The organism is Streptomyces sp. NPDC001549 (assembly GCF_042894025.1).
GTDB classification, from domain to species: domain Bacteria; phylum Actinomycetota; class Actinomycetes; order Streptomycetales; family Streptomycetaceae; genus Streptomyces; species Streptomyces kutzneri.
Genome location: NZ_JBIAVJ010000021.1, coordinates 1 through 56,453 on the forward strand (window position 1 = coordinate 1; position 56,453 = coordinate 56,453).

The window sequence follows — 56,453 nt, forward strand, 5'->3', positions numbered from 1 at the left end:
TCGCCCAGCTTGACCGAGATGATCGCCGTCAGACCCTCGCGGATGTCCTCGCCCGCGAGGTTGTCGTCCTTCTCCCGCAGCAGCTTCTTGTCGCGAGCGTAACGGTTCACCAGACCCGTCAGGGCCGCACGGAAGCCCTCCTCGTGCGTACCGCCCTCGTGCGTGTGGATCGTGTTCGCGAAGGAGTAGACCCCCTCCGTGTACTGCGAGTTCCACTGCATCGCGATCTCCACCGAGAGCATGCGCTCCTTGTCCTCGGCCTCGATGTCGATGACGGTCGGGTGGATGAGCTCACCCTTGCGCGAGTTGAGGTACTTCACGAAGTCGACGATGCCGCCCTCGTAGTAGTACTTCACCGTGCGCGCCTGGGGCTCGGCCGCGTCCGCGTCCGGGTCGTCGGCGCCCGCGGTGGCCTTCGCCGACTCGCGCTCGTCGGTCAGCGACAGGGTCAGGCCCTTGTTGAGGAAGGCCATCTCCTGGAAGCGCCGCGAGAGCGTCTCGAAGGAGTACTCGGTCGTCTCGAAGATGTCGCCGTCGGCCCAGAAGGTGACCGAGGTGCCCGTCTCGGCGGTCTCCTCGTTCTTCGCCAGGGCGGCGGTCGGGGCACCGAGCTTGTAGTCCTGCGTCCAGCGGTAGCCGTCACGCCGCACCTCGACCGCAACGCGCGTGGACAGCGCGTTGACGACGGAGACGCCGACGCCGTGCAGACCGCCGGAGACGGCGTAACCGCCGCCTCCGAACTTGCCGCCGGCGTGCAGGACGGTCAGGACGACCTCGACGGCCGGCTTGCCCTCGGACGGCACGATGTCGACCGGGATGCCTCGGCCGTTGTCGACGACCTTGACCCCCCCGTCGGCCAGGATCGTCACGTCGATGGTGTCCGCGTGCCCGGCCAGGGCCTCGTCGACCGAGTTGTCCACGACCTCGTAGACGAGGTGGTGCAGACCGCGCTCGCCGGTCGAGCCGATGTACATGCCGGGCCGCTTGCGGACCGCGTCCAGGCCCTCCAGGACCTGAATGTTGCTGCCGGTATACGAAGACCCACCTGCCTCGGCGGCCTCGCCGTCGGCGGTGGACTCGTTCTTGTCGTTGGGGTTGCCGGAATCGGCCACGAAGCGCCCTTTCTGGCACAGCACAGGCCGAACTCCGGGCCAGCAGGCATGCAAGCAGGAGCGGCTGCGTCGATCTGCGTTGTCAGCGTTTGTCAGCGGGATCCCGCAAGCGGGCGGGATTTGCTTCAGTCTACCGGTACCACCGACATGAATGGGGGTTTGCCGGTACCTGAGTCCGCATGTGCCGCCCTGAACCTCCTCTCTCCGACTCCCCCACATCCGGGAAGGGGCTCAAAGAGGCTCACACGGGCATCCAGCCCTTCGGGCTGTCAACCTCCGACTACCGTGAGGGACGCCACCCGAATCTGCCGATCTCCAGCCCCTCGGGCCCCTCCGACCTCGCCGGCACAACCCAGCCCCGCCGGCTCCTCAGGCCGCGCCGCTTCAGCCCCGCCGGCGTGTGAGGCGCGGGGTCCGGGACAGCGCCCCGGGGTCCCGCGCGGCGGGCTGCGTTTGCCCGCACGCGACCCCACAGGGGACCGGTCAGCCGTAGGTGTCCCCGGGACCCTTGCTGCCCGGCGCCCGCCACGGCCCGTAGCCCTTCGGCCGTCCGCCGGGCCCCTGCACCTTGATCAGGCGTACGGTGCCCTGCCCCAGGTCCGCGTTCAGCCGCGCGACCAGCTGCGGAGCCAGCAGCTTCAGCTGCGCCGCCCATGCCGAGGAATCGCACCGCACGACAAGTTCACGGTCCTCGTAGCGTTCCGGTTCACAGTGGGCCGCGATCTCCGGGCCGACGATCTCCGGCCAGCGCTCCATCACGCCCGCCACCGCCATCGGCATCTCCCAGCCGCGTTCGGTGCGCAGCCGGTCCAGCGCCGCCATGAGCGGCATCGGGTCCCGGCCGTCCGCGCGGGCTCCCGAGCGCAGCCCCGGCTGCTGCTGGCGCTTCTTCCCGCCGGCCGCGTTGCCCCGGGCCCGCGCCTGCTCCCGCGCCGCCGCGAGGGCCTGGCGCGCGAGGTCCACCCCGGAGGCCTCCGGGGTCCTGCGACCCTCCTGCGGGTCCTTGGCGTGCTCGTTCACAGCCGGGTCACCTCACCGCCGGACACCCCGAACCGCGTTCCGACCAGCACCCCCGGGACGTCGTCGTCGACCGCCGCCGTCACCAGTACCTGCTCGCCCGGGGCCACCAGCTCCGCCAGCCGCTCCCGGCGCCGCGTGTCCAGCTCGGCGAACACGTCGTCCAGGATCAGCACCGGCTCGCTGCCCTCCGAGCGCAGCAGCTCGTAGGAGGCCAGCCGCAGTGCCAGTGCGTACGACCACGACTCCCCGTGGCTCGCGTACCCCTTCGCGGGCAGCTCGCCGAGCCGCAGCACCACGTCGTCGCGGTGCGGGCCCACCAGGGTCACACCACGCTCGATCTCCTGCTTGCGCACCTCGGCCAGCGCGGCCAGCAGCACCTCGTAGAGGGCCTCGCGGGTGCGCGCCGCGCCGCTGTCCACCGGCTCGCCGGCCGAGGACTTGTACGCCAGCCCCAGCGGGCCGCCGCCGGGCGCGAGCTGCTCGTAGGCCTTGTCCGCAAGTGGCAGCAGGGTCGCGATCAGATCCAGCCGCTGCGCGAGCAGCTCCGCGCCCACGCGCGCGAGGTGCTGGTCCCACACGTCGAGGGTGGAGAGGTCCAGGGAGCGGCCGCCGTGCCGGCGGGCCATCGCAGCCGACTTCAGCAGGGTGTTGCGCTGCTTGAGCACCCGCTCGTAGTCGGAGCGGACCGCGGCCATCCGCGGCGAGCGCGCCGTGACCAGCTCGTCCAGGAACCGCCGCCGCTCGCCCGGGTCGCCCTTGACCAGGGCCAGGTCCTCCGGCGCGAACAGCACCGTCCGTATGATCCCCAGCACGTCCCGCGGCCTGACCTGCGAGGAACGGTTGATCCGGGCCCGGTTCGCCCGGCCGGGATTGAGCTCCAGCTCCACCAGCTGCCGGCGCTCGCCCTGGGTGACGGCCGCGCGGATGATCGCCCGGTCCGCGCCCATCCGCACGAGCGGGGCGTCCGAGGAGACCCGGTGGCTGCCGAGGGTCGCGAGGTAGCCGATCGCCTCGACGAGGTTGGTCTTCCCCTGGCCGTTGGGGCCCACGAAAGCGGTGACGCCCGGGTCGAGGGGTACCTCGGCCCGGGCGTACGAGCGGAAGTCGGCCAATGAGAGATGCGAAACGTGCATACGGCGCCGACCTCCCCCGGCTTCCAACTGCTCGCTGTGGTGCTGTGCCGCTGTACTGCTGTACCGCTGCGGCCCTGTGCTGCGAAGTGCTACTTCTTCTCGACCGCGTGGCCGCCGAACTGGTTGCGCAGCGCGGCGATCATCTTCATCTGCGGGGAGTCGTCCTGCCGCGAGGCGAAGCGCGCGAAGAGCGACGCGGTGATCGCGGGCAGCGGTACGGCGTTGTCGATCGCCGCCTCCACCGTCCAGCGTCCCTCGCCGGAGTCCTGGGCGAAGCCGCGCAGCTGCTCCAGGTGCTCGTCCTCGTCGAGGGCGTTCACGGCCAGGTCCAGCAGCCAGGAGCGGATGACGGTGCCTTCCTGCCAGGAGCGGAAGACCTCGCGGACGTCGGTGACCGACTCCACCTTCTCCAGGAGCTCCCAGCCCTCGGCGTAGGCCTGCATCATGGCGTACTCGATGCCGTTGTGGACCATCTTCGCGAAGTGGCCCGCGCCGACCTTGCCCGCGTGCACGGCGCCGAACTCGCCCTCGGGCTTGAGGGCGTCGAAGACCGGCTGTACGCGGGCCACGTCCTCGGCGGCGCCTCCGTACATGAGCGCGTAGCCGTTCTCCAGGCCCCACACGCCGCCGGAGACACCGCAGTCGACGAAGCCGATGCCCTTGGCCTTCAGCTCCTCGGCGTGCTTCTCGTCGTCGGTCCAGCGGGAGTTCCCGCCGTCGACGACGACGTCACCGGGCGACAGCAGCTCGGCGAGCTCGTCGACCGTGGACTGGGTGGCCGCACCGGCCGGGACCATGACCCACACGACACGGGGGGCCTGCAGGCTGTCCACAAGCTCCTGCAGGCTGTGGACATCCGCGAGGTCCGGGTTGCGGTCGTATCCGATGACGGTGTGGCCTGCGCGGCGGATGCGCTCGCGCATGTTGCCGCCCATCTTGCCGAGACCGACGAGACCAAGCTCCATCAGGTGGTTCCTTAAGCGTTGTGGCCGTCTTTGCCGGGGCTTCCCCGGCCGTGTCCTCGCCGGACGCGCAGGGGGTCGCCCACCGGATCCGAGCCTACGCCGGGCCGTGGCGGCGGGCCGTGCGGGCGCTCCATGGCGGCCGGTCGGGGTTCACGGGATTCCCGGTCTCCGGCGCCCTCCCCAGCCTGTGGACGACGCCGGGCCCGGTCCCGCTGCGTGCGAGACCGGGCCCGGCGTCCACAGGTGGAACGTCAGCCGGACAGGCGCACCGGCATGATCAGGTACTTGTAGGCCTCGTCGGCCTCCGCGTCGATCGCCGGGCGGCCGCTGAGCAGCGCGGGCTTGGTCGACGTGGTGAAGCTGAGCTGGGCCACCGGGGAGGCGATCGCGCTCAGGCCGTCCAGCAGGAAGGTGGGGTTGAAGGCGATCGAGATGTCGTCGCCGTCCAGCTGGGCGTCGACCCTTTCCACAGCCTGTGCGTCGTCGGAGGAGCCGGCCTCCAGGATCAGCACGCCCTTCTCGAAGCTGAGGCGGACCGGGGTGTTGCGCTCGGCCACCAGGGCCACGCGCTTGACGGCCTCGACGAAGGGCGCGGTCTCGATCACGGCGATCGAGTTGAACTCCGTCGGGAACAGCGTCCGGTACTTGGGCAGGTCGCCTTCGAGCAGCCGGGTGGTGGTGCGGCGGCCGGCGCCCTCGAAACCGATCAGGCCCTCGCCCGCACCGGAGCCGGACAGCGCCAGGGTGACGGTGTCACCGCTGGTCAGCGAGTTGGCGATCTCCTGGAGCGTCTTGGCGGGCACCAGGGCCACGGCCGACGCGTCCGGGTTCTCGGGCTTCCACAGGAACTCGCGGACCGCGAAGCGGTAGCGGTCGGTGGAGGCCAGGGTGACGCGGTCGCCCTCGATCTCGATGCGGACACCGGTCAGCACCGGCAGCGTGTCGTCACGGCCGGCGGCGGTGGCCACCTGCTTGGCGGCGGAGGCGAAGACCTCGCCGGCCACGGTGCCGGTCGCGGTCGGCATCTGCGGCAGTGCCGGGTACTCCTCCACAGGCAGGGTGTGGAGTGTGAATCGCGAGGAGCCGCAGACCACGGTCGCCCGTACACCGTCTGTGGAAATCTCCACCGGGCGGTTGGGGAGGGCGCGGCAGATGTCGGCGAGCAGCCGGCCGGAGACCAGGACGGTGCCGTCCTCCTCGACGTCCGCCTCGACGGAGACCCGGGCCGAGACCTCGTAGTCGAAGCCGGAGAGGCTCAGGGTGCCTTCCTCGGCCTTCAGCAGCAGGCCCGCGAGAACGGGCACCGGCGGCCGGGCCGGGAGGCTACGGGCGGCCCAAGCCACCGCCTCCGCGAGTACGTCGCGCTCCACCCGGATCTTCACCGGAACCGCCTCCTGCTGTTGCTCGCTCGTCTGCCGGCCTTCGTCGTCGGCTCGTCGATGCCTCGACCGATGCCGGGGACCAGTCTGACGTACGGCGCCGACACTCGGTGCGGCTGGCGGTCAAGTCGGGAGCGAGGGGCCGGGGCGGTCGATCGACGAGTTGTGCACAGGACCTGCTTGAAAACCGAAACCGGCCTAACTCTCTATGGGGGTAGTAGTAGGGCCTGTGGAAACGGTGGATAAGCTCGTTCTCGCAGGTCAACCCCGGTTTTTTATCCACCGACCCTGTGGGTGACACCGGTGGACAACCCCGTGTCTCTGTGGAGAACGAAAAGTTCTGCACAGGCTGTCCCCAGGGGACCCCGATTACTCCACAGGTGTGTCCCCAGCTTTCCCCCGGTACTCCACAACCCAAACGTCTACATCCGTGTGACCGCTTTCACTCCGGGCGGTGAGAAGGGGGTGGTGTGTTGCCGAACAGTGGACAAGGGTGTGGAGAAGCCCGCGCATCCTGTGCACAGGACGTGGAAACCTGTGGGCCGACGGTGGACAACGCCGTGGACAGGGCTGTGGACGAAATATTTGTCCACAGCCTGTGGATGACGTTTGTGCACAATTCCACAGGGGCCTGACCAGCCCTGATGGAGCCTCACCCGGTACGCCTGTGGACAGATTGTGGGCGGCGCGGCCCGTCCCCAGGGTGTGGACGGAAGAAAGTCTCCCAATCTGTGGATGAGTTGCTCCCTCGGGGGCGTATTCGAACAGGTCAGGGGCGCGCGAACGAAGAAGGGCGCCCCCGTTGTGGACCGGGAGCGCCCTCTGGATGCGTTTGAAGAGGCCCTGAAACGGCCCCGAACCGGGTGTCGGGGGGCCGCGCTCAGGCGTTCTTGATGCGGTTGGTGAGCTCGGTGACCTGGTTGTAGATGGAGCGTCGCTCGGCCATCAGAGCGCGGATCTTGCGGTCCGCGTGCATGACGGTCGTGTGGTCGCGGCCGCCGAACTGCGCCCCGATCTTGGGCAGTGAGAGGTCGGTGAGCTCCCGGCACAGGTACATGGCGATCTGCCGGGCGGTGACCAGGACCCGGCTGCGCGAGGAGCCGCACAGGTCGTCCACGGTCAGGCCGAAGTAGTCGGCGGTGGCCGCCATGATGTCGGAGGCGGTGATCTCCGGCGCGCTGTCCTCGCCGCCCGGGATCAGGTTCTTCAGGACGTCCTCGGTGAGGCCCAGGTCGACCGGCTGCCGGTTGAGGCTCGCGAAGGCCGTGACCCGGATCAGCGCCCCCTCCAGCTCGCGGATGTTGCGCGAGATGCGGGAGGCGATGAACTCCAGTACCTCCGGCGGGGCGTTGAGCTGCTCCTGGACGGCCTTCTTGCGCAGGATCGCGATACGGGTCTCCAGCTCGGGCGGCTGGACGTCGGTGATCAGGCCCCACTCGAAGCGGTTGCGGAGCCGGTCCTCCAGGGTGACCAGCTGCTTGGGCGGCCGGTCGGAGGAGAGCACGATCTGCTTGTTGGCGTTGTGGAGCGTGTTGAAGGTGTGGAAGAACTCCTCCTGCGTCGACTCCTTGCTCGCGAGGAACTGGATGTCGTCGACGAGCAGGATGTCCATCTCGCGGTAGCGCTTGCGGAACGCGTCGCCCTTGCCGTCGCGGATGGAGTTGATGAACTCGTTGGTGAACTCCTCGGAGCTCACGTACCGCACCCGGGTGCCGGGGTAGAGGCTCCGCGCGTAGTGCCCGATGGCGTGCAGCAGGTGCGTCTTGCCGAGGCCCGACTCCCCGTAGACGAAGAGGGGGTTGTAGGCCTTCGCGGGCGCCTCGGCGACGGCCACCGCGGCGGCGTGCGCGAAGCGGTTGGAGGCGCCGATGACGAAGGTGTCGAAGAGGTACTTGGGGTTCAGCCGCGCGGTCGGCTCCAGCGGGCCCGAGGTGGAGCCGCCGGACGGGGACGGCGGCGCCGCGGGCCGGCCGGGGGCCTGGCGCGGCGCCGGCTGCTCGTACTGCTGGGGCTCGTATTGATGGGACTGGTGCTGCTGCTGGGACTCGTACGGGGACTGCTCGTACTTCTGCTGCTCGTAGGAGCCCTGGTCGTAGCCGGAGGGCTCGGGCTGCTGGAGGTAGCCCGGCTGCGGGGAGGCGTACGGGTCGCGCTCGGGGAAACCGCCGAGGCGCGGCTGCTGCCAGCCGTAGTCGTCCTGCTGGCCGCCGCGGGGCCAGGCGCCGGGCTCGGGGCGCTGCTGCTGGTAGTCCGGGTAGGCCGGGCGGGCGGTGGGCAACTGGTCGTCGCCGGGGCCGCCGGGGCCACCGCCGGGGCGCTGGCCGCCGTACGGCTCGTACCCGCCCTGCTGGACGGGCGGGGCGGGGGGCGCGGGCTCGCCGGCGGAGTCGTCCACGGTGATGGCGATCCGGATGGGGCGGCCGCACTCACGGCTGAGGGCGTCACTGATCAGCGGGGCGAGGCGGCCTTCGAGGACGCGCTTGCCCCATTCGTTGGGGACGGCCAGCAGTGCGGTGTCGGCGACGAGTGCCAGGGGCTGGCATCGCTCGACCCACTGCTTGTCCTTGGGCTCGATCCCCGGCTGTCCCTCCCCGAGGAGCTTTTCGAGCACCCTTGGCCACACTGCGGCAAGATCGGCAGGTACGTCAGCCACAGAGCACGCTCTCTCACAGGGGTCCCACGAATGTGTGGTTCTTTGGGACGGTCGGGACAAAAAATCCGGGGTCAGGCAACGGTAGTCAGGCCAGCGGGTACGGTTCAAGTCGTTGTCCACAGCCTGTGCACAGTGTGGGGCCACGTCGGCTCGGTTTGACCGGATGGCGTAGCCGCGCGTACCGTAACGAGGTCGAGTTGTCGATGGCTGCTGCCGCCTGCCTACCGATGGGCGAAGGTCACTGATAGTGATCATTTAGCGGTGCCACTCGGGCGAACACGCGAGTTTCCTCGTGGGCGCACGGTGACAGCCAGGCGATGTCCCGCCACAACGATTCATTCTCTGGAGCCCCCGAGTGAGCAAGCGCACCTTCCAGCCGAACAACCGCCGTCGTGCCAAGACCCACGGCTTCCGCCTGCGGATGCGTACCCGTGCCGGTCGCGCGATCCTCGCGAACCGTCGTGGCAAGGGCCGCGCCGCCCTTTCCGCGTAACCACAGCAGGTCGTGACGTCGTGCTGTCTCCCGAGAATCGGCTGAGGCGGCGCGAGGACTTCGCGAGCGCGGTACGCCGAGGTCGTCGGGCTGGTCGCCCGCTCCTCGTCGTCCATCTACGTACAAGCGGTGCAACGGACCCGCACGAGTCGGGGGAGATCGATCCCTCGGCGCGTGCGGGTTTCGTCGTCAGCAAGGCTGTCGGCAACGCCGTCATACGTAACCGGGTCAAGCGCCGTCTGCGCCATCTGGTCCGCGAGCGGCTGCCCGAGCTGCCCGCCGGTAGCCTGGTGGTGGTACGCGCGTTGCCCGGAGCGGGTGATGCCGGCCCCGACGAGCTGGCCCGGGACCTGGATGCCGCTCTGGTGCGGCTCCTGGGAGGCGTGGCTCGATGAAGTACCCGCTGCTCGCTTTGATCAAGCTGTACCAGTGGACGATCAGTCCGCTGCTCGGGCCGGTGTGCCGCTACTACCCGTCGTGTTCGCACTACGGGTACACGGCCATCGACCGGCATGGTGCGGTCAAGGGGACGGCCCTGACCGCCTGGCGGATCCTGCGGTGCAATCCGTGGTCCCCGGGTGGCGTGGACCATGTCCCACCCCGTAAACGCCCGCGTTGGCACGAGCAGCTGCGCAGTGCGTTGCGTAGATCTCGCAATGCTCAAGGAGCCTGATTAGTGGACACGATTGCCAGTCTGTTCAGCTTTATCACTTACCCCGTCTCGTGGATCATCGTCCAGTTCCACTCGATGTACGGGGCGATCTTCGGTGAGTCGAGTGGGTGGGCCTGGGGCCTGTCCATCGTGTCCCTAGTGATCTTGATCCGTATCTGCCTGATCCCGCTCTTCGTGAAGCAGATCAAGGCGACGCGGGGTATGCAGGCGCTCCAGCCGAAGATGAAGGCGATCCAGGAGCGCTACAAGAACGACAAGCAGCGTCAGTCCGAAGAGATGATGAAGCTGTACAAGGAGACGGGTACCAACCCGCTCTCCTCGTGCCTGCCCATCCTGGCGCAGTCCCCGTTCTTCTTCGCGCTGTACCACGTGCTGTCGAACATCGCCGATGGCAAGCCCGTCGGCGCGATGGACCAGCAGCTGGTCGACAGCGCGCGTGCGGCCAAGATCTTCGGTGCGCCGATCGCCGCGAAGTTCATGGACAGCCCGGAGAAGGTCGCCGCCCTCGGCGCCACCCTGACGGACGTCCGGATCGTGACCGCCGTCATGATCATCATGATGTCGCTGTCGCAGTTCTACACCCAGCGTCAGCTGATGCAGAAGAACGTCGACCTCTCGGTCAAGACGCCGTTCATGCAGCAGCAGAAGATGCTGATGTACATCTTCCCGGTGATCTTCGCGGTCATGGGTATCAACTTCCCCGTCGGTGTTCTCGTCTACTGGCTGACCACGAACGTGTGGACCATGGGTCAGCAGATGTACGTGATCAACCAGAACCCGACGCCGGGCAGCAAGGCGCAGGACCAGTACCTGACCCGCCTGCTGAAGCAGATCAGCTCGCACGGTGAGCTCAAGGGCCGGGGCAGGAAGCGGGTCGTCGCGGCGATCGTCGCCAAGGGCCCGGACCGCAACGACAACGAGCGCAAGTTCATCGCCGCCCTCACCAAGCAGGGCATGGCCGCGCAGCCCGACGGCTCCGTGATCAAGAGTGTCGAGGCCACGGCAGACTCGGATGCGGCGAGCGGCGGTGCCGCGAAGCGGCAGCAGCCGAAGCGCCAGTCGAAGTCGCAGCGTCAGACCCCCAGCAAGCCCGCTCCCAAGAAGTAAGAAGGAGTCCCTCCCGTGACGGAAGGCACCACCACCGCCGCCGCTGAGAGTGGCGACACCCTGACCCGCCTCGAGCAGGAGGGTGAGATCGCGGCCGACTACCTCGAGGGTCTGCTGGACATCGCCGACCTGGACGGCGACATCGACATGGACGTCGAGGCCGACCGGGCCGCGGTGTCGATCGTCAGTGACTCGGCCAGCCGTGATCTGCAGAAGCTCGTGGGCCGCGACGGTGAGGTTCTGGAGGCTCTGCAGGAGCTGACCCGCCTCGCCGTGCACCGGGAGACCGGGGACCGCAGCCGGCTGATGCTGGACATCGCCGGGTTCCGCGCGAAGAAGCGCGAGGAGCTGGCGGCGCTGGGCGCCCAGGCCGCGGCGGACGTGAAGGCGTCCGGCGAGCCGCTGAAGCTGGCTCCGATGACCCCGTTCGAGCGGAAGGTCGTCCACGACGCCGTGGCGGCCGCCGGTCTGCGGAGCGAGTCCGAGGGCGAGGAGCCGCAGCGCTTCGTCGTTGTGCTCCCGGCCTGATCGTCGGCGCGAGTTGTTCGGCCCCGTCTGTGTCGCAGGCGGGGCCGATGTTTGTCAGCCTGGCCTGACAGGTGAACGACGCCTCATCTTGAAGACGTGGTTTTTTCAGAACCATGCGGTACGGAAGGACGGTCCCCGTGACGGAGGCAGCTGAGCTTCCCCCGGCGCCTGAAGAGGCGCGCGCGGTGTTCGGTGAGTTTTTCCCGGAAGCTGTGCGGTACGCGGAGCTGCTGGCGGACGCAGGAGTCAAGCGGGGCCTGATCGGGCCGCGTGAGGTGCCGCGCCTGTGGGAGCGGCACCTGCTGAACTGCGCTGTGCTGTCGGAGGTGGTGCCCCAGGGCGTCACCGTGTGCGACGTGGGCTCGGGCGCGGGTCTGCCCGGTATCCCGCTCGCTCTGGTGCGACGGGATCTCAAGATCACGCTGCTCGAACCGCTGCTGCGGCGTACGACCTTCCTCCAGGAGGCCGTGGAGCTGCTGGGCCTGGACCACGTCACGGTGGTGCGGGGGCGGGCCGAGGAGGTCCTGGGCAAGCTGCAGCCGGTGCACGTGGTGACGGCGCGGGCGGTGGCTCCGCTGGACCGGCTGGCCGGATGGGGTGTGCCCCTGCTGCGGCCGTACGGCGAGATGCTGGCGCTGAAGGGCGACACCGCGGACGAGGAACTGGTGTCGGCGAAGACGGCGCTGGCGAAGCTGGGTGTGGTGAAGACCTCAGTGCTGCACGTGGGCGAGGGTCTGGTGGACCCTCTGTCGACGGTGGTGCGGGTCGAGGTCGGAGAGAGCCCTGGAGGGGTGAGGTTCGCGGCCAAGCGGGCTAAGGCGGCCCGGGTGGGACGCACCCGCCGACGCCGGTGATTCTCCGCTGATTCGCTGACGGCCGGGGCCCGCACGGGAGATTTCATCCGTGTTGGGCCCTATAGGTATGGATTTCGGAGTGTCGTAGCGGCCGGGGGACTCCCTCCGGGCATCGTGTTTCACGTGAAACGTCGCTCTCTGCTGCACGGAATCATCAGCCGCGGTCGTGCGGCTGCGTCCCCCCGCCAGCGCAAGGACGCAAGGGGGACAGAGTTGTCCACATCGGTGGATTCATCCACAGGAGTACGGGCCCCGCTGGTTCGCGACCCGGGTGACATGGGAGGCTCTGTTCATCGCGAGCCTGATGTCGAGGAGAGTGACACCGTGCGGTCCGACGCCAACCTCGCGGGGCCCATGGCCGACCCGGTCCCCGGTCCCCGCTCTGAACCGGCGGGTGGGGATGTTTCACGTGAAACATTGCCTCCGCCTCTTGTAGACAACGACACCCCTATCGGCCGAGCCGCCCAGCAGGCGGTCGAGGCGCTGGGGCGCGCCGGTGAGAGGCTGCCCCGGCCGAATCAGACCCGGGTCATCGTGGTCGCCAACCAGAAGGGCGGCGTGGGCAAGACCACGACGACCGTGAACCTGGCGGCCTCACTCGCGCTGCACGGCGCACGGGTCCTGGTGGTCGACCTCGACCCGCAGGGCAATGCGTCCACGGCGCTGGGTATCGACCACCACGCCGACGTGCCGTCCATCTACGACGTGCTCGTGGACAGCCGGCCGCTGCTGGAGGTCGTCCAGCCGGTGGTGGACGTGGAGGGGCTGTTCTGTGCCCCGGCCACGATCGACCTGGCGGGTGCGGAGATCGAGCTGGTGTCGCTCGTGGCGCGGGAGAGCCGCCTCCAGCGGGCGATCCAGGCGTACGACCAGCCCCTCGACTACATCCTGATCGACTGCCCTCCCTCGCTCGGCCTGCTGACGGTGAACGCACTGGTGGCCGGCGCGGAGGTGCTGATCCCGATCCAGTGCGAGTACTACGCACTGGAAGGCCTGGGTCAGCTGCTGCGCAATGTCGATCTGGTCCGAGCCCACCTCAACCCGACGCTCCATGTGTCCACCATTCTGCTGACGATGTACGACGGCAGGACACGGCTGGCCTCGCAAGTGGCGGAGGAGGTGCGCAGCCACTTCGGCAAGGAGGTGCTGCGGACGAGCATCCCCCGGTCGGTGCGCATTTCCGAGGCGCCGAGCTATGGGCAGACGGTGCTCACGTACGACCCGGGTTCCAGTGGTTCCCTCTCCTACCTGGAGGCAGCGCGAGAGATCGCGTATCGGGGGGTCGGCATTCAGTACGACGCTCGGCACGCCCATCTGGGCCCGGGCACGAACAGCACGCAGAGTGTGGCGGAGGGGATCCAGTGAGTGAGCGACGTAGGGGTCTGGGGCGGGGGCTCGGTGCGCTGATTCCCGCGGCTCCGCAGGAGAAGACGCCGCCGGTGATCAGCGCCGGGTCGGCGTCCCCGTCGGCGGTGCCGACGCTGGCTTCGGAGCGGGGAGTCGCGGCGGCGAAGCTCGCTGCGCTCGTACAGGCCGATGTTTCACGTGAAACATCGCTCGCGGTCGTCCCGGTGGCCGATCCGGAGCCCCAGGCCGAGACCGAGACCGAGAGCAATGTGGTGGCGGGGGCGACGTTCGCCGAGCTCCCGATGGACGCGATCACGCCGAACCCGCGCCAGCCGCGCGAGGTGTTCGACGAGGACGCGCTCGCCGAGCTGGTGACCTCCATCCAGGAGGTGGGCCTGCTCCAGCCGGTGGTGGTGCGGCAGTCGGCTCCCGGCCGCTATGAGCTGATCATGGGTGAGCGGCGCTGGCGTGCCTGCCGCGAGGCCGGGCTGGAGGCCATTCCGGCGATCATCCGGGCGACGGACGACGAGAAGCTGCTGCTGGACGCGCTGCTGGAGAACCTCCACCGGGCTCAGCTGAACCCGCTGGAAGAGGCTGCGGCCTACGACCAGCTGCTCAAGGACTTCAACTGCACCCACGACCAGCTGGCCGACCGGATCGGACGCTCGCGTCCCCAGGTGTCGAACACGCTGCGGCTGCTCAAGCTCTCCCCTTCGGTGCAGCGCCGGGTGGCCGCGGGTGTGCTGTCGGCCGGGCACGCGCGTGCGCTGCTCTCGGTGGAGGACTCCGAGGAGCAGGACAAGCTGGCGCACCGGATCGTGGCCGAGGGTCTGTCGGTGCGTGCGGTCGAGGAGATCGTGACGCTGATGGCCTCGGAGCCGTCGAGTGCGGTGAAGCCGAAGGGTCCGCGCGCGGGTGCACGGGTGGCTCCGGCGCTCAGCGAGCTGGCGACGCGGCTGTCGGACCGGTTCGAGACGCGGGTGAAGGTGGATCTGGGCCAGAAGAAGGGCAAGATCACCGTCGAGTTCGCCTCGATGGAGGATCTGGAACGGATTCTGGGGACGCTGGCGCCGGGCGAGGGCCGGGTGCTGGATCAGGGTCTTGCCGGGGAGTGATCCCCGGGCCGCCGAGGGGCGGGGGGGGGGGGGGGGGGACCCCCCCCAGCCCCCCCCCCCCGCCCTGGGGGCGTAACCAAGTCCCCCGGGGTGCCGGGGGGGGGGGGGGGGGGGGGGGGGGGGTGGGGGGGGGGGGGGGGGGGGGGGCCGCCGGGCGGGGGGGGGGGGGGGGGGCGGGCGCCCCCCCCCCCCCCCCCCCCCCCCCCCCTTCGCTTTGCTGTCGAAGAACGATCGACCAGTGGATACGATGCGGTCATGGGTCGTCGGCTGGTACCGCTCACGCTGGACAACCTCCAGGACCTGCCCCGTCGTTGCCGGTCCTGCGTGTTCTGGGAGCTGGACCCGGTCAGTGGTGAGGCCGCGGTGAAGGCGGGTACTCCAGCGCAGGAGAAGGAGGCGTGGATCTCCGCCGTCCTGCTGGAGTGGGGATCCTGCGGCCGAGTGGTCTATGTGGACGAGATTCCGGTGGGCTTCGTCCTCTACGCGCCGCCGGCGTACGTGCCGCGGGCCACTGCCTTTCCGACCAGCCCGGTGTCGCCCGATGCCGTGCAACTGATCACCGCGTGGATCATGCCGGGGTACCAGGGGCAGGGGCTGGGGCGGGTCATGGTCCAGACGGTGGCCAAGGACCTGCTGCGGCGGGGGTTCCGGGCGATCGAGGCCTTCGGGGACGCGCACTGGGAGGGTCCGGCGTGCCTGCTGCCCGCGGACCATCTCCTGGCGGTGGGCTTCAAGACGGTACGGCCGCACCCGGTGCATCCGCGGTTGCGGCTGGAGCTGCGGTCCACGCTGTCCTGGAAGGAAGACGTGGAACTGGCACTGGACCGGCTGCTGGGCGCGGCGCGCAAGGAGCCGGCGCTGCGGCCGCTGTGAGTGTGAGACGCGGAACGGGGCCGCCCCAGGAGGGGTGGCCCCGTTTCACGTGAAACATCGATCGCGTCAGGCGGTCTTGACCTCGACGAACTCGGAGAGGTCGCGCAGGATGGCGGCCTTCGGCTTCGCGCCGACGATGGTCTTGGCGACCTCGCCGCCCTGGTAGACGTTCAGCGTCGGGATGGACATGACGCCGTACTTGGCAGCCGTGGCCGGGTTCTCGTCGATGTTCAGCTTGACGATCTCGATCTCGGGGTGCTCGGCGGCGATCGCCTCGAGAGACGGCGCGATCTGGCGGCACGGTCCGCACCAGGCGGCCCAGAAGTCCACCAGCACGGGCTTGTCGCTCCTGAGGACCTGCTCGTCGAAGTCATCGTCGGTCACGTTCTTGAGGGTGCCGGCCACAGCGGCCTCCTTCTTCTTCCTGCGGGGTGTGGGGTGGGGCAGTACGGGGGTCAGGCCGGTCAGACCGCTGCGTGGACCTTCTCGGCGTCCGCGAGCGCGGCAAGGAAGCGCTCGGCGTCGAGGGCGGCGGAACATCCGGTGCCCGCGGCGGTGATGGCCTGACGGTAGGTGTGGTCCACGACGTCGCCGGCGCCGAACACGCCGGTGGCGCTGGTCCGGGTGGAGGGGGCCTCGACCTTGAGGTAGCCCTCCTCGTCGAGGTCGAGCTGGCCCTTGAAGAGCTCGGTGCGCGGGTCGTGGCCGACAGCGATGAAGAGGCCGGTCACGGGCAGCTCGGAGGTCTCACCGGTCTTGGTGTTGCGCAGGGTGAGGCCGGAGAGCTTCTGGTCGCCGTGGATCTCGGCGACCTCGCTGTCCCAGGCGAACTTGATCTTCGGGTCGGCGAAGGCGCGGTCCTGCATGGCCTTCGAGGCGCGCAGGCTGTCACGGCGGTGGACGATCGTGACGGACTTGGCGAAGCGCGAGAGGAAGGTGGCCTCCTCGATCGCGGTGTCGCCGCCGCCGACGACGGCGATGTCGTGGTCCTTGAAGAAGAACCCGTCGCAGGTGGCGCACCAGGAGACACCGCGGCCGGAGAGGGCGTCCTCGTTGGGCAGGCCGAGCTTGCGGTGCTGGGAACCGGTGGTGACGATGACGGCCTTGGCGCGGTGCACGGTGCCGGCGGTGTCGGTGACGGTCTTGATCTCACCGCTGAGGTCCACGGCCACCACGTCGTCCGAGATCAGCTCGGCGCCGAAGCGCTCGGCCTGGGCACGCATGTTGTCCATGAGGTCGGGGCCCATGATGCCGTCCTGGAAGCCCGGGAAGTTCTCCACCTCGGTGGTGTTCATCAGCGCGCCACCCGCGGTGACGGCACCTTCGAAGACCAGCGGCTTGAGCGAAGCGCGTGCGGTGTACAGGGCGGCGGTGTAACCGGCCGGCCCGGAGCCGATGATGATCACGTTTCGGACGTCGCTCACGGGTTTCTTCCTCGTTTCTGCGGACTGCGTACTGCCTACCGGGGGCCGGTGCGGACTCTCACCCCACCCAACGGATCCTACGGCGCATGCATTCCCCACCCGCTCCACGACGGCCCACAACGCCTCGGCTACCGCGGATAGGTGCTCTTCAGAAGGACCTTTCCGGGATCTGCCGAACCGGTCTGCTCGCACGCCGTGTCGACGAGGTAGGCGTCCACGCGGGCGGAGTCGGCCGGGTGCGGCAGGACGAGGAGGTAGACGGGGGTGCCCTGGTAGCTGCCGCGTTCGGTGGCGATCGGGGTGTCGGGCCGGCCGGTGGCCTGTTGGACACAGGCGGGGACGGAAGGCGCCGCCCGCTTGTCCCCGGGGGCGGGGGCGGTGTTCTCCAGTCCGAGGGTGTTGTTCTGCTCCTCGGGCACGTTCTTGGCGCCCTGGCCGCCCGCGATGAGCTGTCGGACGCTGTCCTGGAGTCCCTGAGCGGTGTAGTTGCCTTCGCCCGCGACGCCGGCGGCGGACGGTCGCGCCGCGGAGTCGGATGCGGCGGTCCCGTGGGTGGGTCCGTCCGAGAAGTCGCCGAACAGGAAGATGCCCAGGGCGCAGGCGGCGGCTCCGGCCAGACCGGTGAGGACGGCGATACGCCGGCGCGCGCGGCGTCGCCCGGGGCCGGTTGGGCCGGTCGGGTGACCGGCGGGCGATGTTCCACGTGAAACATCGCGGGCCGGGGTGTGGGGCCGGTCGGCCGGTACGGCCGGGACCCGCGGCCGGGTGGCGTCGAGAAGGGCCTCCGCGGCGAGGGCCGCGTCGATGCGGCCGGCGATGTCGGCGGGCATCCGGGCCGGGCCCGGAAGGGTGCCGAGGAGGGAGCGGATCTCCTCCAGGGAGGCGCGGACATCGGCGCACAGGGCGCAGTCGCCGAGATGGCGTCGGATTTCGGCGGTACGGGACGGGGAGAGGAGACCTTCGGTCAGGTCGGAGATCTCTGAGACGTCCGGGTGCCGGATCGCGCCGGTCGTGCCGGACCTGCCAGTGGGCGGGGTCACGGTCGTCCACCTCCGCCCTTCACAGTGTCTGGGTCTGGATGCCTGGGTTCTGCCGCTGGTGGGACGGGTGGGCCCGGCGTCCGGTTCCTTCCCCGCTCGGTGACGGTGTTATCCCCGGCATTCGTGCGCAGATGAGTGAGGAGCGGCACGAGTTTCGCCCGGCCGCGTGCGCACCGGCTCTTCACGGTGCCGGTGGGGACGTCGAGGATCCGGGCGGCCTCGGCGACGGGGTACCCCTGCATGTCGACGAGGACCAGCGCGGCTCGCTGATCGGCCGGGAGGGTGCTCAGAGCGGCCAGGAGCTGGCGATGGAGGTCCTGGCGCTCCGCAGGGGCCTCCGCGGACTCATGGGGCTCCAGGAGGCGCTCCAGGCGGTCCGTGTCGTCGAGGGGCGCGGTCCGCCGTGAGGCGGCCTTGCGGGCGCGGTCCAGGCAGGCATTGACGGTGATGCGGTGCAGCCAGGTGGTGACGGCGGATTCCCCGCGGAAGGTGTGGGCGGCCCGGTAGGCGGAGACCAGGGCGTCCTGTACGGCGTCCGCGGCCTCCTCCCGATCGCCGAGGGTCCGCAACGCCACGGCCCACAGCCGGTCGCGGTGGCGCCGCACGATCTCACCGAAGGCATCGGGATCCCCGGCGACGTGCAGTGCGAGCAGGTCCCGGTCACTGTCTCCGCCAGTCGTTGCGTCGCGCATCACACCTCCCTTCCCGGAGGGAGCGTACGGGGCAGGCGGGATGAATACGAGGGTCCGCTGTGCCGACGGTGCAGCGGACCCGGGACGTACCGATCAGGGAGTCGGCTGGTCGCCGATGCCGAGAATCTTGATCTCGTTGATGCCGCCGCGGAAGCCGTCCCCACCGCCTTCGGAGGGGAGTGCGGTGATGTGCACCAGCACGAAGCGGGTCTTGACCGGAGTCTCCAGCGTGGCCTCCAGTTTCTTCCCCGCGTTGCCCAGTTTCACGAAGTCCTGGGGGAAGTCGGAGATGCCGCGCGGTGAGGAGGCCTCGGGGGCAGCGGCGCGGACCTCGACCTTGTGCCCCGCGCTGCGCATGTCCACGTCGATGCCCGTCACCTCCTGGACGCTGCCGAGGTCGACGACGATGCCACTGCCGTCGTCATAGCTGTCCAGGTTGCCGAACTTTCCTTCGTAGCCGTAGAAGATCTTGGTGACCCACGCGGTGTCGCGGTTGTTGTCGATGGCCTTGCCGGCGTCTTCGCTCTTGATCGGGTCCTTGCCGAAGACGGATGCGTCGACGATGCGCAGCTGCTTGCTCTCCGCAGGCTTCTTCTCGTCCTCTTTCGTCTTCGTGGACTCCGAGTTGTTGGTGCCGCCGCTGTCGCCCTTGACCCGGTCCAGGAGCGTGTCGGCGAGCTGCCAGCTGCCCAGGCCCAGAGCGGCGATGAGCAGGGCGGCCACACCCCACTTCAGGACGCGACCGGTGCGGCTCTGCAGCGGGTTCGGCGGGACGGCGATGGTGCGAGTGGCCGGCGCGCCGGGGTGAGTCGGCGGACGGCCGTAGCTGCCCTGCTGGTAGGTGGTGTGCTGGTACTCGGGCGGAGCGGTGAAGGCGGGCTCAGGCGGCCGGATACGGGGCATCGCGGCCACGGCCTTGGCCAGCTCGTCAGGGGTGGTGCAGGCGGGTTCCTGGCGGGAGGCGGTGGCCCCGTCGTTGGCGAGCGCGCGCATGGCGAGTTCGCCCAGGCCCCGGTGGACACCGGCGCGCACCTGGTCGGGGGCGATCAGGCCCACGCCCTTGGGCAGGCCGGTGAGGCCGTACGCGTCGCTCTCGTACGGCCAGCGCTGGGTGAGGGCGGCGTACAGGAGCGCGCCGATGGCCTCGGTGTCGGCCCGCTGCGGGGTCTCGCTGGTGATGCCGCGCAGGGCGGCGTTCACGGCGAGGCCGCGGATGCGGTACTGGCCCGTGGAGGTGCGCAGTATCGCGCTGGGCGTCAGCCGCAGATGGGCGAGACCCTCACGGTGCGCGGCTGCCATGGCCTGGGAGACCTGGCTGACGAGCTGGTAGGCCTCGTGGGCCTCCAGCGGGCCCGCGGCGAGGAGCGCGGTGAGTTCGGTGGCGTCGGGCAGCCATTCGTGGACGACGTAGACGACGTCGTTCTCCTCCACGGCGTCCAGGACCTGGACGAACCGTGGGTCGCCGAGCAGGGCGGAGGACCGGGCGGCGGCCAGGACGGAGCGAGCGCGCGCGTGGTCGGCGGGCATCAGGTGCACGCCCACGGCACGGCGCAGCTTCTCGTCCATCGCGCGCCAACTGCTGAATCCGTCCACACGGGTGACGCACTCTTCCAGCCGATAGCGTCTGGCGAGCTTGTGTCCGCTGTGCAGTTCCGGTGCGGCCGCAGGGGCCGCGTTGGTGCGTTCGCCGTCCTTGTCGGGCATGGGTCCGTCCGCGGCTCGTCCGTTCTGGGTGTCCACCCCGTCGGACGTGGCCTGTGCCGCCTGAGCGGTCAGCGGCTCATTGCCGCTGTTGTCGGCCACGTCGACGGCAGCCGTGCTACGTTCCGCCACCGTCGTTCCTGCCTCCCCATCCGTTGCGCGCTGTCAGCCAGTCTGCGAAGCCATGCCAATTGTGCCCACAGTCCGACGCTAAGCACGACACACGAAAGGGGGCGACGGTTGTGCGCATCAGCGCCCCAAACGTCCGCGGACCATTCCGACCATCGCGTTGAGCTCTTCGATCCGCATCCGCTTGGCGGCGATGAGGAACACCGCGGCCAGGGCGATGCCGCCGGCGAGGAGGGCGGTGGCGGAGCCGGTGACTCCGCTGCCCAGCCACTGGGTGACCCCGAAAGCGGCCGCGCCGGCCACGGCGGCGGCCGGGACGCAGGCGCCGGTGAGACGGGCGTACGTGCGCATGACGTGCGCCCCGTCGAGGTCGCCACCGAGCCGGGTGCGCAGGCGGCGCCAGGCGACGCCGACGCCGACGGCGTAGCCGAGCCCGTAGGCGGCGGCCATGCCGACCACCGCCCACCGGGCGGGGAGCACGAAGAACGACAGCGCGGAGCCCGCCGCGTTGACGGCGGCGACGATGACGGTGTTGTAGAAGGGCGTACGGGTGTCCTCGTAGGCGTAGAAGCCGCGCAGAACCACGTACTGGATGGAGTACGGGATCAGACCGAGGCCGAACGCCATCAGGATGTAGCCGATGTTCTGCGCGCCCGAACCCGAGCCGGCGTACAGCAGGGTGGCCATCGGGACACCGAGGGAGAGGAACGCGAAGGCGCAGGGCACGATCGCGACGGCCGAGGTGCGCAGCCCGTAGGAGATGTCGTCGCGGACCGCGGCGGCGTCGCCGTCGTGCGCGGAGCGGGAGATGCGGGGCAGGACGGCCGTCATGACGGAGACGGTGATGATCGCCTGCGGCATCTGCCACAGCAGCAGAGCGTATTGGTAGCCGGTGAAACCGGTGCCCGGGTGGCCCTGCTTCTCGGCGACGGATCCGGCCCAGGTGGCGAGCTGGGTGACGACCACGAGGCCGGCCTGGTTGGCGAGGACGAAGAAGAACGTCCACTTGGCCAGGCGGGCGGCCTTGCCGAGGCCGTGGCCCCGCCAGTCGAAGCGCAGGCGCGGCTTGAAGCCCGCGTCGCGCAGGTACGGCAGCATCGCTAGGGCCTGGACGGCGAGGCCGAGCAGGGTGCCCAGGCCCAGCAGGCGCACGCCCTCGGGGGTGACGGTGGCGGCGTTGACGCCGGAGGTGGTGAAGCCGCCGAAGGCCCAGATGAAGGCGCCGAACGTGGCGATGACCACGATGTTGTTGAGGACCGGGGTCCACATCATCGCGCCGAAGCGGCCGCGGGCGTTGAGGATCTGACCCAGGACCACGTGGACGCCCATGAAGAACATGGTGGGCAGGCAGTAGCGGGCGAAGGCGACCGCGACGTCCATCTGCTGGGGGTCGGAGGCGATCTTCGGCGACATCATCGTGATGAACACCGGTGCGGCCAGGACGCAGATGGTGGTGATGCCCGCCAACAGCACCACGACGAGGGTGAGCAGCCGGTTGGCGTACGCCTGCCCGCCGTCGCTGTCGTTCTTCATGGCCCGGACCAGCTGTGGGATGAAGACGGCGTTCAGGGCGCCGCCGCCGACCAGCACGTAGATCATCGTGGGCAGGGTGTTGGCGATCTGGTACGTGTCGTTGAAGGTGCCGACACCGATGGCACCGGCGATGACCAGGGTCCGCAGGAAGCCGGTGATGCGGGAGACGATGGTGCCCGCGGCCATCAGCGCGCTGGACTTCAGCAGGCTCGAGGCCCGTCCGGCGGGCTTGCTCGGCGCCGGTGCGGCGACGGGCGGCTCCTCGGCGGGGGTGCGGGGCGCCGCCTCCTGGTCCCGGTACAGGTGCGCGAAGGCGTCGGGTTCGGGCTGCGCGTCCGAGGCACCGGTGACGAGGGAGTCCACGCCGACGAACTGGGTGGTGGTGGCGTGGTCGCCGTACGGCAGGTGGCGCGAGGGGCCGTCCGGCTCGGGCGGCGGGGTCTGGGCCCAGACGCGCGGGTCGGGGGAGTACGAGGGCGCGGTGGGCGCGGCGTAGAGCGGGCCGGGCTCCTGGTAGGTGCCGGGCGGCGGCGGCGGGTGCGAGGCCCGGTCGTAGAGCACCTCGGCGACGGGGTCCTGGGCCGACAGGTCCTGGGACCGGTACGGGTCGTGGTCGTAGGCATCCTGGACATACGGGTCACGCTCCGGCGCGGGCGCAGGCGCGGGAACCTGCCCGGGCACCGGGGTGCCCGGGGCAGTGCCCTGGGAGGGCGCAGGCCCACCAGTGCCCTGCGCGCGGTCACCGTCGTACGGCGCGTTCATCGAAACCCCACCTCATCGTCCCCAGGCCGACCGGCCACGGCGTCAATCAACGGTCCACTGTCTCACTCGTGCCGGACCCCTCGGCGCTTTGCGCTCCGGTGTCCGGGGACTCGTCACTCGGCTGCGTGCTCTCCTCGGCGGCCGCGCGTGCTGCGACGCGCTTGCGACTGGCGTACATCTTGATGCCTGCCAGGACCAGGAGGAGCACACCGCCGGCGATGACGAGCATCACGGTGGGCGTGATCTCGGTGGCCTCGACGGTGAACTTGCGTTCCTTGCCGTAGGGGACGCCGTCCTTGGTGAACAGCTGCGCCGTGACCTCGACGGGGCCGCTCGCCGTGGCGTTGGCGGTGAACTTGACCGTCTGGGTGTGGTCGCCCTGGACGGTGACCTGCTGCTCGTCCTGGCTGAACATCAGGCGGGTCGGGTTGGCGGACTTCACCCGCAGGACGAGGTCGTGGACGTCCTGGACCAGGCTGTTCTGGACGCTGACCGGGATGGTGGCGCTGTGTCCGGACAAGGTGGCGTCGGACTTGGGGACGACCTTGACCTTCTCGGTCAGACCGATCAGGTAGTCCTGCACCTGGTCCCGGTAGAGGCGGGCCTCCTCGGGACGCCCGCGCCAGGAGGTGGACATCTCCCGGTTGGTGGTGTTGCCGAAGGGGATCTCCACGCGGTCGGGCGCGGCGAGGATCACCTTGAAGTGGTCGAGGGTGTTCTGCGTGGTGCGGATCTTCTCGAACGCCGACACCGGCAGCTCCTGCTTGCGCAGGTCCTCGGGGTACTGGCCGGCGCCCGGCACCTGGGTGGTGGCTCCGGGATCGGGCTTGGCGGCGGCCGCTGCCTCGAGGTCCGCGGGCTGGGTCCAGCGGCCCGCCTGGAGGCCACGTACGGCTTCGGCCATCGACTGGACCTGGCTGACGCTGGGCGTCCGCTGCGGGGCGACGACGAAGCTGCGCGGCTCATCGGTCTTCTGCAGGTTCAGGGCGAGGCTGTGGGCGAGGAACCGCTGCACGGCGAGCGTGGAGCTCCCGGCGTTCAGCATGTCGCCCTCGAAGGCGGTGGACAGGTCGGCGTCGGCCACGACGGCGGTGGTGCCGGCGCCGATGGGCCGGGCGGCCGAGGGCGTGTAGCCGAGGGCGCCGCTCTCCACGAGGCTGTCGCTGCGGGTGAGGACGTTGTGGGCGCCGGCCGAGGTGGCGACGTTGACGATCGAGGGGTCGAGGGCGCCGTCCACGGGCCAGGAGAAGTCCGTGGACGCGGGGACGTGCAGGACCGTCTCGACGGCCTGCTTCGCCTTGTCGGTGGCGGGGCGCAGCTGGCCCAGGGTGCCCGAGACGTCCTTGCCGTGGTGGGCGAGGGAGGCGAGGTCGGGGTCGGCAAACGGCAGGGCGACGACCTTCTTGCCCTGGACGGCCGCCTCCAGGGAGCTCAGCCACTGCTCGGCGACGGCCTTGCTCTTGCCCTGGACGGGCTTGCCGCCCGGGCTGCGGACCCGGTAGCCCTTGGTCATCGCGTCGACCGTGTAGAGCAGGTCGGGGTCGATGACCCAGGTGATCGGCAGGTCCTTGCCGAGGGTGACCATCTGCTCCAGACGCCCGCCCGGCCTGAGCTCGTCGGCGAGGGAGTCGTCGAGGAAGACGGGGGTCTGGAGCTCGTCGGAGCCCGTCTCCGCCGTCACGCGGGTGGTGGAGATCAGCGGCCAGGCGTAGGTGAGCTGGGAGCGCTTGCCGGCGGCCTCGGGCTGCCAGGGCAGGAAGGTCCGCTTGATGCCCATGACCTGCTCGGACGGCCGGCTATCGGTCACCCCGGACAGGGAGACGCCGAGCTGGTAGACGCCGTCCTTGTCCAGCTCCAGCTTGTTCACCGGGATGGTGAGCGTGAACTCCTGGCTGATCTTGGATGGCAGGGAGGCGATCTTGACCGCGTAGGCCGGGTCGATCTCGCCCGGGTCGGCGCCGGCCCGGAAGCCGGTGCGCTCCGCCGCCTCGTCGATGGACGTGCGGTCCGCGAGCGCGGGCCCGACCCGCAGACCGACATGCGCGTCGGTGATCGTCTCGGCACCGGTGTTGAGCACGGTGCCCCGGATGGTGAGTGTGTCGCCCTTGACCGGTGCCGTGGGGGCGATGGAGGTCAGCTGGACGTCCACGGACGCGGCCTGCGCGGCCTCGGCCCGGGGGGCGGGAGAGTAGATCAGAGCGGCCAGTACGGGCGTCCCGGCGAGCAGGACGATCGCGCGCCGCAGCCACCGGCGCCGGGCAGGAGCGGGGGACGCCCCCTGGTTGTCTGCCGCCTCGGCCACGCGCTAGCCCGTCCCTCGAAGTGTCAGTGGTCGTCTTTTGTGCGTCCACGCATGGTAACGAGGCCCGCTGTGTGCGAGTGCCGCGCCTTGCCCCACATGATCGGCTCAGGGCCCCGGTGACCGTGTACCGGGGTGGCCGCAAAACGGGGCGGCTCCTGGGGGGCCGGGCACGTACCCTTTTCTGTTGTGCCGAACGCCAACGAAGACAACCCCAGTGCCCTGAGTCAGGTGCAGCTCCGCGCGGTCAGTGAACTGCTGCGGGTCGCTCCTGTCGCCGACGAGCTCGGCCGCCGTTTCCAGGAGGCGGGCTTCCGCCTCGCCCTGGTCGGTGGGTCCGTCCGCGACGCGCTGCTGGGGCGTCTCGGCAACGATCTCGACTTCACCACCGATGCCCGCCCCGAGGACGTTCTGAAGATCGTCCGGCCGTGGGCGGACTCGGTGTGGGACGTCGGTATCGCGTTCGGCACCGTCGGGGCGCAGAAGAGCGCCCGCGTCGGGGACGCCGTACGGAATTTCCAGATCGAGGTGACGACGTACCGTTCGGAGGCCTACGACCGTACGTCGCGCAAGCCCGAGGTCTCCTACGGCGACTCGATCGACGACGACCTGGTCCGGCGTGACTTCACGGTCAACGCCATGGCCCTGGCCCTGCCCGAGCAGGAGTTCATCGACCCGCACGGCGGTCTGGAGGACCTGGCCGCCGGTGTGCTGCGCACGCCCGGAACCCCGGAGGAATCCTTCTCCGACGACCCGCTGCGGATGCTGCGGGCGGCGCGTTTCGCCGCGCAGCTGGACTTCGAGGTCGCCCCGGAGGTCGTCGCGGCCATGAAGGCGATGTCCGAGCGGATCGAGATCGTTTCCGCGGAGCGGGTCCAGGGCGAGCTGAACAAGCTCATCCTGTCCGTCCACCCGCGCAAGGGTCTGGGCCTGCTGGTGGACACGGGGCTGGCCGACCGGGTGCTTCCCGAGCTGCCCGCGCTGCGGCTGGAGAGTGATGAGCACCACAGGCACAAGGACGTCTACGACCACTCGCTGATCGTGCTGGAGCAGGCGATCGCACTGGAGGAGGACGGCCCGGACCTGGTCCTGCGGCTCGCGGCGCTGCTGCACGACATCGGCAAGCCCCGGACCCGCCGGTTCGAGAACGATGGCCGGGTCTCCTTCCACCACCACGAGGTGGTCGGAGCGAAGATGACCAAGAAGCGGCTCACCGCTCTGAAGTACTCCAACGACATGATCAAGGACGTGTCCCGGCTGGTGGAGCTGCACCTGCGCTTCCACGGCTACGGCGACGGGGAGTGGACCGACTCCGCGGTCCGGCGCTACGTCCGCGACGCCGGTCCGCTGCTGGAGCGTCTGCACAAGCTGACCCGGTCCGACTGCACCACGCGCAACAAGCGCAAGGCCAATGCCCTCTCCCGGACCTACGACGGGCTGGAGGAGCGCATCGGGCAGCTGCAGGAGCAGGAGGAGCTGGACGCGATCCGGCCCGACCTGGACGGCAACGAGATCATGCAGGTGCTCGACGTGGGTCCTGGTCCGGTGATCGGCAAGGCCTATGCCTTCCTGCTGGAGCTGCGGCTGGAGAACGGTCCGATGGGCCGTGACGCCGCTGTCGTCGCGCTGAGGGAGTGGTGGGCCGCGCAGGCCTGACGCACGAACGCCGGGGCCGATGTTTCACGTGAAACATCGGCCCCGGCGTTCGTCAGAGCTGATGTTTCACGTGAAACGTCGCTCGCCGCGGGCCAGGAAGACGGCGGTCGCGGCGTAGAGCGCGGACACGATGAGGATCAGGATCACGGACCGTCCGTCGGCGGGGAGCATCAGGGAGGCCACCGCCGCCGCGCCGACGAAGGCGACGTTGAACAGCACGTCGTAGACGGAGAAGACGCGGCCGCGGTAGTCGTCGTCCACCCGGGACTGCACTTCGGTGTCGGTGGCGATCTTGGCGCCCTGGGTGGCGAGGCCGAGTACGAACGCGGCGGCCAGCATGGGCTCCGGGGCGAAGAACAGGCCGAGGGCCGGTACGAGGACGGCGGCACCCGCGGAGCACGCGGTGATCCAGCCGAGCGGGCCCAGGCGGCCCACCAGCCAGGGGGTCACCACGGCGGCGGCGAAGAATCCGGCCCCGGAGACGCCGACGGCGATTCCCAGCAGCGCCAGCCCGTCGGACTCGTTGTCCGACCAGGAGTAGCGGCAGAGCATCAGCAGCATCACGAACAGGGCCCCGTAGCAGAACCGCATCAGGGTCATCGCGGTGAGCGCCCGGGCCGCCTCGCGCCGGGAGGCGAGGTGGCGCAGGCCCTCGGCCATCCCCCGCACCGTGAGAGCGATCCCCTCGGTGACCGAGGGATGGGCCCGGCCGGCGGGGTGGTCCGGCCCGAGGAGGCCGATGGCCAGTTGCAGGGAGACGAGGGCCGCGGACAGGTAGAGCCCGGCGCCCAGGAGCACGACGAGGGCGTTGGAGTCGGAGGCCAGCAGCCGGACGAGGAAGGCCAGCCCGCCGCCCGCCACCGCCGCGAGGGTTCCTGCGGTGGGGGAGAGCGCGTTCGCGGTGACCAGCTGATCGGGTCCGACGACGTGGGGCAGCGAGGCGGCGAGCCCGGACAGCACGAAGCGGTTGACGGCGGTCACCGACAGGGCCGAGGCGTAGAACAGCCAGGCGGGCACCTGCGCGACGATCAGCATTCCGGTGACGCAGGCGAGGAAGGCCCGCAGGAGATTGCCGTAGAGGAAGACCTGGCGGCGGCGCCAGCGGTCGAGCAGCACCCCGGCGAAGGGGCCGATTGCCGAATAGGGCAGCAGCAGTACCGCCATGGCGGAGGCGATGGACGCCGGGGAGGTCTGCTTCTCCGGGGAGAAGACGACGTAGGTGGCGAGTGCGACCTGGTAGACGCCGTCCGCGGCCTGGGAGAGCAGCCGGACGGCGAGCAGGTTGCGGAAATCCCTCAGGCGCAGGAGTACGCGCAGATCACGTACGACAGGCATGAGGGCAAGGGTCACATACGCGGAGGGTCCCCGGGCACATTGCCCGGGGACCCTCCGCGGAAGAACTGCCGAAGTCCAGGTGTCGTGAAGACCCTTGGGTACGGTTAGCGCTCGACCTCGCCCTTGATGAACTTCTCGACGTTGACCAGGGCCTCGTCGTCGAAGTACTGCACCGGCGGGGACTTCATGAAGTAGCTGGACGCCGACAGGATCGGGCCGCCGATGCCGCGGTCCTTGGCGATCTTCGCGGCGCGCAGGGCGTCGATGATGACACCGGCCGAGTTCGGGGAGTCCCACACCTCGAGCTTGTACTCGAGGTTCAGCGGGACGTCACCGAAGGCGCGACCCTCCAGGCGGACATAGGCCCACTTGCGGTCGTCGAGCCACGCGACGTAGTCGGACGGGCCGATGTGGACGTTCTTCTCGCCGAGCTCACGGTCGGGGATCTGCGAGGTGACGGCCTGCGTCTTGGAGATCTTCTTCGACTCGAGGCGGTCGCGCTCCAGCATGTTCTTGAAGTCCATGTTGCCGCCGACGTTGAGCTGCATGGTGCGCTCAAGACGGACACCGCGGTCCTCGAACAGCTTCGCCATCACGCGGTGCGTGATGGTGGCGCCGACCTGCGACTTGATGTCGTCGCCGACGATCGGGACACCGGCCTCGGTGAACTTGTCCGCCCACTCCTTGGTGCCGGCGATGAAGACCGGGAGGGCGTTGACGAAGGCGACCTTGGCGTCGATGGCGCACTGGGCGTAGAACTTCGCCGCGTCCTCGGAACCGACCGGCAGGTAGCAGATCAGGACGTCGACCTCGCGGTCCTTGAGGACCTGGACCACGTCGACCGGAGCCTCGGCGGACTCCTCGATCGTCAGGCGGTAGTACTTGCCCAGGCCGTCGTAGGTGTGGCCGCGCTGAACGGTCACACCGGCGCTCGGGACGTCGCAGATCTTGATGGTGTTGTTCTCGCTGGCGCCGATGGCGTCCGAAAGGTCGAGGCCGACCTTCTTCGCGTCGACGTCGAACGCGGCGACGAACTCGATGTCACTCACGTGGTAGTCGCCGAACTGGACGTGCATCAGACCGGGGACCTTGGCCGCCGGGTCGGCGTCCTTGTAGTACTCGACGCCCTGCACCAGCGAGGCGGCGCAGTTGCCTACGCCGACGATGGCTACGCGAACCGAACCCATTCCGGTTGCTCCCTGTTTGTTCTCGGACGAGGTCTGCGAGATGCAGGCCTCATTTTTCAGTTTCGTCGGACGGACCGGATCGTCTCCGATCCCGTCCCGCCCGCTCACTCTCGATGAGCTCGTTCAGCCAGCGCACTTCGCGCTCCACGGACTCCATGCCGTGCCGCTGCAGCTCCAGCGTGTAGTCGTCGAGACGCTCCCGCGTCCGGGCGATCGAGGCACGCATCTTCTCCAGACGCTCCTCCAGCCGGCTGCGGCGGCCCTCCAGCACCCGCATGCGAACGTCTCGTTCGGTCTGGCCGAAGAAGGCGAAGCGGGCGGCGAAGGACTCGTCCTCCCAGGTGTCGGGGCCCGTGTGGGAGAGCAGCTCCTCGAAGTGCTCCTTACCCGCGGCCGTCAACCGGTAGACGATCTTGGCGCGGCGCCCTGCGAGTGAAGCGGCGAGAGCGTCCTCCGGGGCGTTGCCCGGCTCTTCGATCAACCAGCCGTTGGCGACCAGCGTCTTGAGGCAGGGGTAGAGCGTCCCGTAGCTGAAGGCTCTGAACACCCCCAGCGAGGTGTTGAGCCGCTTGCGCAGCTCGTAGCCGTGCATGGGGGATTCGCGAAGCAGGCCGAGGACGGCGAACTCGAGGATGCCTGAGCGTCTGCTCATCCGCCTGCCTCTCCTCCGCCCCTGAGTCTTTATACCGAGCTGATGTATCGACTCGATACATCCAGACGATAGAACGGGCCGCTCTGATCGACAAGGGGGGACGTGGTGACCGGTGTCACATCACCAATTCGCACCAGGCACGTTGCCTGATTTGGGGTGAACTTCGGCACTGGGCGCGTTTTGAGCGTGCGTAGTCTGTGCGCCATGACACCGGGGGGACCGAAACCAATCTGCCGCTTCCAGGCCACTCGCCTGCCCGAGGAGTAGTCGTTCGATGAGCGAGCACCGTCGCAAACCGCCGCAGCCCGAGGGCGGTGGGCGCGCCTCAGCCCGCCGCGCCGCCCAGCCGCGCCCCGGAAGGGGCGCGGCCGGACGTGACGTCCCCACGGCGTCACACAGTGGCCCGTACGCACCGCAGCCCGCCCAGGGCAGCCGTGCCGAGACCCGCAGGGCCGCCCAGAGAGGCAGCGGCCGCGGGAGAGGAACCGGCACCGCCATGCGCGGCACCGGGCGACCGGACAAGCGACTCATCAACTACCCGCGGTCCGACCGGGACGGCTGGAAGCGCTTCGTGCCGTCCTGGAAGTTCGTCGCCGGCACGGCCCTGGGCTTCTTCGCGGTCATCACGGCCGGTACCGGTATCGGTATCGCCATGGTGAGCACGCCGGACCCGAACAAGGCGGCGCAGGCGCAGAACAACGTCTTCTACTGGGCCGACGGCAGCCAGATGGTGGCGACGGGCGGTTCGATGAACCGGCAGATCGTGCCCATCTCCAGCATCCCCCGGTCGATGAGGGACGCCGTGATCGCGGCGGAGAACGAGTCCTTCGAGACGGACAAGGGCGTGGACCCGATGGGTGTCGGCCGTGCCGTGTGGAACATGGCCACGGGCGGCTCCACCCAGGGCGGCTCGACCATCACCCAGCAGTACGTGAAGAACACCTACCTGGACTCCGACCAGACGCTCAAGCGGAAGGCCACCGAGCTCTTCATCGCGATAAGGCTGGGTGTCTCCGAGCCGAAGGACAAGGTCCTCGCGGGCTACCTGAACACCGCCTACTACGGCCGGGACGCCTATGGGATCCAGGCCGCGGCCCGCGCCTACTTCGGCAAGGACAGCCAGGACCTGAACCCCTCCGAGTGCGCCTTCCTGGCCGCCGTGCTGAAGGGCCCCAACCTCTACAACCCGGACGGCGGCATCGGCGCCGCGGCCACCCCCGCCCTCAACGAGAAGCGGGCCCGGGAGCGCTGGAGCTGGGTGCTGGACCGCGAGGTCGAGGTCGGCCGGATGGACAAGGCCACGCGGGCGAAGTTCACGGACGCGGACTTCCCCCCGCGCGTCGAGTCGGAGCAGGCCCGTGGCATGACCGGCCAGATCGGCTACCTGGTCGACACGGCCAAGGCCTACGTGATGAAGGCCAAGGGCATCACCCCTGAGCAGATGGCCATGGGCGGCTACCGGATCAAGACCACCTTCGAGAAGCCGAGGGTGGACGCCCTGGTCAAGGCGGTCGAGGACACCCGTAACGGGTTCATCGACGAGAAGGGCCGCCCCGAGACGGACACCTTCGTGCAGTTCGGCGCGGCCTCCGTGGACGTGAAGACCGGGGCCCTCGTCGCCCTGTACGGCGGCCCGGGCTGGGACCACAAGTACTTCAGCAACAACGCCAACTCCAGCGGTGTCCCGGTCGGCTCGACCTGGAAGCCGTACGTGCTGGCGGCGGCGATGGAGTACGGCACCCAGAACTCCAAGGGCAAGGGCATCTCGGCCGACAGCAAGTACATGGCCAACGACCTCACCGTGATCAACAACCGTGAGGGCAGGCCCCTGCGCGACGCGTCGGGCGCGCCGTTCAAGCAGAAGAACGAGAGCCCCACCGCCTTCGGGTACGTGACCCTCAACGAGGCGATGGAGAAGTCCATCAACGTCCCGTTCGCCCAGCTCGTCTTCGATGTCGGCCACGACAAGGTCAGGGCCGTGGCCAAGTCCACGGGCATCCTGGAGGAGTCGGTCAACCCGAACAACGACGCCTCCTTCGCCCTCGGTACCTCCACCCCGAGCGCCATCCGCATGGCCGACTCGTACGCGACCTTCGCCGCCTCCGGCACGCACCGCGAGCCGTTCTCCGTGACCGAGGTCGAGAAGAACGGCGAGAAGCAGGCGGGCTTCGAGGCCCCCAAGGCCCAGCGGGCCATGGACAGCGCCGTGGCGGACAACATCACCAAGGTGCTGGAGAACGTCGTCGAGAACGGCACCGGCAAGAAGGTCAAGAAGCTGGGCCGGCCCGCTGCGGGCAAGACCGGTACCACGGACGAGAACAAGTCGGCGTGGTTCGTCGGCTACACCCCGGAGCTGTCCACCTCGGTGGTCCTCTTCCGCACCGACCCCAACTCGCCGGACAAGAAGCTGATCTCCATGAAGGGCGTGGGCGACATCCCCTCCCTCCACGGTGGCGACATCCCGGCCGAGATCTGGACCGAGTACATGGGCGAAGCGCTCAAGGGTCTCCCGGTCAAGCAGTTCCCGGAGGCCGAGGACATCGGCGTGACCGCCGACTCGGCTGGCGCCCCCTCCCCCACGCCCTCGGCCGTAGTCCCGGCGTCCCCCTCCCCGTCGACGCTCCCGCCGAGCTCCCCGCCGCCGTCCCCCTCCCCGTCCAAGGGCGGCCGGCCGTCCTGCCCGCCGTGGAAGCTGTACTGCGACCCGGACACCACGCGCGGGACCACCAACGGAGGCACGGACACCGGCACCACCTCCGGCGACACGTCCGGCACCAGCACCGGGGTGACCGGCGGATCCTCCGGATCACCCTCCCCGACGCAGACCGGCAAACCGGGCCGCCCGGGCGGTATCACCGGCGGGTTCGACGGCTCCGGCACCGAGTGACCCGTACCGCCGCCCCGTGAGCCGAGGAAGGCCGTCGCACCCCCTGTGCGACGGCCTTCCCCCGTGTCCGGTCCGGTACGGCAGGATGAGCCCATGACCAAGGTGCACGAGGACAGCCCCGTTCTGCCGACGCAGCAGGACGAGGTCGCCGCAGCCGGCAGTGAGCTCATCGGCGGCCCGCTCGGCCGCTATGCCAGGCTCGGCGGGCACTGGCTGGGGCCGGTCCGGGTCGTGGCGCTCATCGCCATCGGCATGTTCGCGCTCGGCATGGTCCAGAAGCTGCCCTGCTACGACTGGGCGTGGTTCCGGGGGGCGGGCTCGCAGTACACCCACGCCTGCTACTCCGACATCCCGCACCTGTACGCGGTACGCGGTTTCGCCGACAACCTGACGCCCTACTTCGACCGGCTCCCCGGCGACATGGAGTACCTGGAGTACCCGGTGCTCACCGGGCTCTTCATGGAGATCGCCTCCTGGCTGACCCCCGGCAGCGGCTCCATGCAGCACCGCGAACAGATGTACTGGATGGTCAACGCGGGCATGCTGATGGCCTGCGCGGCCGTCATCGCCGTGTGCGTCGCCCGCACCCACCGCCGCCGCCCCTGGGACGCCCTGCTCTTCGCCCTGGCGCCCGCCTTCGCCCTGACGGCGACGATCAACTGGGACCTGCTGGCCATCGCCCTGACCGCCGCCGCGATGCTCATGTGGTCCCGCGGCCGGACGGTCCTCTTCGGCATCCTCATCGGCCTGGCCACCGCGGCCAAGCTCTACCCCGTACTGCTGCTCGGGGCGCTGTTCGTGCTCTGCTGGCGGGCCGGGAAGTGGCGCGCCTTCGGCGCCGCCGTACTGGGCGCGGCCGGAGCCTGGCTCGTGGTCAACCTGCCGGTCATGCTCTTCGCCTGGGACGGCTGGAAGAAGTTCTACACCTTCAGCCAGGAACGGCCCATCGACTTCGGCTCGGTGTGGCTGCTGATCTCCCAGCGCTCGGGCAACTCGCTGGAGGGCGCCAACACGTACGCGACCGGGCTGACGCTCCTGCTGTGCGGGGCCGTCGGACTGCTCACCCTGACCGCCCCGCGCCGGCCCCGCTTCGCACAGCTGGCCTTCCTCGTCGTCGCCGCCTTCATCCTGTGCAACAAGGTCTACTCGCCGCAGTACGTGCTGTGGCTCATCCCGCTCGCCGCACTGGCCCGGCCGCGCTGGCGGGACTTCCTCATCTGGCAGGCCGGCGAGGTCGTCTACTTCCTCGGGATCTGGTTCTACCTCGCCTACACGGCCAGCGCCGACAAGCACCAGGGCCTGCCCGTGGAGGGCTACCAGCTGGCGATCATCGCCCACCTGCTGACCACCCTGTACCTGTGCGCGGTCATCGTCCGGGACATCCTGATGCCCGAGCGGGACGTCGTACGGCGGGACGGCTCGGACGACCCCTCCGGTGGCGTCCTGGACGGCGCGGAGGACGTGTTCGTGCTGTCGGACGCGGCGAGGGCGCCGCGGTACGCGACGCCCTCGGATGGACAGCGGGTCGCCTGGGGCGTGAGCTCCCAGGACTGACCGGTCGGACTCAGGCGTCGAGCACCCGGTCGAACTGCGTGGTGGTGTGGCGCAGGTGCGCCACCAGCTCGTCGCCGACCTTCGGCTCGGTCGCGTCCGAGGGCACGAACAGGATCGACACCTGCATGTGCGGCGGCTCCGCGAACCAGCGCTGCTTGCCCGCCCACACGAAAGGCGAAAGGTTCCGGTTGACCGTGGCCAGACCCGCCCGTGCGACGCCCTTGGCGCGCGGCATCACACCGTGGAGCGCCTTGGGGGCCTCCAGCCCCACCCCGTGGGAGGTACCGCCGGCGACCACGACCAGCCAGCCGTCGGAGGCGGCCTTCTGCTGCCGGTAGCCGAACCGGTCGCCCTTGGCCACGCGCGTGACGTCGAGGACCGCGCCGCGGTACTCGGTGGCCTCGTGGTCGCCCAGCCACAGCCGGGTGCCGATACGGGCCCGGAAGCGGGTCTGCGGGAACTGCTGCTGCAGCCGCGCGAGCTCCGTGGCCCGCAGGTGGCTGACGAACATGGTGTGCAGCGGCAGCCGGGCCGCCCGCAGCCGGTCCATCCAGCCGATGACCTCCTCGACGGCGTCCGAGCCGTCCGGGCGGTCCAGGGGCAGGTGCAGGGCGAAGCCCTCCAGCCGGACGTCCTCGATGGCGGCGTGCAGCTGGCCGAGGTCCTGCTCGGAGATGCCGTGGCGGCGCATCGAGCTCATGCACTCGATGACCACCCGGGCGCCCACCAGACCGCGCACCCCGTCCAGCGACGCGACCGAACGGATGACCCGGTCGGGCAGCGGTACCGGGTCCTCGCCCCGCCGGAACGGGGTGAGGACGAGCAGGTCGCCGCCGAACCGGTCCTTGATGCTGGCGGCCTCGTACGTCGTTCCCACGGCCAGGATGTCGGCGCCCATGCGGGTCGCCTCCTCGCAGAGCCGCTCGTGGCCGAAGCCGTAGCCGTTGCCCTTGCAGACCGGGATCAGACCGGGGAACTGGTCCTGGATCTGCTTCTGGTGCGCACGCCAGCGCGCGGTGTCGACGTAGAGCGTGAGCGCCATGCCCGTCCGGAACCTCTCCTGAGAAGCTGCGTGGTGCAGCGGTGCTGTGTGTGCGTGTGGGGCGGGGTGGGGCCGGTCAGCGGCGCGACATGTAGATGTCGAGAGCCTTGTGCAGCACCTTGTTGAGCGGGAAGTCCCACTCGCCGACGTACTCCACGGCCTCGCCGCCCGTACCGACCTTGAACTGGATCAGACCGAACAAGTGGTCGTTCTCGTCCAGCGTGTCAGAGATGCCGCGCAGGTCGTAGACGCTTGCGCCGAGCGCGTACGAGTCGCGCAGCATGCGCCACTGCATCGCGTTCGAGGGGCGGACCTCGCGCTTGTGGTTGGCGGAGGCGCCGTAGGAGTACCAGACGTGCTGGCCGACGGTGAGCATCGTGGCGGCGGCCAGCGGCTCTCCCTCGTGCGTGGCGATGTAGAGGCGCATCCGGTTGGGGTCCTCGGAGTTGAGGGCCGTCCACTGGCGCTGGAAGTAGCTGAGCGGACGCGGGCGGAACTTGTCGCGCTCGGCCGTGATCTCGTACAGGTGCTGCCAGGTCGGCAGGTCGTCGTAGCCGCCCTGGACGACCTCGACGCCGGCCTTCTCGGCCTTCTTGATGTTGCGGCGCCACAGCTGGTTGAAGCCCTTGAGGACGTCGTCCAGCGAGCGGTTGGCCAGCGGTACCTGGAACACGTAGCGCGGCTGGACGTCGCCGAAGCCGGCGCCGCCGTCCTCGGCCTGCTGCCAGCCCATGCGGCGCAGCTTGTCCGACACCTCGAAGGCGCGGGGCTCGATGACCGAGGCCTCCACGTCGCGCAGGCGCTTCACGTTCGGGTCCTGGATACCGGCCTTGATGGCGGTCGAGTTCCAGCGGCGGATGACGACGGGCGGGCCCATCTTCACGGTGAAGGCGCCCTGCTGCTTGAGGTGGGCCAGCATCGGCTGGAGCCATTCCTCCAGATTCGGGGCATACCAGTTGATGACCGGGCCCTCGGGCAGGTACGCGAGGTACCGCTTCACCTTGGGCAGCTGCCGGTACAACACGAGGGCCGCTCCGACGAGTTCGTCGGACTCGTTGAACCATCCGAGGTTCTCGGAACGCCACTCGTTCTTCACGTCGGCCCACGCCGGGACCTGGCAGTGGCTAGCCGAGGGCAGGCTCTGGAGGTAACCCAGATGCTGCTCTCGGCTGATGGTCCTCAGGGACAGGCTCATGCGGGGCGTCTCCTCCGGCGGCTTCGCTGGCTATGGCGCGAAGCCTACTGCGACAGGTGCGCCACCCTTCTGGGGGACGGGCCGTGGGCCCGGGCCGGTGCGTGGCCGGCGCCCTGCCGCGGAGGTGTCCCGGCCGGCCGGGTCAGCCCCCGAAGAGGCCGCCGTGGAACATGCCGATGTAGAAGCCGATGGCAGACGCGCCAAGGCCGATGATCAGCGCGAAGCGCTCGCGTGTCGTGACGGAGACGAACTGTCCGTACGCGCCGGTCAGGATTCCGATCAGCCCGGCCCACGAGCTGATCAGGTGCAGGTTGTGGAAGAAGGCCGTGACGAACGCCACGGCACCGAGGGTCAGAGTGACCGCCATCAGGGTGTCCTGCAGCGGGTGGGGCTTGCCGTCGGTGGAGAGCAGGGAGATCTGAGGGGGCCGCATTGCCTGTGCCATCGGAAGGGCACCTCCTGGCTGAAGCTGGCGGTGCTGCGGGCTGCCTGCGGCAAGGGGCCGAGGGCATGGCACCGAGCACACCCGATGGATACAGATTGTGGCCCTCTCCCGGCGGATTTCAACCGGAAGGACGCGAGCAGGTAGTCTGTACAGCTGCGCGGTGTCTGCTCTACGGACGCCGTGCTCACGCATCACGACCCTCCTGCCACGGAACGACCGTGGCCGCTGAGTCCAAAGGAGGTGGGTTCCACATGCGTCACTACGAAGTGATGGTCATCCTCGACCCCGATCTCGAGGAGCGCGCTGTCTCCCCGCTGATCGAGAACTTCCTCTCCGTCGTCCGTGAGGGCAACGGAAAGGTCGAGAAGGTCGACACCTGGGGCCGTCGTCGTCTCGCTTACGAGATCAAGAAGAAGCCCGAGGGCATCTACTCGGTCATCGACCTTCAGGCCGAGCCTGCGGTCGTCAAGGAGCTTGACCGACAGATGAACCTGAACGAGTCGGTTCTCCGGACCAAGGTCCTTCGCCCCGAGACCCACTGAACTTCGGTTCAGCGGTAATCGGGATCGAGTAGCACAGCAGCCCAGCAGCAATCCCCGCCGAGAGGTTCATCCATGGCAGGCGAGACCGTCATCACGGTCGTCGGCAATCTCGTCGACGACCCCGAGCTGCGCTTCACCCCCTCGGGTGCGGCGGTCGCGAAGTTCCGTGTCGCGTCCACCCCCCGCACCTTCGACCGTCAGACCAATGAGTGGAAGGACGGCGAGAGCCTGTTCCTGACCTGCTCGGTGTGGCGGCAGGCGGCGGAGAACGTCGCCGAGTCCCTCCAGCGAGGCATGCGCGTCATCGTGCAGGGCCGGCTGAGGCAGCGGTCGTACGAGGACCGTGAGGGTGTCAAGCGCACGGTCTACGAGCTGGACGTCGAGGAAGTCGGCCCCAGCCTGAAGAACGCCACGGCCAAGGTCGCCAAGACCACCGGTCGCGGTGGCCAGGGTGGATACGGCGGCGGCGGTCAGCAGCAGGGCGGCGGCGGTGGCAACTGGGGCGGAGCCCCCGGTGGCCAGCCGCAGCAGGGCGGCGGAGCTCCCTCCGACGACCCGTGGTCGTCCAGCGCGCCGGCCGGTGGCCAGCAGCAGGGCGGCGGCGGGGGCGGTTGGGGCGGAAGCTCCGGCGGTTCCGGCGGTGGCTACTCGGACGAGCCGCCCTTCTAGGGCAGCTCGCATCCCCACTTCTTGATCACACAGGAGAGACACAATGGCGAAGCCGCCTGTGCGCAAGCCTAAGAAGAAGGTCTGCGCATTCTGCAAGGACAAGACCGCGTACGTGGACTACAAGGACACGAACATGCTGCGGAAGTTCATTTCCGACCGTGGCAAGATCCGTGCCCGCCGCGTTACCGGCAACTGCACGCAGCACCAGCGTGACGTCGCCACGGCCGTCAAGAACAGCCGTGAGATGGCGCTGCTGCCCTACACGTCCACCGCGCGATAAGGAAAGGGTGACCGACTAATGAAGATCATCCTGACCCACGAGGTTTCTGGCCTCGGTGCCGCCGGCGATGTCGTCGACGTCAAGGACGGTTACGCTCGCAACTACCTGGTCCCGCGTGGTTTCGCGATCCGCTGGACCAAGGGTGGCGAGAAGGACGTGGCGCAGATCCGCCGCGCCCGCAAGATCCACGAGATCGCGACCATCGAGCAGGCCAACGAGGTCAAGGCCAAGCTCGAGGGTGTGAAGGTCCGTCTGGCCACCCGCGCGGGTGACGCCGGTCGTCTCTTCGGTTCCGTGACCCCGGCCGACATCGCCACGGCGATCGAGTCCTCGGGCGGCCCGAAGGTCGACAAGCGCCGCGTGGAGCTCGGCTCCCCGATCAAGACCCTCGGTTCGTACCAGGTCTCCGTGCGTCTGCACGCCGACGTGGCCGCGAACGTGGGCATCGAGGTCGTCGCCGCCTAAGGGCTGCGCTCGAAGGGCCGCACCCCACCGGGGTGCGGCCCTTCGTCGTTGTCGGCGGTGTTTCACGTGAAACATGCCCGTGCCGGCCCGCCGTGTTTCACGTGAAACACGGCGGGGTCCGGCCACCCGCTACGAGCGGGTGGCTCCCGCGATCAGCCACCGGCCTGAGCCGGCGCGCAGCCGGAGAGTGATCATCCGGACCACCATCATCAGCGTCATTGCCCACCAGAGCGCCGTGAGGCCGCCGCCGAGGATCGGCACGAGCAGTGCGGCCGGGGCGAAGGCGGCCAGCGTCAGGAGCATGGCCCGGGCCAGGTAGCGGCCGTCTCCGGCGCCCATCAGCACCCCGTCGAGCACGAAGACGATGCCGGAGACGGGCTGGGAGAGGGCCACGACCAGCAGGGCCGGCAGCAGGGCCGCCTCGACGGCCGGATCACTGGTGAACAGCGGGATGAACACCGGGCGGGCCAGGACGACCAGCAGGCCGAGTATGACGCCCGAGGCGATCCCCCACTGCACCATGCGGCGGCAGACGGCCCTGGCGCCGTCGGTGTCGCCCGCGCCCAGGTAGCGGCCGATGATCGCCTGCCCGGCGATCGCTATGGCGTCCAGGGCGAAGGCGAGCAGGCTCCACAGGGAGAGCAGGATCTGGTGGGCGGCAATGTCGGCGTCGCCGAGCCGGGCGGCCACGGCGGTGGCGATCATCAGGATGGCGCGCAGCGACAGGGTGCGGACCAGCAGCGGGGCGCCCGCCTGGGCACAGGCCCGGATGCCCGCGGGGTCGGGACGCAGCGAGGCGCCGTGGCGCCGGGCTCCGCGGACGACCACGACGAGGTAGGCGGCGGCCATGGCGCACTGGGCGATGACCGTGCCCCAGGCCGAGCCGGCGATGCCGAGCCCCGCACCGTAGACCAGGGCGACGTTCAGGCCCGCGTTGAGGGCGAAGCCGCCGATGGCGACGTAGAGCGGCGTACGGGTGTCCTGGAGGCCGCGGATGACCCCGGTGGCGGCCAGGACCATGAGCATGGCCGGGATGCCGAGAGCGGAGATCCGCAGATAGGTGATCGCGTACGGGGCGACGGTGTCGGAGGCCCCGAAGAGCGAGACCAGTGACGGTGTCGCGGGAAGCACCACGGCGACGACGGCCGCGCCCAGCAGGAGGGCGAGCCAGATGCCGTCGATCCCCTGCCGGATGGCTGCCTGGAGGTCTCCTGCGCCGACGCGGCGGGAGACGGCCGCGGTGGTGGCGTAGGCGAGGAAGACGAACACGCTCACGGCGGTGGTGAGTACCGCGGCAGCGATGCCGAGGCCGGCCAGCTGGGGGGTTCCGAGGTGCCCCACGATGGCGCTGTCGGCCATCACGAAGAGGGGCTCGGCGACGAGTGCGCCGAAGGCAGGGAGAGCGAGTGCGAAGATCTCTCGGTCGTGCCGTCGCGGCCCTGCCTTGGGTGTCGCGAGAGCCTGTGTCATGCGCTCAATCTAATCTTCCACAGGTAATAGATGCAAGATGATTTGAATCCTTACCGACGCGCTGACTTGGGCGTTCCTCGCACCTCGTTGGAGGCGATCTTGAGACAGTGTCCAAGAATTTTCTCCACCGCTGCCTCTGGAGGAGGAAATCGCAGGTCAGGCGGGGTGGAGGGGTGTCGCGGGTGATTTTGTCCACAGCGTCGTCCCCCGGTCCGTGCACAGCTTCCGGCGAGTTACCCACAGCATTGGTGCCGTCATCCACATGTCGTCCACACAGCCTGTGGATAACAAGATTGGCTGACGCCGCTCTCGGGCCTACCGTGGTGCGTTGCCCGACTCGCCGACGGCGGATTCGGGTGCCCCAAATGTCAGAGCCGTGTCGTAGAAAGAGTGACACGGCGAGGTCCGCGTTGCGGACGGGAGGAGGCGGCCCGGTGAGCATGCCCGAGCCCATGGACGACCCCTGGGCCGACAGCGGTCCGGGTGACCGTCTGCCCGCCCGTCCGCGCCGTAACAGCGAAGGCCGCGGCCGCGGGGACGAACAGCACGACCGGGGCCGCGAGGGCGGCTCCTGGGACTCCGGCGGTGGCGGCGGCTTCGAGCGCGTGCCTCCCCAGGACCTCGACGCCGAGCAGTCGGTGCTCGGCGGCATGCTGCTCTCCAAGGACGCCATCGCGGATGTCGTCGAGGTCCTCAAGGGCCACGACTTCTACCGGCCCTCGCACGAGACGATCTACCAGGCCATCCTCGACCTGTACGCCAAGGGCGAGCCGGCCGACCCGATCACCGTCGGCGCCGAGCTGACCCGGCGCGGCGAGATCAGCAAGGTGGGCGGGGCCTCGTACCTGCACACCCTGGTCCAGTCCGTGCCGACCGCGGCGAACGCCGAGTACTACGCGGAGATCGTCCACGAGCGGGCCGTCCTGCGCCGCCTGGTCGCTGCCGGTACGAAGATCACACAGATGGGCTATGCGGCGGACGGCGACGTCGACGAGATCGTCAACAGCGCCCAGGCCGAGATCTACGCCGTCACCGAGCAGCGGACCTCCGAGGACTACCTGCCGCTCGGCGACATCATGGAGGGCGCCCTCGACGAGATCGAGGCGATCGGCTCCCGCAGCGGCCAGATGTCGGGTGTTCCCACCGGCTTCACGGACCTCGACTCGCTGACCAACGGCCTGCACCCGGGCCAGATGATCGTCATCGCGGCCCGTCCCGCCATGGGTAAGTCCACACTCGCCCTGGACTTCGCCCGGGCCTGCTCCATCAAGAGCAACCTGCCGAGCGTGATCTTCTCCCTCGAAATGGGGCGCAACGAGATCGCCATGCGCCTGCTCTCGGCGGAGGCCAGGGTCGCGCTCCACCACATGCGCTCGGGCACGATGACGGACGACGACTGGACCCGGCTCGCCCGCCGGATGCCGGACGTCTCCGCCGCCCCGCTCTACATCGACGACTCCCCCAACCTGTCGATGATGGAGATCCGGGCCAAGTGCCGCCGGCTCAAGCAGCGCAACGACCTCTCGCTCGTGGTCATCGACTACCTCCAGCTGATGCAGTCGGGCGGCTCGCGCCGTCCCGAGAGCCGCCAGCAGGAGGTCTCGGACATGTCCCGAAACCTCAAGCTGCTGGCGAAGGAGCTGGAGGTCCCCGTGATCGCGCTCTCCCAGCTGAACCGTGGTCCGGAACAGCGCACCGACAAGAAGCCGATGGTCTCCGACCTGCGTGAGTCGGGTTCCATCGAGCAGGACGCGGACATGGTGATCCTGCTGCACCGCGAGGACGCGTACGAGAAGGAGTCCCCCCGCGCGGGTGAGGCGGACCTGATCGTGGCGAAGCACCGTAACGGCCCCACGGCCACGATCACGGTGGCCTTCCAGGGCCACTACTCCCGCTTCGTGGACATGGCCAACACGTAGCATCCGATCATGGATGAGCTTGCTGAAGACCTGGAACTTCTCCCTGCCACCCGGCGCGCGCTGAGGCACCGGATCGCCGTCGCGCAGAGCGAAGGGCGGGCGCCGTCCGTGGTGGCGGCCGTCCTGCGGGGCGGGGAGGTGGTCTGGGAGGGCTCCCGGACCTCGGTCGAGGGGCACGGTCCGGACGGTGACGTGCAGTACCGGATCGGTTCGATCACCAAGACGTTCACGGCGGTTCTCGTGATGCGGCTGCGGGACGAGGGACTGCTCTCGCTCACCGATCCGCTGGAGAAGCACCTGCCGGGGACCGGTGCCGGTCACGTGACCATCGCCCAACTGCTCTCCCACACCGGCGGGTTGGCGGCGGAGACGCCCGGCGAGTGGTGGGAGCGCACCCCCGGCGAGCAGCGGCCCGCGCTCGGCGACGTACTGGGGGAGAAGCCCTTCAAGCTGGCACCGGGAACCAGGCACCACTACTCCAACCCCGGCTACACCCTGCTGGGTTCGCTGGTGGAGGCGGTGCGCGGAATGTCCTGGGAAGAGGCGCTGCGGGCCGAGGTGCTGGAGCCGCTGGGGCTGGAGCGCACGAGCGGACAGCCGCAGCCCCCGCACGCGGGCGGCTGGGCGGTGCACCCCTGGGCGGACGTGATGATGCCCGAACCGCTGGAGGACCTGGGGCTGATGGCCGCGGCTGGCCGGCTGTGGTCCACGACCCGGGACCTGGCGCGGTTCGCCGGCTTCCTGTTGCGCGGTGACGAGCGTGTCCTGAGCGCCGAGTCCGTACGGGAGATGCGCACCGCGGCCTCGCCCCCGGAGCCCGGCCTCGCCGAGCACGGCTACGGGCTCGGCATGCAGCTGGCGGCCGTCGGCGGGCGCAAGCTCGCGGGGCACAGCGGTTCGCTGCCCGGCTTCGTCGCGGGGCTGTGGCTGAGCGAGGCGGACGACGTGGCGGCGGTGGTGCTGGCGAACTGCACCTCGGGACTTCCGGCCTCGACGGTGGCCGCGGATCTCGTGGGGATCGTGGCGGACGCCGAGCCGCGCTTCCCGCGGCCGTGGCGGCCGTTCCTGGAGTCGGACCACGTGCCGCTCGAACTGTGCGGCCCCTGGTACTGGGGGACTTCGGCCCAGGTGGTGCGCCTGACCGCGGACGGGCTGCTGGAACTGGGGCCGGCGGGTGGGAGCGGGCGCACCGCCCGCTTCCGGGCGGAGCCGGACGGCAGCTGGACCGGACTCTTCGGCTACTACGCCGGTGAGACGCTGCGGGCGGTGCGCCGTGCGGACGGCTCGGTGAGCCATCTCGACCTGGCGTCCTTCGTGTTCACCCGGGAGCCCTACGACGCCGACGCCCCGGTGCCCGGCGGGGTGGACCCGCAGGGCTGGCGGGGCATCGGCTGACAGCCCCGGTCCCGGGCCGGATCAGGCGACGAGTTCACGCTCCAGCGGAGTACGGAAGCGCGGGGTGATCCGGGCATCTCCCACCCATGCGGCGAGCCGCGCGGCCTCGGCGGTGATCGCCTGCTCGGCGGCCCGGCCGGGGCTGCCCAGCAGCCGCCAGACGATCTCGCCGTCGGAGCGCTGCGCCCAGCCGCCGACGATCTCGCCGTTCCACCACACGGTGGGGCCGATGTTGCCGGCGTAGTCGAACAGGGCTCTCCTGTGGGCGGGGTCGAGGTGGAAGCCGCGGTCGGCCCAGCCCATGCCGGTGGGGTCGAGGCCGGGCAGCAGCGCCGCCCAGGGCTCCGGCGCCGGTTCGGGCCCGGTGTCCCCGGGGCTGACCAGGGCGGTGGTGCCGTCTTCGAGGCGGACCTGGTCGGGGCCCACGGTGGCGAGGGCCTTGCGGACGTCCGTGAGGGTCCAGCCGGTCCACCACTTGAGGTCGGCCTCGGTGGCGGGACCGTACGCCCGCAGCCATCGGCGGGCGATCTCGGTGCGGGACTCGGCGGCGGGTAGGGCGGGCCAGGGCTCGGTGTGGACCCAGCGGTACTGGCTGGAGGTCCATGAGCCGCGCGGTCGGTCACGGCGGATCCGGCCGTCGGCGGCGAGCAGCCGGATGACCCGGGTGGCGACCCCCTGCTCGGTCTCGTACTTCTTGCCGCGGCTGATGGTGATCTTCTGGCGCAGCGCGGGTACGGCCGCGGACAGCTGGCTGCCGGTGGAGGGGCCGTGGGCGTCGAGGGCGTCGAGCGCGGCGGCCTCCGCGCCGGCGAGCCAGGCGGCGTCGAGTCCCTGTCCGTCCTCGTCGAGGCGCTTGAGGAGGGTGCGGCGCTCCTTCGCGGCGATCGCGCGGGCGGTGGAGGCGTCGACGTGCGGGGCGAGTTCGGCGGAGACGGCGAAGAGCGTGTTGCGCATGCTGAGCAGGCGCACGAGGCTCACGTCCTCGTAGAGCGCCCGCTCGATCGCATCCGGGCCGCCTTCGGTGAGCCGGGCCCGGGCCGAGAGGAAGACGGTCGCGGCGTCGGTGGCGTGCAGGGCGACGACGGAGTCGGCCGTTTCCGCGACGGTCGCGGCGCGGGCCGACGGAGCCAGACGGTGGCGCCGGCCGAGCCGGTGGCGTCGCTCGGCGGTGGTGACGAGAGGGAGGCTCATCCTCCCGATCGTAGGCCGGGCCGCCGACACGGCGGCCCGGCTTACCGGGACGTCCGGTCAGAGCTGGAGCTTGAACCCGACGTGCGAGGCGGTGAACCCGAGCCGTTCGTAGAAGCGGTGGGCATCGGTCCGGGTCACGTCCGAAGTCAGCTGCACCAGCGCGCAGTTCTCGGCACGGGACTTCTCGACGGCCCATTCGACGAACCGGGTGCCCAGACCGCCGCCGCGTTCGTCGGCGTGCACGCGGACGCCCTCGATGATGGAACGGGTGGCCCCCTTGCGGGAGAGTCCCGGGACGATCGTCAGCTGGAGCGTGCCCACCACACGGTCGGCGCGGACGGCGACGACCAGGTGCTGGTTCGGGTCGTCGGTGAGCCTCTTCAGAGCTGAGAGGTACGGGGCGAGGTCGTCCGGGGACTCGCGGGTGGCGCCGAGCGGGTCGTCGGCCAGCATGGCGACGATGGCGGGCACATCGGCCTCTGTGGCCGGCCGGATCGTCAGCTCGGGAGTGTCGGTCATGATGTGTTCCCCTCTCAGCCCGCGGCCACGGTGAGCGGCGCCCACCGGCGGGTCCAGTCGCCGGGCAGGCCGGGGATGTCCCGGTTCATGACGGCATTGAAGGCCACCGAGGCCAGACCCCGGTCCTTGAGCCAGGCGAGGAGTTCCTCGTGCCGTACGTCGACATCGGTGCGCAGCGCCCGGTCGGTGCCGAGCGCGAGCGCGGTGACCAGTGACTGGGCGGTCGCGGTGTCATGGGCGATCAGCGGGCCGATGACCTGGGTGTCCATGTTGGGCCAGGCCGCGGCGTAGCCGGTGAGTACGCCGTCCTGGGAGCGGTCCTCGGCGACGACCAGCCGGTCGGCGAAGGCGGGCAGCCGGGTGATCATGTGCGTGCGGTCGGTGCCGAAGACCTCGGCGTCCAGACGCAGGATGCGGGGGAGGTCCTCGGCGGTCGCCGGCCGGACCCGGGAGGTGCCGTGGGTAACGGGGGTGCCCTCGTGCCGGAAGGTGCCCATCAGCATCTCGGTGCGGCCGGTGGTCTCGAAGCCCAGTTCCTCGTAAAGGGGGCGCCCGTAGGGAGTGGCGTGCAGGGTGAGGGGGACGCCCTTGAGTACGTCGTCGCAGACGTGGGTCATCAGACGGCGGCCCAGGCCCTGGCGGGCGAAGCGCTCGGCCACGAGAACCATCCCGATGGCGGCGAGCTCCGGTCCGGCATGGCTGTCGCCGTAGCGCGTGACGATGCAGGCGGCCGCGAGTCCCCGGCCGTCCGGGGCGTCGACGCCGTAGCCGTTCCCGGCGGCGAGGAGCAGACGCCACTTGTGGTCCTCGCGGAGCCATCCGCGATCTTCGGACAGGTCGGCGCAGCGGCGGAGATCGTCCACGGTCAGCGCCCGGATCGGTAGATCGGTGATGTGTGGTGGTGTCACCTGGCCCAGACTGGATCATGGACTGGAAGTCGTCCAGAGGGTTTGGGGTCGGATGTTTCACGTGAAACACCAGGTGCCCCGGCACGGGGTCGCCGGACGATGTTTCACGTGAAACACGGTGTTTCACGTGAAACGGACCGACTAATCTCGTTGGCTATGACGCTCCTGCACCTCTTCGACCTCGACGGGACGCTGATGTACGGCTCGGCGGCGCCGGTCGAGATTTCCCGCCAGCTCGGGCTGAGCGCCGAGATCGCCGAGCTGGAACGGGCCTTCGGCGCGCAGGAGATGGGGCCGCACCAGTTCTCCGTGGCTGCCCACGCCCTCTGGGCCGATCTGACACCCGCGCACGTCCGGGCGGCGTTCGACGGGGCCCCCTGGCTCTCGGGGATCCGGGACGTGTGGCAGGAAATCAGGGAGCGCGGGGACTACTGCGCGGTGATCTCCCTGTCGCCGTCGTTCTTCGTGGAGCTGCTGCTGGAGTGGGGCGCGCACGCCGCGCACGGCTCGGTCTTCCCGGAGGTGCCGTTCACCCGTCCCGTGGAGGAGTCCGGAATCCTGACGCCTGAGGGCAAGGTCAGGGTGGCGGACCGGCTCTGCGCGCAGTTCGGTGTGAGCCGGGCCGACTGCGTCGCCTATGGGGATTCGGTGACCGACGCGATGCTCTTCGAGGCAGTGCCGGTCTCGGTGGCGGTGAATGCGAGGCCTTATCTCGCCGAGCGTGCGACCCATGTCTACGAGGGCCGGGATCTGCGGGACGCATACCAGCTCGTAGGGCTGACGCGCCCGGGAGTTGACGCATCTTAGGAGGAAAGTGGGTTCGAAACGCGGATTTTCTGCATTTCCCCGCAGGCCTCTGAGTCGGCTGGCACGCTGTGAAACCCGGAACCACGGATTCACAGGCCGTGGCGTGTGCAGACCGACCGAGATGCTCGAAGCGAGGCACCGCATGGACGCTCCGCCCACCAGATCGGCCAGACGCGAATCGGCCCGGATATCCGGCGAGGGCGGTGCGATCGAGCCCTCACCGGATGCCGTACTCATCCGCCGGACCCTCGCGGAGATCGCCCCCGTCGCCGACAAGGTGACCTCGTACTTCTACGCTCTGGTGTTCACCGGGCACCCGGAAGTGCGCGGAATGTTCCCCGCCGCCATGGACGTACAGCGGGACCGGCTGCTGAAGGCACTGCTGACCGCCGCCGAGCACATCGACAATCCCGCCGTCCTCGTTCCCTACCTGCGCCGACTGGGTGCCGGGCATCGCAAGTACGGCACGATGGCCGGTCACTACCCGGCGGTCGGCGAGGCCCTCGTCGGGGCACTGGCCCGGTACGCGCATCACAGCTGGGGTCCCGAGACACAGGCCGCCTGGGTGCGGGCCTACACCGCGATCTCCCAGATCATGATCGATGCGGCGGCGGAGGAAGAGGTGAAGGCCCCTGCGTGGTGGCACGCCGAGGTGGTCTCCCACGATCTGCGCACCCCGGACATCGCGGTACTGACGGTCCGCCCCGACCAGCCCTACCCCTTCCTCGCTGGCCAGTACGCGAGCCTGGAGACACCGTGGTGGCCACGGGTGTGGCGGCACTACTCCTTCGCCTCGGCTCCGCGCGCCGACGGACTGCTGTCCTTCCACGTCAAAGCCGTCCCCGCGGGCTGGGTCTCCAACGCGCTGGTGCGCCACGCCCGCCCGGGAGACCTACTGCGACTGGGACCGCCGGCCGGATCGATGGTGGTGGACCACACCACGGACAACGGCATGCTGTGCCTGGGCGGCGGCACCGGGATCGCTCCGATCAAGGCGCTGATCGAGGACGTGGCCAGACACGGCGAGCGGCGGCCGGTGGAGGTGTTCTTCGGGGCCCGCAGTGACAGCGACCTCTACGACAAGGACACGCTGCTGGGGCTCCAGCGCTCGCACCCGTGGCTGTCGGTGCGCCCGGTGGTCGGCGACGGGCTCGCCGGACAGCTGCCGCACGCAGTGGGTGAACACGGGCCGTGGAGCTCGTACGACGCGTTCATCTCCGGCCCGCCCGCGATGATCCGCAACGGAGTGGACGAGCTCCTGCGGATCGGCATCCCCTGCGAGCGGATCCGGCATGACGCGGTGGAGGAGCTGGCCGGCATCGCCGGCTGAGACCGGAGGCAGCCCGCCGGTCTCAGCCCGGCTTCAGCCCAGGTCGGGAGCGTGCATGGCGCGGACACCCTCGATGTTGCCGTCGAGATAGTGCCTCAGGGACAGCGGGACGAGATGGACGGCGGCGATGCCCACCCGGCTGAAGGGCACGCGGACGATCTCGTACTCGCCCTCGGGCTCGTCGACCTCGGGGCCGTGCCGCAGGTTCGGGTCCATCGATTCGAGGCGGCAGACGAAGAAGTGCTGCACCTTCACGCCGGTCACCCCCCTGTCGGCGATGTGCTCGACGGTGTCGACGAAGCAGGGCACCACATCGGTGATCTTCGCGCCGAGTTCTTCGTGGACCTCCCGGTGGAGGGCGTCGACGACGGTGGAGTCCGAGGGCTCCACTCCCCCGCCGGGGGTGAGCCAGTACGGATCGACGCCGGGCCTGGTGCGTTTGATGAGGATCAGGTCGTCACCGTCGAGCAGGATCGCGCGGGCGGTGCGTTTGACCACGGGACGTTCGGTCATGGGAGAAGAGTGGCCCGCCACTCCGCTTCTGAAACGCGCCACGGGCCGGAAAAGAGCGGACTCACCAGTGCGCCGCGGCATCCAGCAGCCGGTCGTGCGCCCGGGCGAGGTGGGCGAGGGCCAGGCTCCCGGTCCGCACGACCAGGAACCAGGTGCGCAGCGGCGGCACCGCAGGCTCCGCCAGCGCCACGATCCGACCGCTGTCGAGGGCGTCCTGGCACAGGTACCGGGGCAGGACGGCGAGCCCGGCGCCGGCCCGGACGCACTCCAGTACGGCCCGCAGGTCGGGCACGACCACGGTGGCGGCCAGGGACCTGGCATCGGGATGGGTGTCGAAGACGGCGGTCCAGTAGCGGGTGACGAGCGGCAGGCTCTCGTGGACCTCGACCAGCGGGATGCCGTCCAGCGCGGCGGAGCCCTCCTCGTGCAGCCGGTCCATGTCGACGAGGGCGGCCCAGTAGGGCGCGGCGACCAGGACGTGCTCCTCGTCGCACAGCGCGGTGGCCGCGAAGAGCCCGCCCCGGGGGTGGGCGGTGGTGACGACGAGGTCGTGGTGGCCGGCGGCGAGCCCGTCGAGGGTCGCCTCGGCATCGGTCTGCGGGGCGGCGCGCAGGGTATGGCCCTGGCCGACCAGGAGGGCGAGGGCGGGGAGCACGCGCAGGCACAGGAACTCGGGAGGCCCGGCGACGTGGAGGGTGCGCAACGCGCCGGCGGCCTCCTGCTCGGCCTCGGTGATCCGCAGCAGGGCGTCGAGGTGCGGGGCGGCCTTGTGGGCCAGCTCGTCGCCGACGGCGGTGGGGGTGACGCCACGGGCCCGGCGGTGGAAGAGCGGGCGCCCCAACTGGCGCTCCAGGGTGCGGATCTGCGAGGTCACGGCGGGCTGGGACAGTCCGAGGAGGGCGGCCGCGCGCGTGAACGAGCCGGCCCGGTGGACGGCGACGAAGGTGCGCAGCAGGGTCAGGTCCATCGCTGCACCTCTCGGTGGGGGCCTTCAACTATAAATATGCAGATAGCTCCCCGTCGTTACCGTGATTGGACTCTGACGCAGAGTCAACTAGCCTTGTCGCGTGGTTCTTCGCGCGCGGAACCCGGGGCGGTCCGAGCCACTAGGGGGGAGGCTCGGACCGCTTCACACGGCGACGGCCGTCCCCGGTTCAGCCCTTGGAGCCCGCGTGGTCGAGGGCCCGCAGCACGTCCGCGACCAGGTCCTCGGTGTCCTCGGCGCCGGCGGAGAAGCGGATGAAGCCCTCCGGCACGACGTCGCCGCCCCAGCGCCCGCGCCGCTCGGCGGTGGACCGTACCCCGCCGAAACTCGTGGCGTCCTCGACCAGGCGCAGGGCGGCCATGAACCGCTCCGCGTGCGCGCGGTCGGGCAGGGTGAAGGAGACCACCGACCCGAAGCCCCGCATCTGCCGGGCGGCCGTCTTGTGGGAGCGGTCCGTGGGAAGCCCCGGGTAGCGCAGTCCGCTCACGTCCGTCCGGTGCGTCAGCGCTTCGGCGACGGCCAGTGCGTTGGCCCACTGGCGCTGCGCGCGCAGCTGGATCGTGGCGAGGGAGCGGTGGGCGAGCCAGGCCTCCATGGGACCCGGGATCGCACCGACGATCTTGCGCCACCGCCGGACGCGGGCGGCGAGCTCCGGATCGCGGCAGACGACGTATCCGAGCAGTACGTCGCCGTGGCCGGTGAGGCCCTTGGTGCCGCTCGCCACCGAGAAGTCCGCCCCCAGCTCCAGGGGCCGCTGCCCGAGCGGGGTGGCCAGGGTGTTGTCGACGGCGACCAGGGTCCGGCCGGCGTGCGCCGCGTCCACGAGGCGGCGTACGTCGCACACGTCGAGCCCGGGGTTGGAAGGGGTCTCGATCCACAGCAGCCGGGCCCCGTCGAGGACCGCGAGCTGGGCGTCGTCGCCGGTCGGAGCGGTGCGCACGTGGATCCCGTACGCCTCCAGCTGCTCGCGCAGCAGGGGCAGGGCCTGGTAGCCGTCGTCGGGCAGGACCACGGTGTCGCCGGTGTGCGCCTGGGAGAGGAGGACGGCGGAGACCGCTGCCATGCCGGAGGCGAAGACGATCGTGTGCACGTCCTCGCCGGGGGCCTCCAGTTCCCCGATCGCCCGTTCCAGCAGCGTCCAGGTGGGGTTGGTGTCGCGGCCGTAGGCGTACGGGCCTTCGACGTCGCCGGGGAGGTGGAAGTGGGCGGCGAAGACCGGTCCGGGCAGGGGCGGTTCGTTCTTGACGGCCTCGGGCAGTCCGGCGCGGACGGCCCGGGTGCCGTCGCCGAGCGCGGCAGCTCCGGTCTCCTTGGTCTTCTGCGTCTCCTGCGGGGCGTATTCGGTCACGCGGTGTGCTCCTTCACGGCGGCGCGGACGGCGTCCAGCAGGCCGGGGCTCGAGGCCTCGACCAGCTCCAGGCACTCCTCGAACCCGTCGAGTGGCCCGTAGTAGGGATCCGGTACGTCGGTCTCCGCGGCCGAGGCCGCCGGATCGTAGGACCGCAGCAGCCGCACCTTGGCGGCGTCCTGCGGAGTGGGCGCGAGTGCCCGGAGGTCCCGCAGATGCCCGGCGTCGAGCGCGATGACGAGGTCCAAGCGGGCGAACCAGGAGGCGCGGAACCGGCGGGCCCGGTGGTCCTGCTCGTAGCCGGCCGCCTCCAGGACGGCGATGGTGCGCGGATCGGCGCCGTCCCCCTCGTGCCAGCCGCCGGTCCCGGCGCTGTCCACCTCGACCAGGGTGCCGAGGCCGTCGGCCGCCACATGGGCACGGAAGACCGACTCGGCTATGGGGGACCGGCATATGTTGCCCGTGCAGACGAAGCAGACGCGGTACATGGCAGGCCCGTTCAGTTCTTGTCGGGCAGGACCATGTTCATGGCCCAGGAGACGATGGAGATGATCAGGCCGCCGAGGAGCGCGGTCCAGAAGCCGTCGACATGGAAGCTCAGGTCGAGCTGCGTGGCCAGCCACGAGGTCAGCAGCAGCATCAGGGCATTCACGACAAGGGTGAACAGGCCGAGGGTGAGAATGAACAGCGGCAGCGAGAGCAGCTTCACCAACGGCTTGACGAGCAAGTTGACCAGGCCGAAGACCAGCGCGACCAGGATCAGGGTCAGCGCCCGTCGGCCCGTGCTGCTGCCGTCGTCGAGGGTGATGCCGGAAAGCAGCCAGATGGCGACGGCCAGGGCCGCCGCGTTGGCGAGCGTCTTGACTACGAAATTCGTCATGTGTCTGATCGTGGCAGAGAAGATCCCGGTGGGACATCCGCAGATCAGCGGATGCAAGGGAACGATCGAGTACAAGGGGCACAACGACGATGAAAGCCTTCCGGCTTGACGAGCTCGAAGCGGAGCGGGCCGCGAACGACGGCGCCTATCTGCAGTTCCTGCGCGAGCGGAACATGTCGGTCGGGCTGTACGCGCTCGACGCCGGACAGATCGATCCGCAGCTGCCGCACCGGCAGGACGAGGTGTACTTCGTCGTCAGCGGCCGGGCCTCGATCACGGTCGGGGAGGAGACGACGAACGTGGCGCGCGGCAGCGTCGTCTACGTCCCGGCGGGTGTCGCGCACAAGTTCCACCACATCACCGAGGACCTGAAGGTGATGGTGGTGTTCTCCCCGCCGGAGGGCTGAGCGGCCCGCCCGGATGAGGGTCCGGGCCCTGATCCCCCTAAGGGGCGGATCAGGGGACTCCGAGGGCTCGCGGGCCCCGATGCGGGGTCCTGGACTCCTAGCATCGAGAGCAGGAAGTAGCGGACGAAGTCACGGAAGAAGAAGAGGTCGAGGACATGGACGGCATCCGAGAGATATTCGCAGGCATGCCCTGGTGGGTTAAGTGGGTCGCGGTTCCGCTGCTGGCCCTCTTCGTCTTCGGCGGTGTGATCACCAGCATCCTGGGCGCGCTGATCGGGTTCGTCTTCAAGCTGCTCCTCTTCGTCGGCCTCGTCGGCGGCCTGATCTTCGTCGTGAAGAAGTTCAGCGGCAGCGGCTCGAAGTCCTCCTCCGGCGAGTGGTAGCCAGGAGCGGTCCGGGCGGATCCGGGATTGAGCCAGGCGAGGGAACATGACGCGCTGAACGGCTCACATCCCCGGAATCGGTGGATAGAGTGGCAATCTATGCCGTTCCCTGGGCGCCGAAAGCTGGTACCGCCGCTCCGACCTGCCGCCCTGACCTGCGGCGACGCAAACGAGCCGCCGAGTACGACCCCCAGGAGCGACGGCACGCGCGGGGGCGGCCCCCGCAGGGCGGGCCTTCCCAAAGGCCCGCCGCCACGCCTGGGGGTGAGCTTTGTCTCCGGTTCACAATGCCGGTGTGCCGACTCTGATCGGTTCGGTGCAGCGCGCGCTGAGGCTGCTCGAGGCGGCCGGGTCCCATGGCGAGGGAGCCCCGGCGAAACAGCTGGCGCGCGAGGCCGGGCTCCCGCTTCCCACCGCGTACCACCTGCTGCGCACACTGACGTACGAGGGCTATCTGCGCAGAGTGCACGGAGTGTTCGTACTGGGCGAGGCCGCGGAGCGGCTCGCCCGTGGGGGACTCCAGCAGAAACGTCGCAGCATGATCCTCGACTCGCTCGCGTACTTCCGCGACACGGTCGGGGCCCCCGTCTACTTCGCGGTCTACCGCGAGGGTGAGATCGAGGTCGTGGGTGTCTCGGACACTCCGGCCAGCCCGGCCTGCGAGGAGTGGGCTGACTTCCGTGAGACCGGCCATGCGCACGCCATCGGGCAGTGCCTGCTCGGGCAACTCGACGAGAAGACGCGCAGGGAGTACTACGACCGTCATCCGGTCGAGGCCATCACCCCCTATACCGTCCGCGATCTCCGGTCCCTGGAAAACCGGATCGGGGCGCTCGGGCGAATGCAGCCGGTGATCGAACGCCAGGAATATGCCCTTGGCACGATCTGCGCAGCCATCCCCATTACGGCCGGCGATACGGTCGCGACGATGGCCATTTCTCTACCTCTCCACCAAGAAGAACGATTGCTCTATGTAGTCAATCGGCTACGGAGTGAAGTAGGCGCGCTGTTGAGCACCCTCTCGTTCTCTATCAGTATCTGAAAACTCACTCCTTGTGATCTGCTACCGCTTCCACCACTCTTGTCAAGTGGGTCCTGGGGGATCATTCCTGGCCACTTCAACTACAGCGGGGTAGTCAATGCGCGAGTCGGTACAGGCAGAGGTCATGATGAGCTTCCTCGTTTCCGAGGAGCTCTCGTTCCGGATTCCGGTGGAACTCCGGTACGACGCACGCGACCCCTACGCAGTCCGCCTGACCTTCCACCTTCCCGGAGACGCGCCCGTGACCTGGGCGTTCGGCCGGGAGCTCCTCCTCGACGGCATCAACAAGCCATGCGGTGACGGCGATGTGCACATCGCGCCCACCCACCCGGAGGACCTCTCCGACGTCCACATCCGCCTTCAGGTCGGCGGTGACCGGGCCCTGTTCCGCGCCAGCGCGGCGCCGCTCGTCGCGTTCCTCGACCGCACCGACCGGATCGTTCCGCTCGGACAGGAGCGCAATCTGGGCGACTTCGAGGAGAACCTGGACGAAGCTCTCGGCAAGATCCTCGCCGAATCGCAGCAGAACGAACAGAACGCCGGCTGACCGAGGCCGACCGGCTGACCGGGTCCGACCGGCTGACCGGGTCCGACCGACCGGCCGACCGACCGATGGTCCGGCCGATCGACCGGCCGGACCATCGGCTGCTCAGCGCTTGCGCCGCCGGCCCCGGCCGCGGACCGGCCCCGTGGCCGGAGCACCGGCCGGGGATCCCGGTCGGTCGGCGGAAACCACCAGCGCGGCCAGCGCCGTTGTCACGGGGACCGAGGCCACCAGACCGATCGAGCCCACGAGGGTCCGTACGATCTCCTCCGCCACCAGCTCGCTGTTGGCCACCGAACCCATGCTGCTGTTCGCGATCGAGAACAGCAGGAGCAGTGGCAGTGCGGCACCCGCGTAGGCCAGCACCAGCGTGTTGACCACCGACGCGATGTGGTCGCGGCCGATCCTGATGGCCGCCCGGTAGAGCGCGCGCGGCCCCATCGAGGGGTCCGCGTGGTGCAGTTCCCACACCGCCGACGTCTGGGTGACCGTCACGTCGTCGAGCACGCCCAGCGATCCGATGATCACGCCTGCGAGCAGCAAACCGCTCATGTCGATGTCCGGGTACAGTCCGTGGATCAGACCGGTGTTGTCGTCGGTGTTGCCGCTGAGGAACGCCCAGTCGATGAACCCGGAGCCGAGCAGCCCGATCAGCAACAGGGAAACGAGCGTGCCCAGGACGGCCACCGAGGTACGGGCGGTCAGCCCGTGGCACATGTAGAGCGCGATCAGCATGATGGCGCTCGCCCCGACCACCGCGACGACCAGCGGGTTCGAACCCTGCAGGATGGCCGGGAGGATGAAGAGGGTCAGCACGCCGAAGCTGACCACCAGAGCGACCAGCGCGAACAGCCCGCGCATCCGCCCGACGAGGACGACCGCGGCCGCGAAGATGCCGGCCAGCAGCGCCATCGGGAGCTTGCGGTTCACGTCGATCACCGAGTACTGGAGGTCACGGGGGGCGTCCGGCGCGTACGCCACCACCACCTCCTGGCCGTCCTCCAACTGCCGTGGCGCGCCAGGCTGGACGACCTCCACGAAGGTGCGGCCCTTGTCCGGGCCGCTGGTGACCTCGACGGTGGCCTTCTTGCACTCGCCGGTCTGCTCGGCCTGCGCCTGGCGGCCCTCGGGAGTGGAGGGAGCCGCGGTCGTCGGTACCTGGGCGGCGTTCACGGATTTGCAGTCGACCTGTTCGAGCGAGGTGACCACGCCCTGCTGGGTCTGCCGGTCGAATCCCACCCCCGTGCGCTCGTGGCCCGGGGCGCCGCCCGGCCAGAGCACCACCATGCCCGCGAAGACGGCCACGGCGAAGGGGATCAGTACGGCGGCGATGACCTTGCGCAGGTGCTTCGAGACGGGGGCCGCCGGGCCGTGGCCATGACTGTGGCCGTGGCCGTGGCCATGGGACTGACCCGGGAGGTGGCCGTCCGAGCCACCGCCGGAACGGCCGTCGGACGGCCTGTCGGGGAGGCCGTCCGCGTGCCCGTCGGACGGTCCGGGGCTCCCATGCGCGTGGCCGTTGTGGCCATGGGGCTCTGTGTGCTCGATGGGGGGCTGCGGCGAGGGCGTCACCAGCAGATCATCGCAAGAGATGAGGGGGCCCACTGTTCAGCACGCCATGGATGACGCTAGCGTGGGGGCACCTTTGCACAACGCGGGAGCTCGGAGCACCGGGCTGAGAGGACGCTGATCACCGTACGAGCATCACAGATGCGTACGGGAAGAGGCTGCGTCGACCGCCGAACCTGTTACCGGGTAATGCCGGCGTAGGGAGATCAGGTCTCATGACCATTCAGGACGCACGCACGCCTGCCGTCAGCCAGGACGCCGACGGCCAGACCGAGCGCCAGCCCGGCTGGCACAAGGGATACCTGGCGGGCTCCCGCCCCGACCTCCGGGTGCCGGTCCGCCAGGTCCACCTCACCAACGGCAAGGACGTGACGCTCTACGACACGTCCGGTCCGTACACCGACCCGCAGATCGAGACCGACGTCCGCCGCGGCCTCGCGCCGCTGCGCGAGAACTGGATCATCAGCCGCGGGGACACCGAGGAGTACGCGGGCCGCCCCGT

At 69.7% G+C, this 56,453-nt stretch carries 53 protein-coding genes, 2 pseudogenes and 1 riboswitch (1 of these 56 running past the window's edge); of the genes and pseudogenes, 25 read left to right on the forward strand and 30 right to left on the reverse strand.

Annotated features, from left to right (window positions below):
* The 7 genes and pseudogenes from ACFY04_RS29045 to dnaA (ACFY04_RS29075) all read right to left on the reverse strand — a co-directional run.
* On the reverse strand, window positions 1-1,136 hold a 1,136-nt coding region (locus ACFY04_RS29045), incomplete at its 3' end, for an ATP-binding protein (RefSeq protein WP_389121154.1).
* A gap of 459 nt (window positions 1,137-1,595) precedes the next feature.
* Window positions 1,596-2,132 carry a DUF721 domain-containing protein gene (locus ACFY04_RS29050; RefSeq protein WP_314243166.1) on the reverse strand — a complete coding sequence of 179 codons (537 nt, stop codon included), beginning with the start codon at window positions 2,130-2,132 and terminating at the stop codon, window positions 1,596-1,598.
* Complete coding sequence (gene recF, locus ACFY04_RS29055; protein ID WP_389121156.1) at window positions 2,129-3,265, reverse strand: DNA replication/repair protein RecF; 1,137 nt, start codon at window positions 3,263-3,265, stop codon at window positions 2,129-2,131. The genes ACFY04_RS29050 and recF overlap by 4 nt, the downstream gene beginning before the upstream one ends.
* An 89-nt stretch (window positions 3,266-3,354) precedes the next feature.
* The gene (gnd, locus tag ACFY04_RS29060) at window positions 3,355-4,230 is read right to left on the reverse strand and encodes a phosphogluconate dehydrogenase (NAD(+)-dependent, decarboxylating) (protein ID WP_389121158.1); all 876 of its coding nucleotides are present in this window, start codon (window positions 4,228-4,230) and stop codon (window positions 3,355-3,357) included.
* Between the two features lie 251 nt (window positions 4,231-4,481).
* A complete protein-coding gene (gene dnaN / locus ACFY04_RS29065) occupies window positions 4,482-5,612 on the reverse strand; it encodes a DNA polymerase III subunit beta (RefSeq protein WP_030956769.1) in 1,131 nt (376 codons plus the stop codon).
* Window positions 5,613-6,489: 877 nt separating this feature from the next.
* Window positions 6,490-7,596, reverse strand: a pseudogene (gene dnaA, locus ACFY04_RS29070) (chromosomal replication initiator protein DnaA); the annotation flags it as partial.
* Window positions 7,597-7,667: 71 nt separating this feature from the next.
* Window positions 7,668-8,262, reverse strand: a pseudogene (gene dnaA / locus ACFY04_RS29075) (chromosomal replication initiator protein DnaA); the annotation flags it as partial.
* A 355-nt stretch (window positions 8,263-8,617) separates the two neighbouring features.
* Between dnaA (ACFY04_RS29075) and rpmH the strand changes: the two are divergent.
* The 9 genes from rpmH (at window position 8,618) to ACFY04_RS29120 (ending at window position 15,252) form a co-directional block, all read left to right on the forward strand.
* Window positions 8,618-8,755: a 50S ribosomal protein L34 gene (rpmH, locus tag ACFY04_RS29080; RefSeq protein ID WP_008741645.1), complete on the forward strand. Its 138-nt coding sequence runs from the start codon at window positions 8,618-8,620 to the stop codon at window positions 8,753-8,755.
* A 20-nt stretch (window positions 8,756-8,775) separates the two neighbouring features.
* The gene (rnpA, locus tag ACFY04_RS29085) at window positions 8,776-9,150 is read left to right on the forward strand and encodes a ribonuclease P protein component (protein ID WP_389121160.1); all 375 of its coding nucleotides are present in this window, start codon (window positions 8,776-8,778) and stop codon (window positions 9,148-9,150) included.
* Entirely contained in the window at window positions 9,147-9,428 is a 282-nt protein-coding gene (gene yidD, locus ACFY04_RS29090; RefSeq protein ID WP_076043740.1) for a membrane protein insertion efficiency factor YidD, read from the forward strand. The genes rnpA and yidD overlap by 4 nt, the downstream gene beginning before the upstream one ends.
* Window positions 9,429-9,431: 3 nt before the next feature.
* Window positions 9,432-10,535: a membrane protein insertase YidC gene (gene yidC / locus ACFY04_RS29095; protein WP_389121161.1), complete on the forward strand. Its 1,104-nt coding sequence runs from the start codon at window positions 9,432-9,434 to the stop codon at window positions 10,533-10,535.
* A 15-nt stretch (window positions 10,536-10,550) separates the two neighbouring features.
* A complete protein-coding gene (locus ACFY04_RS29100; RefSeq protein ID WP_030008408.1) occupies window positions 10,551-11,063 on the forward strand; it encodes a R3H domain-containing nucleic acid-binding protein in 513 nt (170 codons plus the stop codon).
* Window positions 11,064-11,200: 137 nt separating this feature from the next.
* Entirely contained in the window at window positions 11,201-11,917 is a 717-nt protein-coding gene (rsmG, locus tag ACFY04_RS29105) for a 16S rRNA (guanine(527)-N(7))-methyltransferase RsmG (protein WP_030008407.1), read from the forward strand.
* A 276-nt stretch (window positions 11,918-12,193) separates the two neighbouring features.
* Entirely contained in the window at window positions 12,194-13,282 is a 1,089-nt protein-coding gene (locus tag ACFY04_RS29110; RefSeq protein WP_389121163.1) for a ParA family protein, read from the forward strand.
* Window positions 13,279-14,379, forward strand: a complete 1,101-nt coding sequence (locus tag ACFY04_RS29115) for a ParB/RepB/Spo0J family partition protein (protein ID WP_389121165.1) — start codon at window positions 13,279-13,281, stop codon at window positions 14,377-14,379. Before ACFY04_RS29110 ends, ACFY04_RS29115 begins: the two co-directional genes overlap by 4 nt.
* Window positions 14,380-14,634: 255 nt before the next feature.
* Entirely contained in the window at window positions 14,635-15,252 is a 618-nt protein-coding gene (locus tag ACFY04_RS29120) for a GNAT family N-acetyltransferase (RefSeq protein WP_150258246.1), read from the forward strand.
* A 66-nt stretch (window positions 15,253-15,318) separates the two neighbouring features.
* Here ACFY04_RS29120 and trxA read toward each other — a convergent pair whose 3' ends face one another.
* The 7 genes from trxA to ACFY04_RS29155 all read right to left on the reverse strand — a co-directional run bounded on the left by trxA (window position 15,319) and on the right by ACFY04_RS29155 (window position 24,835).
* Window positions 15,319-15,657 carry a thioredoxin gene (trxA, locus tag ACFY04_RS29125; RefSeq protein ID WP_389121167.1) on the reverse strand — a complete coding sequence of 113 codons (339 nt, stop codon included), beginning with the start codon at window positions 15,655-15,657 and terminating at the stop codon, window positions 15,319-15,321.
* A gap of 59 nt (window positions 15,658-15,716) precedes the next feature.
* Window positions 15,717-16,676, reverse strand: a complete 960-nt coding sequence (gene trxB, locus ACFY04_RS29130) for a thioredoxin-disulfide reductase (RefSeq protein ID WP_033214950.1) — start codon at window positions 16,674-16,676, stop codon at window positions 15,717-15,719.
* A gap of 128 nt (window positions 16,677-16,804) precedes the next feature.
* Entirely contained in the window at window positions 16,805-17,716 is a 912-nt protein-coding gene (locus ACFY04_RS29135; protein WP_389121170.1) for a hypothetical protein, read from the reverse strand.
* Window positions 17,713-18,408, reverse strand: coding sequence for an RNA polymerase sigma factor SigM (sigM, locus tag ACFY04_RS29140; RefSeq protein WP_389121172.1), 696 nt, complete (start codon window positions 18,406-18,408; stop codon window positions 17,713-17,715). Before sigM ends, ACFY04_RS29135 begins: the two co-directional genes overlap by 4 nt.
* 93 nt (window positions 18,409-18,501) lie before the next feature.
* Complete coding sequence (locus ACFY04_RS29145; protein WP_389121173.1) at window positions 18,502-20,241, reverse strand: protein kinase family protein; 1,740 nt, start codon at window positions 20,239-20,241, stop codon at window positions 18,502-18,504.
* A gap of 117 nt (window positions 20,242-20,358) precedes the next feature.
* Window positions 20,359-22,533 (reverse strand): murein biosynthesis integral membrane protein MurJ, encoded by a 2,175-nt coding sequence (gene murJ / locus ACFY04_RS29150; protein WP_389121176.1) that lies wholly within the window; start codon window positions 22,531-22,533, stop codon window positions 20,359-20,361.
* A 46-nt stretch (window positions 22,534-22,579) separates the two neighbouring features.
* Window positions 22,580-24,835, reverse strand: a complete 2,256-nt coding sequence (locus tag ACFY04_RS29155) for a DUF6049 family protein (RefSeq protein WP_389121179.1) — start codon at window positions 24,833-24,835, stop codon at window positions 22,580-22,582.
* Between the two features lie 186 nt (window positions 24,836-25,021).
* On the opposite strand from ACFY04_RS29155, the gene ACFY04_RS29160 reads away from it, so the two are divergent.
* Window positions 25,022-26,488 carry a CCA tRNA nucleotidyltransferase gene (locus ACFY04_RS29160; RefSeq protein WP_389121181.1) on the forward strand — a complete coding sequence of 489 codons (1,467 nt, stop codon included), beginning with the start codon at window positions 25,022-25,024 and terminating at the stop codon, window positions 26,486-26,488.
* A gap of 66 nt (window positions 26,489-26,554) precedes the next feature.
* On the opposite strand, the gene ACFY04_RS29165 is transcribed toward ACFY04_RS29160, so the two are convergent.
* The 3 genes from ACFY04_RS29165 to ACFY04_RS29175 all read right to left on the reverse strand — a co-directional run bounded on the left by ACFY04_RS29165 (window position 26,555) and on the right by ACFY04_RS29175 (window position 29,662).
* Window positions 26,555-27,823 (reverse strand): MFS transporter, encoded by a 1,269-nt coding sequence (locus ACFY04_RS29165; RefSeq protein WP_389121182.1) that lies wholly within the window; start codon window positions 27,821-27,823, stop codon window positions 26,555-26,557.
* A 104-nt stretch (window positions 27,824-27,927) separates the two neighbouring features.
* Window positions 27,928-29,010: an inositol-3-phosphate synthase gene (locus ACFY04_RS29170; RefSeq protein WP_389121183.1), complete on the reverse strand. Its 1,083-nt coding sequence runs from the start codon at window positions 29,008-29,010 to the stop codon at window positions 27,928-27,930.
* 49 nt (window positions 29,011-29,059) lie between these two features.
* Window positions 29,060-29,662: a PadR family transcriptional regulator gene (locus ACFY04_RS29175; RefSeq protein ID WP_030008393.1), complete on the reverse strand. Its 603-nt coding sequence runs from the start codon at window positions 29,660-29,662 to the stop codon at window positions 29,060-29,062.
* A 274-nt stretch (window positions 29,663-29,936) separates the two neighbouring features.
* Here ACFY04_RS29175 and ACFY04_RS29180 point away from each other — a divergent pair, with 274 nt between their 5' ends.
* Together ACFY04_RS29180 and ACFY04_RS29185 are read left to right on the forward strand one after the other, a co-directional pair.
* A complete protein-coding gene (locus ACFY04_RS29180; protein ID WP_389121185.1) occupies window positions 29,937-32,549 on the forward strand; it encodes a transglycosylase domain-containing protein in 2,613 nt (870 codons plus the stop codon).
* A gap of 93 nt (window positions 32,550-32,642) precedes the next feature.
* Complete coding sequence (locus ACFY04_RS29185) at window positions 32,643-34,103, forward strand: glycosyltransferase family 87 protein (protein ID WP_389121186.1); 1,461 nt, start codon at window positions 32,643-32,645, stop codon at window positions 34,101-34,103.
* Between the two features lie 10 nt (window positions 34,104-34,113).
* On the opposite strand, the gene ACFY04_RS29190 is transcribed toward ACFY04_RS29185, so the two are convergent.
* From ACFY04_RS29190 to ACFY04_RS29200, 3 genes are all read right to left on the reverse strand, one after another.
* Window positions 34,114-35,145, reverse strand: coding sequence for an alanine racemase (locus ACFY04_RS29190; RefSeq protein WP_314243216.1), 1,032 nt, complete (start codon window positions 35,143-35,145; stop codon window positions 34,114-34,116).
* A gap of 76 nt (window positions 35,146-35,221) precedes the next feature.
* Entirely contained in the window at window positions 35,222-36,340 is a 1,119-nt protein-coding gene (locus ACFY04_RS29195) for a peptidoglycan bridge formation glycyltransferase FemA/FemB family protein (protein WP_030383942.1), read from the reverse strand.
* Between the two features lie 142 nt (window positions 36,341-36,482).
* Window positions 36,483-36,785 (reverse strand): hypothetical protein, encoded by a 303-nt coding sequence (locus ACFY04_RS29200; protein WP_389121188.1) that lies wholly within the window; start codon window positions 36,783-36,785, stop codon window positions 36,483-36,485.
* A gap of 251 nt (window positions 36,786-37,036) precedes the next feature.
* On the opposite strand from ACFY04_RS29200, the gene rpsF reads away from it, so the two are divergent.
* The 4 genes from rpsF to rplI all read left to right on the forward strand — a co-directional run bounded on the left by rpsF (window position 37,037) and on the right by rplI (window position 38,741).
* Window positions 37,037-37,327: a 30S ribosomal protein S6 gene (gene rpsF, locus ACFY04_RS29205; RefSeq protein ID WP_004950685.1), complete on the forward strand. Its 291-nt coding sequence runs from the start codon at window positions 37,037-37,039 to the stop codon at window positions 37,325-37,327.
* Window positions 37,328-37,399: 72 nt separating this feature from the next.
* Window positions 37,400-37,996: a single-stranded DNA-binding protein gene (locus ACFY04_RS29210; protein ID WP_373044258.1), complete on the forward strand. Its 597-nt coding sequence runs from the start codon at window positions 37,400-37,402 to the stop codon at window positions 37,994-37,996.
* A gap of 43 nt (window positions 37,997-38,039) precedes the next feature.
* Window positions 38,040-38,276, forward strand: coding sequence for a 30S ribosomal protein S18 (rpsR, locus tag ACFY04_RS29215; RefSeq protein WP_005315025.1), 237 nt, complete (start codon window positions 38,040-38,042; stop codon window positions 38,274-38,276).
* An 18-nt stretch (window positions 38,277-38,294) separates the two neighbouring features.
* Complete coding sequence (gene rplI / locus ACFY04_RS29220; protein ID WP_030008386.1) at window positions 38,295-38,741, forward strand: 50S ribosomal protein L9; 447 nt, start codon at window positions 38,295-38,297, stop codon at window positions 38,739-38,741.
* A gap of 129 nt (window positions 38,742-38,870) precedes the next feature.
* On the opposite strand, the gene ACFY04_RS29225 is transcribed toward rplI, so the two are convergent.
* Entirely contained in the window at window positions 38,871-40,211 is a 1,341-nt protein-coding gene (locus ACFY04_RS29225) for an MATE family efflux transporter (RefSeq protein ID WP_389121191.1), read from the reverse strand.
* 452 nt (window positions 40,212-40,663) lie between these two features.
* Here ACFY04_RS29225 and dnaB point away from each other — a divergent pair, with 452 nt between their 5' ends.
* Window positions 40,664-42,130 (forward strand): replicative DNA helicase, encoded by a 1,467-nt coding sequence (gene dnaB, locus ACFY04_RS29230; protein ID WP_030713894.1) that lies wholly within the window; start codon window positions 40,664-40,666, stop codon window positions 42,128-42,130.
* A gap of 9 nt (window positions 42,131-42,139) precedes the next feature.
* Window positions 42,140-43,525, forward strand: coding sequence for a serine hydrolase domain-containing protein (locus ACFY04_RS29235; RefSeq protein ID WP_389121193.1), 1,386 nt, complete (start codon window positions 42,140-42,142; stop codon window positions 43,523-43,525).
* A gap of 21 nt (window positions 43,526-43,546) precedes the next feature.
* On the opposite strand, the gene ACFY04_RS29240 is transcribed toward ACFY04_RS29235, so the two are convergent.
* Genes ACFY04_RS29240 through ACFY04_RS29250 form a run of 3 tightly spaced genes read right to left on the reverse strand, consistent with a single transcriptional unit; the run spans window position 43,547 to window position 46,143 of the window.
* Window positions 43,547-44,716, reverse strand: coding sequence for a winged helix DNA-binding domain-containing protein (locus ACFY04_RS29240; protein WP_389121195.1), 1,170 nt, complete (start codon window positions 44,714-44,716; stop codon window positions 43,547-43,549).
* A gap of 57 nt (window positions 44,717-44,773) precedes the next feature.
* Window positions 44,774-45,235 carry a GNAT family N-acetyltransferase gene (locus ACFY04_RS29245; RefSeq protein WP_389121197.1) on the reverse strand — a complete coding sequence of 154 codons (462 nt, stop codon included), beginning with the start codon at window positions 45,233-45,235 and terminating at the stop codon, window positions 44,774-44,776.
* Window positions 45,236-45,249: 14 nt separating this feature from the next.
* Window positions 45,250-46,143: a GNAT family N-acetyltransferase gene (locus ACFY04_RS29250; RefSeq protein ID WP_389121198.1), complete on the reverse strand. Its 894-nt coding sequence runs from the start codon at window positions 46,141-46,143 to the stop codon at window positions 45,250-45,252.
* A gap of 156 nt (window positions 46,144-46,299) precedes the next feature.
* Here ACFY04_RS29250 and ACFY04_RS29255 point away from each other — a divergent pair, with 156 nt between their 5' ends.
* Both ACFY04_RS29255 and ACFY04_RS29260 read left to right on the forward strand, forming a co-directional pair.
* Complete coding sequence (locus ACFY04_RS29255) at window positions 46,300-46,950, forward strand: HAD family hydrolase (protein WP_389121200.1); 651 nt, start codon at window positions 46,300-46,302, stop codon at window positions 46,948-46,950.
* A gap of 121 nt (window positions 46,951-47,071) precedes the next feature.
* The gene (locus tag ACFY04_RS29260; protein ID WP_389121202.1) at window positions 47,072-48,280 is read left to right on the forward strand and encodes a globin domain-containing protein; all 1,209 of its coding nucleotides are present in this window, start codon (window positions 47,072-47,074) and stop codon (window positions 48,278-48,280) included.
* A 33-nt stretch (window positions 48,281-48,313) separates the two neighbouring features.
* On the opposite strand, the gene ACFY04_RS29265 is transcribed toward ACFY04_RS29260, so the two are convergent.
* From ACFY04_RS29265 to ACFY04_RS29285, 5 genes are all read right to left on the reverse strand, one after another.
* A complete protein-coding gene (locus ACFY04_RS29265) occupies window positions 48,314-48,793 on the reverse strand; it encodes an NUDIX domain-containing protein (RefSeq protein WP_030008377.1) in 480 nt (159 codons plus the stop codon).
* A gap of 61 nt (window positions 48,794-48,854) precedes the next feature.
* Window positions 48,855-49,760, reverse strand: coding sequence for a LysR family transcriptional regulator (locus ACFY04_RS29270; RefSeq protein WP_389121204.1), 906 nt, complete (start codon window positions 49,758-49,760; stop codon window positions 48,855-48,857).
* 187 nt (window positions 49,761-49,947) lie between these two features.
* Window positions 49,948-51,126 (reverse strand): cystathionine gamma-lyase, encoded by a 1,179-nt coding sequence (locus ACFY04_RS29275; protein WP_389121205.1) that lies wholly within the window; start codon window positions 51,124-51,126, stop codon window positions 49,948-49,950.
* The gene (locus tag ACFY04_RS29280) at window positions 51,123-51,614 is read right to left on the reverse strand and encodes a low molecular weight protein-tyrosine-phosphatase (protein WP_389121208.1); all 492 of its coding nucleotides are present in this window, start codon (window positions 51,612-51,614) and stop codon (window positions 51,123-51,125) included. The genes ACFY04_RS29275 and ACFY04_RS29280 overlap by 4 nt, the downstream gene beginning before the upstream one ends.
* An 11-nt stretch (window positions 51,615-51,625) precedes the next feature.
* Window positions 51,626-52,006, reverse strand: coding sequence for a phage holin family protein (locus tag ACFY04_RS29285; protein WP_301369091.1), 381 nt, complete (start codon window positions 52,004-52,006; stop codon window positions 51,626-51,628).
* A gap of 89 nt (window positions 52,007-52,095) precedes the next feature.
* On the opposite strand from ACFY04_RS29285, the gene ACFY04_RS29290 reads away from it, so the two are divergent.
* The 4 genes from ACFY04_RS29290 to ACFY04_RS29305 all read left to right on the forward strand — a co-directional run bounded on the left by ACFY04_RS29290 (window position 52,096) and on the right by ACFY04_RS29305 (window position 54,385).
* A complete protein-coding gene (locus ACFY04_RS29290) occupies window positions 52,096-52,413 on the forward strand; it encodes a cupin domain-containing protein (protein WP_389121210.1) in 318 nt (105 codons plus the stop codon).
* A gap of 155 nt (window positions 52,414-52,568) precedes the next feature.
* A complete protein-coding gene (locus ACFY04_RS29295; protein ID WP_314243241.1) occupies window positions 52,569-52,796 on the forward strand; it encodes a DUF5326 family protein in 228 nt (75 codons plus the stop codon).
* A 271-nt stretch (window positions 52,797-53,067) separates the two neighbouring features.
* Complete coding sequence (locus ACFY04_RS29300; protein WP_389121213.1) at window positions 53,068-53,838, forward strand: IclR family transcriptional regulator; 771 nt, start codon at window positions 53,068-53,070, stop codon at window positions 53,836-53,838.
* Window positions 53,839-53,935: 97 nt separating this feature from the next.
* Window positions 53,936-54,385: an SsgA family sporulation/cell division regulator gene (locus ACFY04_RS29305; RefSeq protein ID WP_030008369.1), complete on the forward strand. Its 450-nt coding sequence runs from the start codon at window positions 53,936-53,938 to the stop codon at window positions 54,383-54,385.
* Window positions 54,386-54,487: 102 nt separating this feature from the next.
* Here the strand turns inward: ACFY04_RS29305 and ACFY04_RS29310 are convergent, their stop codons facing one another.
* On the reverse strand, window positions 54,488-55,987 hold the full coding sequence (locus ACFY04_RS29310; RefSeq protein WP_389121214.1) for a YibE/F family protein: 1,500 nt from the start codon (window positions 55,985-55,987) through the stop codon (window positions 54,488-54,490).
* Between the two features lie 39 nt (window positions 55,988-56,026).
* Window positions 56,027-56,172, forward strand: a riboswitch (TPP riboswitch).
* Between ACFY04_RS29310 and thiC the strand changes: the two genes are divergently transcribed.
* A protein-coding gene (gene thiC / locus ACFY04_RS29315; protein ID WP_266594783.1) for a phosphomethylpyrimidine synthase ThiC crosses the window boundary here: on the forward strand, window positions 56,167-56,453 show its 5' end (the start). 1,501 nt of this gene lie beyond the right edge of the window; only the first 287 of its 1,788 coding nucleotides appear in the window; the start codon lies at window positions 56,167-56,169; its stop codon lies beyond the right edge, outside the window. (Overlaps the previous riboswitch by 6 nt.)

Coding starts and splice junctions, on each gene's coding strand:
- recF (WP_389121156.1), bottom strand. CDS start 3,265: ATGCACGTTTCGCATCTCTCATTGGCCGACTTCCGCTCGTACGCCCGG.
- gnd (WP_389121158.1), bottom strand. CDS start 4,230: ATGGAGCTTGGTCTCGTCGGTCTCGGCAAGATGGGCGGCAACATGCGC.
- yidD (WP_076043740.1), top strand. CDS start 9,147: ATGAAGTACCCGCTGCTCGCTTTGATCAAGCTGTACCAGTGGACGATC.
- ACFY04_RS29110 (WP_389121163.1), top strand. CDS start 12,194: ATGGGAGGCTCTGTTCATCGCGAGCCTGATGTCGAGGAGAGTGACACC.
- ACFY04_RS29120 (WP_150258246.1), top strand. CDS start 14,635: ATGGGTCGTCGGCTGGTACCGCTCACGCTGGACAACCTCCAGGACCTG.
- sigM (WP_389121172.1), bottom strand. CDS start 18,408: ATGCGCGACGCAACGACTGGCGGAGACAGTGACCGGGACCTGCTCGCA.
- murJ (WP_389121176.1), bottom strand. CDS start 22,533: ATGAACGCGCCGTACGACGGTGACCGCGCGCAGGGCACTGGTGGGCCT.
- ACFY04_RS29165 (WP_389121182.1), bottom strand. CDS start 27,823: ATGCCTGTCGTACGTGATCTGCGCGTACTCCTGCGCCTGAGGGATTTC.
- ACFY04_RS29170 (WP_389121183.1), bottom strand. CDS start 29,010: ATGGGTTCGGTTCGCGTAGCCATCGTCGGCGTAGGCAACTGCGCCGCC.
- ACFY04_RS29175 (WP_030008393.1), bottom strand. CDS start 29,662: ATGAGCAGACGCTCAGGCATCCTCGAGTTCGCCGTCCTCGGCCTGCTT.
- ACFY04_RS29180 (WP_389121185.1), top strand. CDS start 29,937: ATGAGCGAGCACCGTCGCAAACCGCCGCAGCCCGAGGGCGGTGGGCGC.
- ACFY04_RS29185 (WP_389121186.1), top strand. CDS start 32,643: ATGACCAAGGTGCACGAGGACAGCCCCGTTCTGCCGACGCAGCAGGAC.
- ACFY04_RS29190 (WP_314243216.1), bottom strand. CDS start 35,145: ATGGCGCTCACGCTCTACGTCGACACCGCGCGCTGGCGTGCGCACCAG.
- ACFY04_RS29195 (WP_030383942.1), bottom strand. CDS start 36,340: ATGAGCCTGTCCCTGAGGACCATCAGCCGAGAGCAGCATCTGGGTTAC.
- ACFY04_RS29200 (WP_389121188.1), bottom strand. CDS start 36,785: ATGGCACAGGCAATGCGGCCCCCTCAGATCTCCCTGCTCTCCACCGAC.
- rpsF (WP_004950685.1), top strand. CDS start 37,037: ATGCGTCACTACGAAGTGATGGTCATCCTCGACCCCGATCTCGAGGAG.
- ACFY04_RS29210 (WP_373044258.1), top strand. CDS start 37,400: ATGGCAGGCGAGACCGTCATCACGGTCGTCGGCAATCTCGTCGACGAC.
- rpsR (WP_005315025.1), top strand. CDS start 38,040: ATGGCGAAGCCGCCTGTGCGCAAGCCTAAGAAGAAGGTCTGCGCATTC.
- rplI (WP_030008386.1), top strand. CDS start 38,295: ATGAAGATCATCCTGACCCACGAGGTTTCTGGCCTCGGTGCCGCCGGC.
- ACFY04_RS29225 (WP_389121191.1), bottom strand. CDS start 40,211: ATGACACAGGCTCTCGCGACACCCAAGGCAGGGCCGCGACGGCACGAC.
- dnaB (WP_030713894.1), top strand. CDS start 40,664: ATGGACGACCCCTGGGCCGACAGCGGTCCGGGTGACCGTCTGCCCGCC.
- ACFY04_RS29235 (WP_389121193.1), top strand. CDS start 42,140: ATGGATGAGCTTGCTGAAGACCTGGAACTTCTCCCTGCCACCCGGCGC.
- ACFY04_RS29240 (WP_389121195.1), bottom strand. CDS start 44,716: ATGAGCCTCCCTCTCGTCACCACCGCCGAGCGACGCCACCGGCTCGGC.
- ACFY04_RS29245 (WP_389121197.1), bottom strand. CDS start 45,235: ATGACCGACACTCCCGAGCTGACGATCCGGCCGGCCACAGAGGCCGAT.
- ACFY04_RS29255 (WP_389121200.1), top strand. CDS start 46,300: ATGACGCTCCTGCACCTCTTCGACCTCGACGGGACGCTGATGTACGGC.
- ACFY04_RS29260 (WP_389121202.1), top strand. CDS start 47,072: ATGCTCGAAGCGAGGCACCGCATGGACGCTCCGCCCACCAGATCGGCC.
- ACFY04_RS29265 (WP_030008377.1), bottom strand. CDS start 48,793: ATGACCGAACGTCCCGTGGTCAAACGCACCGCCCGCGCGATCCTGCTC.
- ACFY04_RS29270 (WP_389121204.1), bottom strand. CDS start 49,760: ATGGACCTGACCCTGCTGCGCACCTTCGTCGCCGTCCACCGGGCCGGC.
- ACFY04_RS29280 (WP_389121208.1), bottom strand. CDS start 51,614: ATGTACCGCGTCTGCTTCGTCTGCACGGGCAACATATGCCGGTCCCCC.
- ACFY04_RS29285 (WP_301369091.1), bottom strand. CDS start 52,006: ATGACGAATTTCGTAGTCAAGACGCTCGCCAACGCGGCGGCCCTGGCC.
- ACFY04_RS29290 (WP_389121210.1), top strand. CDS start 52,096: ATGAAAGCCTTCCGGCTTGACGAGCTCGAAGCGGAGCGGGCCGCGAAC.
- ACFY04_RS29295 (WP_314243241.1), top strand. CDS start 52,569: ATGGACGGCATCCGAGAGATATTCGCAGGCATGCCCTGGTGGGTTAAG.
- ACFY04_RS29305 (WP_030008369.1), top strand. CDS start 53,936: ATGCGCGAGTCGGTACAGGCAGAGGTCATGATGAGCTTCCTCGTTTCC.